At 48.2% G+C, this 56,888-nt stretch carries 55 protein-coding genes, 1 tRNA gene and 2 pseudogenes (2 of these 58 running past the window's edge); 33 read left to right on the top strand and 25 right to left on the bottom strand.

The features are described 5' to 3' along the window. From B4V02_RS22875 to B4V02_RS22855, 5 genes are all read left to right on the top strand, one after another. Positions 1 to 16, top strand: partial view of a bifunctional 2',3'-cyclic-nucleotide 2'-phosphodiesterase/3'-nucleotidase gene (locus B4V02_RS22875; RefSeq protein ID WP_094156549.1) — the 3' portion only. The gene continues 2,087 nt to the left of window position 1, outside the view; the window shows 16 of its 2,103 coding nt (coding positions 2,088-2,103); the start codon falls outside the window, past its left edge; its stop codon occupies positions 14 to 16. Positions 17 to 281: 265 nt separating this feature from the next. Then, a complete protein-coding gene (locus B4V02_RS22870; RefSeq protein ID WP_094156548.1) occupies positions 282 to 1,328 on the top strand; it encodes an EAL domain-containing protein in 1,047 nt (348 codons plus the stop codon). Positions 1,329 to 1,715: 387 nt separating this feature from the next. After that, entirely contained in the window at positions 1,716 to 2,729 is a 1,014-nt protein-coding gene (locus B4V02_RS22865; protein ID WP_094156547.1) for a zinc-dependent alcohol dehydrogenase family protein, read from the top strand. A gap of 29 nt (positions 2,730 to 2,758) precedes the next feature. After that, positions 2,759 to 3,916, top strand: coding sequence for an SMP-30/gluconolactonase/LRE family protein (locus B4V02_RS22860; RefSeq protein ID WP_094156546.1), 1,158 nt, complete (start codon positions 2,759 to 2,761; stop codon positions 3,914 to 3,916). Positions 3,917 to 3,934: 18 nt separating this feature from the next. Next, the gene (locus B4V02_RS22855; RefSeq protein WP_094156545.1) at positions 3,935 to 4,723 is read left to right on the top strand and encodes an SDR family oxidoreductase; all 789 of its coding nucleotides are present in this window, start codon (positions 3,935 to 3,937) and stop codon (positions 4,721 to 4,723) included. Between the two features lie 156 nt (positions 4,724 to 4,879). On the opposite strand, the gene B4V02_RS22850 is transcribed toward B4V02_RS22855, so the two are convergent. Beyond that, positions 4,880 to 5,971, bottom strand: a complete 1,092-nt coding sequence (locus B4V02_RS22850; RefSeq protein ID WP_094156544.1) for a hypothetical protein — start codon at positions 5,969 to 5,971, stop codon at positions 4,880 to 4,882. Positions 5,972 to 6,102: 131 nt separating this feature from the next. Between B4V02_RS22850 and B4V02_RS22845 the strand changes: the two genes are divergently transcribed. Next, a complete protein-coding gene (locus B4V02_RS22845; RefSeq protein ID WP_094156543.1) occupies positions 6,103 to 7,803 on the top strand; it encodes a glycoside hydrolase family 13 protein in 1,701 nt (566 codons plus the stop codon). A 116-nt stretch (positions 7,804 to 7,919) separates the two neighbouring features. Here B4V02_RS22845 and pdaA read toward each other — a convergent pair whose 3' ends face one another. Continuing rightward, on the bottom strand, positions 7,920 to 8,717 hold the full coding sequence (pdaA, locus tag B4V02_RS22840; protein ID WP_094156542.1) for a delta-lactam-biosynthetic de-N-acetylase: 798 nt from the start codon (positions 8,715 to 8,717) through the stop codon (positions 7,920 to 7,922). 278 nt (positions 8,718 to 8,995) lie between these two features. On the opposite strand from pdaA, the gene B4V02_RS22835 reads away from it, so the two are divergent. Beyond that, a complete protein-coding gene (locus tag B4V02_RS22835; protein WP_094156541.1) occupies positions 8,996 to 10,018 on the top strand; it encodes a methionine ABC transporter ATP-binding protein in 1,023 nt (340 codons plus the stop codon). After that, positions 10,015 to 10,680: a methionine ABC transporter permease gene (locus tag B4V02_RS22830; RefSeq protein ID WP_094156540.1), complete on the top strand. Its 666-nt coding sequence runs from the start codon at positions 10,015 to 10,017 to the stop codon at positions 10,678 to 10,680. Before B4V02_RS22835 ends, B4V02_RS22830 begins: the two co-directional genes overlap by 4 nt. A gap of 119 nt (positions 10,681 to 10,799) precedes the next feature. On the opposite strand, the gene B4V02_RS22825 is transcribed toward B4V02_RS22830, so the two are convergent. Both B4V02_RS22825 and B4V02_RS22820 read right to left on the bottom strand, forming a co-directional pair. After that, positions 10,800 to 11,144 (bottom strand): hypothetical protein, encoded by a 345-nt coding sequence (locus B4V02_RS22825; RefSeq protein WP_094156539.1) that lies wholly within the window; start codon positions 11,142 to 11,144, stop codon positions 10,800 to 10,802. Positions 11,145 to 11,464: 320 nt separating this feature from the next. Next, entirely contained in the window at positions 11,465 to 13,267 is a 1,803-nt protein-coding gene (locus B4V02_RS22820) for an alpha-glycosidase (RefSeq protein WP_094156538.1), read from the bottom strand. Between the two features lie 149 nt (positions 13,268 to 13,416). On the opposite strand from B4V02_RS22820, the gene B4V02_RS22815 reads away from it, so the two are divergent. The 5 genes from B4V02_RS22815 to B4V02_RS22795 are packed head-to-tail and all read left to right on the top strand — an operon-like array spanning position 13,417 to position 17,938. Next, positions 13,417 to 14,091 carry a response regulator transcription factor gene (locus B4V02_RS22815; protein WP_094156537.1) on the top strand — a complete coding sequence of 225 codons (675 nt, stop codon included), beginning with the start codon at positions 13,417 to 13,419 and terminating at the stop codon, positions 14,089 to 14,091. Further along, positions 14,091 to 15,521 (top strand): sensor histidine kinase, encoded by a 1,431-nt coding sequence (locus tag B4V02_RS22810; protein ID WP_094156536.1) that lies wholly within the window; start codon positions 14,091 to 14,093, stop codon positions 15,519 to 15,521. Before B4V02_RS22815 ends, B4V02_RS22810 begins: the two co-directional genes overlap by 1 nt. A 58-nt stretch (positions 15,522 to 15,579) precedes the next feature. Then, positions 15,580 to 16,497: an ABC transporter ATP-binding protein gene (locus B4V02_RS22805; RefSeq protein WP_094156535.1), complete on the top strand. Its 918-nt coding sequence runs from the start codon at positions 15,580 to 15,582 to the stop codon at positions 16,495 to 16,497. Then, a complete protein-coding gene (locus B4V02_RS22800) occupies positions 16,494 to 17,210 on the top strand; it encodes an ABC transporter permease (protein WP_094156534.1) in 717 nt (238 codons plus the stop codon). The genes B4V02_RS22805 and B4V02_RS22800 overlap by 4 nt, the downstream gene beginning before the upstream one ends. Next, the gene (locus tag B4V02_RS22795; RefSeq protein ID WP_094156533.1) at positions 17,210 to 17,938 is read left to right on the top strand and encodes an ABC transporter permease; all 729 of its coding nucleotides are present in this window, start codon (positions 17,210 to 17,212) and stop codon (positions 17,936 to 17,938) included. The genes B4V02_RS22800 and B4V02_RS22795 overlap by 1 nt, the downstream gene beginning before the upstream one ends. Before the next feature lie 479 nt (positions 17,939 to 18,417). Here B4V02_RS22795 and B4V02_RS22790 read toward each other — a convergent pair whose 3' ends face one another. Continuing rightward, entirely contained in the window at positions 18,418 to 19,377 is a 960-nt protein-coding gene (locus B4V02_RS22790) for an L-lactate dehydrogenase (RefSeq protein WP_094156532.1), read from the bottom strand. Positions 19,378 to 19,914: 537 nt separating this feature from the next. On the opposite strand from B4V02_RS22790, the gene B4V02_RS22785 reads away from it, so the two are divergent. The 3 genes from B4V02_RS22785 to B4V02_RS26295 all read left to right on the top strand — a co-directional run bounded on the left by B4V02_RS22785 (position 19,915) and on the right by B4V02_RS26295 (position 21,880). After that, a complete protein-coding gene (locus B4V02_RS22785) occupies positions 19,915 to 20,664 on the top strand; it encodes a MerR family transcriptional regulator (RefSeq protein ID WP_094156531.1) in 750 nt (249 codons plus the stop codon). Positions 20,665 to 20,824: 160 nt separating this feature from the next. After that, positions 20,825 to 21,646: a serine/threonine protein kinase gene (locus B4V02_RS22780; protein WP_094156530.1), complete on the top strand. Its 822-nt coding sequence runs from the start codon at positions 20,825 to 20,827 to the stop codon at positions 21,644 to 21,646. Between the two features lie 114 nt (positions 21,647 to 21,760). Beyond that, on the top strand, positions 21,761 to 21,880 hold the full coding sequence (locus B4V02_RS26295) for a YjcZ family sporulation protein (RefSeq protein ID WP_208618692.1): 120 nt from the start codon (positions 21,761 to 21,763) through the stop codon (positions 21,878 to 21,880). A 187-nt stretch (positions 21,881 to 22,067) separates the two neighbouring features. Here the strand turns inward: B4V02_RS26295 and B4V02_RS22775 are convergent, their stop codons facing one another. The 4 genes and pseudogenes from B4V02_RS22775 to B4V02_RS22760 all read right to left on the bottom strand — a co-directional run bounded on the left by B4V02_RS22775 (position 22,068) and on the right by B4V02_RS22760 (position 24,912). Further along, a complete protein-coding gene (locus tag B4V02_RS22775) occupies positions 22,068 to 22,247 on the bottom strand; it encodes a hypothetical protein (RefSeq protein ID WP_007428491.1) in 180 nt (59 codons plus the stop codon). Between the two features lie 87 nt (positions 22,248 to 22,334). Further along, positions 22,335 to 23,888, bottom strand: a complete 1,554-nt coding sequence (gene gntK / locus B4V02_RS22770; protein ID WP_094156529.1) for a gluconokinase — start codon at positions 23,886 to 23,888, stop codon at positions 22,335 to 22,337. 40 nt (positions 23,889 to 23,928) lie between these two features. After that, a pseudogene (locus B4V02_RS22765) lies at positions 23,929 to 24,069 on the bottom strand (GntT/GntP/DsdX family permease); the annotation flags it as partial. Between the two features lie 147 nt (positions 24,070 to 24,216). Next, entirely contained in the window at positions 24,217 to 24,912 is a 696-nt protein-coding gene (locus tag B4V02_RS22760) for a GntR family transcriptional regulator (protein WP_007428494.1), read from the bottom strand. A gap of 192 nt (positions 24,913 to 25,104) precedes the next feature. On the opposite strand from B4V02_RS22760, the gene map reads away from it, so the two are divergent. Further along, complete coding sequence (map, locus tag B4V02_RS22755) at positions 25,105 to 25,851, top strand: type I methionyl aminopeptidase (protein ID WP_007428495.1); 747 nt, start codon at positions 25,105 to 25,107, stop codon at positions 25,849 to 25,851. Positions 25,852 to 26,010: 159 nt separating this feature from the next. On the opposite strand, the gene B4V02_RS22750 is transcribed toward map, so the two are convergent. Together B4V02_RS22750 and B4V02_RS22745 are read right to left on the bottom strand one after the other, a co-directional pair. After that, positions 26,011 to 26,490 carry a CcdC family protein gene (locus tag B4V02_RS22750; RefSeq protein WP_094156528.1) on the bottom strand — a complete coding sequence of 160 codons (480 nt, stop codon included), beginning with the start codon at positions 26,488 to 26,490 and terminating at the stop codon, positions 26,011 to 26,013. 168 nt (positions 26,491 to 26,658) lie between these two features. Continuing rightward, complete coding sequence (locus B4V02_RS22745; protein WP_007428497.1) at positions 26,659 to 27,135, bottom strand: disulfide oxidoreductase; 477 nt, start codon at positions 27,133 to 27,135, stop codon at positions 26,659 to 26,661. 236 nt (positions 27,136 to 27,371) lie between these two features. On the opposite strand from B4V02_RS22745, the gene B4V02_RS22740 reads away from it, so the two are divergent. Beyond that, entirely contained in the window at positions 27,372 to 27,998 is a 627-nt protein-coding gene (locus B4V02_RS22740) for a nitroreductase family protein (protein WP_007428498.1), read from the top strand. Between the two features lie 93 nt (positions 27,999 to 28,091). Here the strand turns inward: B4V02_RS22740 and mprF are convergent, their stop codons facing one another. Continuing rightward, complete coding sequence (mprF, locus tag B4V02_RS22735) at positions 28,092 to 30,734, bottom strand: bifunctional lysylphosphatidylglycerol flippase/synthetase MprF (protein ID WP_094156527.1); 2,643 nt, start codon at positions 30,732 to 30,734, stop codon at positions 28,092 to 28,094. Positions 30,735 to 30,910: 176 nt separating this feature from the next. Between mprF and B4V02_RS22730 the strand changes: the two genes are divergently transcribed. Beyond that, on the top strand, positions 30,911 to 31,672 hold the full coding sequence (locus B4V02_RS22730; protein WP_094156526.1) for an AAA family ATPase: 762 nt from the start codon (positions 30,911 to 30,913) through the stop codon (positions 31,670 to 31,672). Positions 31,673 to 31,934: 262 nt separating this feature from the next. Next, complete coding sequence (locus tag B4V02_RS22725) at positions 31,935 to 33,137, top strand: MFS transporter (protein ID WP_094156525.1); 1,203 nt, start codon at positions 31,935 to 31,937, stop codon at positions 33,135 to 33,137. 67 nt (positions 33,138 to 33,204) lie between these two features. Here the strand turns inward: B4V02_RS22725 and bioC are convergent, their stop codons facing one another. The 5 genes from bioC to bioA are packed head-to-tail and all read right to left on the bottom strand — an operon-like array spanning position 33,205 to position 38,076. Continuing rightward, positions 33,205 to 34,071, bottom strand: a complete 867-nt coding sequence (bioC, locus tag B4V02_RS22720) for a malonyl-ACP O-methyltransferase BioC (protein WP_094156524.1) — start codon at positions 34,069 to 34,071, stop codon at positions 33,205 to 33,207. Beyond that, on the bottom strand, positions 34,061 to 34,792 hold the full coding sequence (locus B4V02_RS22715; protein WP_094156523.1) for an alpha/beta fold hydrolase: 732 nt from the start codon (positions 34,790 to 34,792) through the stop codon (positions 34,061 to 34,063). Before B4V02_RS22715 ends, bioC begins: the two co-directional genes overlap by 11 nt. Beyond that, complete coding sequence (gene bioF / locus B4V02_RS22710) at positions 34,789 to 35,958, bottom strand: 8-amino-7-oxononanoate synthase (RefSeq protein WP_244188392.1); 1,170 nt, start codon at positions 35,956 to 35,958, stop codon at positions 34,789 to 34,791. Before bioF ends, B4V02_RS22715 begins: the two co-directional genes overlap by 4 nt. Further along, positions 35,942 to 36,712: a dethiobiotin synthase gene (gene bioD / locus B4V02_RS22705; protein ID WP_094156521.1), complete on the bottom strand. Its 771-nt coding sequence runs from the start codon at positions 36,710 to 36,712 to the stop codon at positions 35,942 to 35,944. Before bioD ends, bioF begins: the two co-directional genes overlap by 17 nt. Then, positions 36,709 to 38,076 (bottom strand): adenosylmethionine--8-amino-7-oxononanoate transaminase, encoded by a 1,368-nt coding sequence (gene bioA / locus B4V02_RS22700; RefSeq protein ID WP_094156520.1) that lies wholly within the window; start codon positions 38,074 to 38,076, stop codon positions 36,709 to 36,711. The genes bioD and bioA overlap by 4 nt, the downstream gene beginning before the upstream one ends. A 175-nt stretch (positions 38,077 to 38,251) precedes the next feature. On the opposite strand from bioA, the gene B4V02_RS25995 reads away from it, so the two are divergent. After that, a complete protein-coding gene (locus B4V02_RS25995; RefSeq protein WP_244188391.1) occupies positions 38,252 to 38,419 on the top strand; it encodes a lactonase family protein in 168 nt (55 codons plus the stop codon). A gap of 83 nt (positions 38,420 to 38,502) precedes the next feature. Here the strand turns inward: B4V02_RS25995 and B4V02_RS22695 are convergent, their stop codons facing one another. Then, the gene (locus tag B4V02_RS22695; protein ID WP_007428508.1) at positions 38,503 to 39,459 is read right to left on the bottom strand and encodes an ArsR/SmtB family transcription factor; all 957 of its coding nucleotides are present in this window, start codon (positions 39,457 to 39,459) and stop codon (positions 38,503 to 38,505) included. Positions 39,460 to 39,695: 236 nt separating this feature from the next. After that, complete coding sequence (locus tag B4V02_RS22690; protein ID WP_094156519.1) at positions 39,696 to 40,655, bottom strand: FliJ family protein; 960 nt, start codon at positions 40,653 to 40,655, stop codon at positions 39,696 to 39,698. Between the two features lie 272 nt (positions 40,656 to 40,927). On the opposite strand from B4V02_RS22690, the gene B4V02_RS22685 reads away from it, so the two are divergent. Both B4V02_RS22685 and B4V02_RS22680 read left to right on the top strand, forming a co-directional pair. Beyond that, entirely contained in the window at positions 40,928 to 41,560 is a 633-nt protein-coding gene (locus B4V02_RS22685; RefSeq protein ID WP_068504098.1) for an NAD(P)-dependent oxidoreductase, read from the top strand. Positions 41,561 to 41,594: 34 nt separating this feature from the next. Beyond that, a complete protein-coding gene (locus B4V02_RS22680) occupies positions 41,595 to 43,307 on the top strand; it encodes an NAD(P)H-hydrate dehydratase (protein WP_094156518.1) in 1,713 nt (570 codons plus the stop codon). Here B4V02_RS22680 and B4V02_RS22675 read toward each other — a convergent pair. Then, on the bottom strand, positions 43,291 to 43,785 hold the full coding sequence (locus B4V02_RS22675) for a hypothetical protein (RefSeq protein WP_094156517.1): 495 nt from the start codon (positions 43,783 to 43,785) through the stop codon (positions 43,291 to 43,293). The two genes, B4V02_RS22680 and B4V02_RS22675, sit on opposite strands and share 17 nt — an antisense overlap. Positions 43,786 to 43,951: 166 nt before the next feature. On the opposite strand from B4V02_RS22675, the gene B4V02_RS22670 reads away from it, so the two are divergent. Further along, a complete protein-coding gene (locus tag B4V02_RS22670) occupies positions 43,952 to 44,788 on the top strand; it encodes an HAD hydrolase-like protein (RefSeq protein ID WP_094156516.1) in 837 nt (278 codons plus the stop codon). Between the two features lie 292 nt (positions 44,789 to 45,080). On the opposite strand, the gene B4V02_RS22665 is transcribed toward B4V02_RS22670, so the two are convergent. Then, positions 45,081 to 46,031 carry a beta-ketoacyl-ACP synthase III gene (locus B4V02_RS22665; protein WP_094156515.1) on the bottom strand — a complete coding sequence of 317 codons (951 nt, stop codon included), beginning with the start codon at positions 46,029 to 46,031 and terminating at the stop codon, positions 45,081 to 45,083. A gap of 247 nt (positions 46,032 to 46,278) precedes the next feature. On the opposite strand from B4V02_RS22665, the gene B4V02_RS22660 reads away from it, so the two are divergent. Together B4V02_RS22660 and B4V02_RS22655 are read left to right on the top strand one after the other, a co-directional pair. Then, on the top strand, positions 46,279 to 46,956 hold the full coding sequence (locus B4V02_RS22660; protein WP_094156514.1) for a MarR family transcriptional regulator: 678 nt from the start codon (positions 46,279 to 46,281) through the stop codon (positions 46,954 to 46,956). A gap of 171 nt (positions 46,957 to 47,127) precedes the next feature. Beyond that, complete coding sequence (locus B4V02_RS22655; protein WP_244188390.1) at positions 47,128 to 47,697, top strand: patatin-like phospholipase family protein; 570 nt, start codon at positions 47,128 to 47,130, stop codon at positions 47,695 to 47,697. Between the two features lie 35 nt (positions 47,698 to 47,732). Here B4V02_RS22655 and B4V02_RS22650 read toward each other — a convergent pair whose 3' ends face one another. Then, positions 47,733 to 48,764: a ribonucleotide-diphosphate reductase subunit beta gene (locus B4V02_RS22650; RefSeq protein ID WP_094156513.1), complete on the bottom strand. Its 1,032-nt coding sequence runs from the start codon at positions 48,762 to 48,764 to the stop codon at positions 47,733 to 47,735. A 20-nt stretch (positions 48,765 to 48,784) separates the two neighbouring features. Next, on the bottom strand, positions 48,785 to 51,118 hold the full coding sequence (locus B4V02_RS22645; protein ID WP_094156512.1) for a ribonucleoside-diphosphate reductase subunit alpha: 2,334 nt from the start codon (positions 51,116 to 51,118) through the stop codon (positions 48,785 to 48,787). Between the two features lie 488 nt (positions 51,119 to 51,606). On the opposite strand from B4V02_RS22645, the gene B4V02_RS22640 reads away from it, so the two are divergent. Together B4V02_RS22640 and B4V02_RS22635 are read left to right on the top strand one after the other, a co-directional pair. Further along, positions 51,607 to 51,960: an MTH1187 family thiamine-binding protein gene (locus B4V02_RS22640; protein ID WP_010347729.1), complete on the top strand. Its 354-nt coding sequence runs from the start codon at positions 51,607 to 51,609 to the stop codon at positions 51,958 to 51,960. A gap of 74 nt (positions 51,961 to 52,034) precedes the next feature. Further along, positions 52,035 to 52,106, top strand: a tRNA-Thr gene (locus B4V02_RS22635). A gap of 192 nt (positions 52,107 to 52,298) precedes the next feature. Here the strand turns inward: B4V02_RS22635 and B4V02_RS27255 are convergent. After that, positions 52,299 to 52,436: pseudogene (locus B4V02_RS27255) on the bottom strand (SPRY domain-containing protein); the annotation flags it as partial. A 164-nt stretch (positions 52,437 to 52,600) separates the two neighbouring features. On the opposite strand from B4V02_RS27255, the gene B4V02_RS22630 reads away from it, so the two are divergent. Both B4V02_RS22630 and B4V02_RS22625 read left to right on the top strand, forming a co-directional pair. Further along, positions 52,601 to 52,720 carry a hypothetical protein gene (locus B4V02_RS22630; RefSeq protein WP_007428523.1) on the top strand — a complete coding sequence of 40 codons (120 nt, stop codon included), beginning with the start codon at positions 52,601 to 52,603 and terminating at the stop codon, positions 52,718 to 52,720. Positions 52,721 to 52,847: 127 nt separating this feature from the next. After that, positions 52,848 to 53,081 carry a hypothetical protein gene (locus B4V02_RS22625; protein WP_094157072.1) on the top strand — a complete coding sequence of 78 codons (234 nt, stop codon included), beginning with the start codon at positions 52,848 to 52,850 and terminating at the stop codon, positions 53,079 to 53,081. A gap of 22 nt (positions 53,082 to 53,103) precedes the next feature. Here the strand turns inward: B4V02_RS22625 and B4V02_RS26840 are convergent, their stop codons facing one another. After that, positions 53,104 to 54,162, bottom strand: coding sequence for a fibronectin type III domain-containing protein (locus tag B4V02_RS26840; RefSeq protein ID WP_244188389.1), 1,059 nt, complete (start codon positions 54,160 to 54,162; stop codon positions 53,104 to 53,106). 1,026 nt (positions 54,163 to 55,188) lie between these two features. Here B4V02_RS26840 and B4V02_RS22610 point away from each other — a divergent pair. The 3 genes from B4V02_RS22610 to B4V02_RS22600 all read left to right on the top strand — a co-directional run. Then, complete coding sequence (locus B4V02_RS22610) at positions 55,189 to 55,674, top strand: hypothetical protein (protein WP_094156510.1); 486 nt, start codon at positions 55,189 to 55,191, stop codon at positions 55,672 to 55,674. 452 nt (positions 55,675 to 56,126) lie between these two features. Continuing rightward, positions 56,127 to 56,807: a helix-turn-helix domain-containing protein gene (locus B4V02_RS22605; RefSeq protein WP_094156509.1), complete on the top strand. Its 681-nt coding sequence runs from the start codon at positions 56,127 to 56,129 to the stop codon at positions 56,805 to 56,807. Between the two features lie 14 nt (positions 56,808 to 56,821). Next, positions 56,822 to 56,888, top strand: partial view of an IS3 family transposase gene (locus B4V02_RS22600; RefSeq protein WP_094156508.1) — the 5' portion only. It continues 797 nt past the right edge of the window; the window shows 67 of its 864 coding nt (coding positions 1-67); the start codon lies at positions 56,822 to 56,824; its stop codon lies off the right edge, out of view.

Raw genomic sequence — 56,888 nt, 5'->3', positions numbered from 1 at the left:
CAAGGCTTCCAAGTAAGTTTGCCTTTCCAGTTCCAGATTTAATCAGAGCTAAGCAGCAAGTCTCTATTCAGGAGACTTGCTGTTTTTTTTTGCCTTTTATGAAAAATAATATTGAAATTGGAAATTGGTGCAAAAGACTTTGTTTTTTGTCGGATATACACTTAAGTCCTAAGTTTCGACTGGTGGCGACCTTGTTTTTCTTGATTTTATAGTACTTTTGTTCTAGATATTTGTGATATAATGGTGAAAAAACCGGAAAATTGTTCCCAGGGAGGACCATTATGACATGCAGCAGTTGCAGCATCATATTACCTATTAGAGATCAAGGATTGCTGAAGATCAGGCACCCCAGGGTGTCGCTTAATCTGGCATTAGATGGCTTGGGTATACTACCGCAACAATGCTGCGAGGACGGAATAGTGTTTAAGTATGACAGCCATTCAGAGCTGAAGCAGCTGGTTAACGGACTGGCTCGTCTTCCCCAGGAATGGCTCCTACATATGGAGGCTGTGGCGATCGGACTGAATCATGTGGAAGGATATGAGGACTGGCTTCTATTTAGCCAATTGCAAGCCAGAATTCAACACGCGGATATGATGAGTATCATTAGGGACAAAAGCTTTTCAAGCCACATGCAGCCTATTGTTGACCACAACCTGAACATTATCGGGTTTGAGTTCTTGCTGCGTCCGTCACATTCGGAGCGGCCCTTTCAGCCTTTTCGACTGTTTGAAATTGCCCGTGAAGCCGGCTTGCATGCTCATTTGGATCGCTTGGCTCGTATTTCCGCTATTGAAAAAAGTGCAGCATGTCTCCCTGCGGGGATTAAACGGTTTATTAACTTTCTCCCTTCAACCATCTATAATCCGGCCTATTGCTTGAATCATACCTTTGAGACGATTGATCGGTTGTCCATGAATACGGAGGATTTTGTGTTTGAGGTCGTAGAGACGGAAGAAATTGACGACCTGAATGTTTTGCATCAAATTTTTGAACAATATCGTACACGAGGAGTTTCAGTGGCACTGGACGATGTGGGGGCGGGTTATTCTACGACAGAGCTTATGAATTGCCTCCAGCCGGATTATGTCAAAATTGATCGAAGTTTAATTGATGGTTGTCATCGCAACAGTGATCAGCAGCGACAAATTACGGGGATCGTGGAATCGGCTTCGCGCTTTGGCGGCCAGGTGCTGGCTGAAGGCGTTGAGCAGATGGAGGATTTTGAATTTTGTCGTGAAGCAGGTGTGTCCCTGGCTCAGGGTTATTTGTTTGGCAAGCCGGAGTCTGGCCCGCCCTCCAATTTTGTGCTTAGTAGAGTAGTGTAGTCAGAAGCACGTTCTATAAAATGTGGAGCTTAAATGGGTCTGTCTCATAGGCAAAATTTTAACTGTATTGACAGTGTTTATATCACCATTAATGTAAAAAACGCGAGTGCAGAGGTTATTCCACCTCTGCAACTCGCGTTTTTTGGTTCATGCTTGCCTACCTGAGCAAGTTATGGGCAAGCGAAAGTGACCCTGCCTCCAATTTTTACTTGGTAAGAAACGTTAAAAAAGCGGAGGCAGTTTTACGACGCGTTTTATTTTTAAAGTAAATATTGACGTTTTGAAGATAAATAGATACAGTGTATTATACAGGAAACATTGTTTCCTGTATAATACACTGTATCTATAATGGGTAAAAAATTTAACATTGCAGGGAGGACAACCAAAATGAAAGCAGTGCAACTTAAAAACGGTTTTGGCTTTGAAGAATTAACCTTGACGGAGCTCGACATACCGGTGCCGGGACGGCTGGAGGTTCTGATCCGCATAAGGGCAGCGTCTCTTAATTATCGAGATTTGGTAATACTTAATGGAGTAATGCCGATCGGCATTCAATTTCCCTTCATTCCGTTATCCGATGGAGCGGGTGAAATTGTAGCTGTGGGCGAAGGAGTGACAAAATTTCAGATTGGACAAAGGGTAGCGGGAAATTTACAACAGAAATTCATTGGCGGGAGCACGAGAGCGGAGGTATTAAAGGACAGTCTGGGAGGCCCGCTCAGCGGAGTGGCGGCTGAATATATCGTTCTACATGAAGAAGGGGTCGTCGCCATTCCGGATCACCTTACTTGGGAGGAGTCTTCCACCTTGCCAATTGCGGCATTAACCGCATGGAGCATGCTGATGGAATCCGGCGGGCTGCGAGCGGGGGATACGGTGCTCTTGCAAGGAACAGGCGGTGTCTCCATCTTTGGGCTTCAATTCTCTCTGATGGCAGGAGCACGGGTAATTATCACATCGAGCAGCAATGACAAGCTGGAACGGGCAAAAGCTCTCGGCGCATGGCAGACAATAAACTATTCGGAAGTTCCCGAGTGGGATAAGGTGGCTCTGGAGCTGACAGGCGGCGGAGTCGACCATGTCCTGGATGTGGGGGGAGCGGCAACAATGGCACAATCCATCAATGCACTTCGTACCGGAGGGACTGTGAGCATGATCGGATTCTTATCGGGCTTGACCATTCCTGAGTTCGATGTCACCAGCATTTTGCAGAAGGCTGCGACGATTCGTGGCAGTCAAGTCGGTAACAGGGAACATTTCGAAAACATGAATCGTGCCATTTCCCACCATCAGCTACATCCTGTCATCGACCGGGTATTCCCGCTCAACCGAATCGGTGAAGCCTTTGCACTTTTGGCTGAAGGAAAACAGTATTTCGGTAAAATCGTCGTTCAAATATAAATATTATTCACATCACATAGGAGGCACTCATGCCCAGTAAACCTGATTTGTCCATCAAAGAATCTCAAGGAAGAAAGAATAAGAAACCGCGTAAATGGGTACGCAGAACCGGATTATCGCTGCTGGCGGTAATCTTTCTGGGAGTGGTTATTTTTATGCTCATCCCTTCCCCTGTCCAGCCTGCAAAATGGCTTGCACCTTCGGCCCCCTCTTTTGAACAAGCGGGTCCATGGCAACAAAACAACAAACTCAGCTCCGCAGAGCTTGTTACAGATGCCCCTAAGTTTCCGGAATTTATCACCTTTGACAAGGAAGGCACTTTATATACGGGAGACTCCGACGGGAAAATTTATAAGGTTGCCTTTGATGGAAAGGGCAATCCGCAAAAGGCCCAGCTATATGCAGATACCAAAGGAACACCCAATGGACTTATGTTTGACGCTAGTGGAAATCTGATCGTTACGGATGTCCAGAAGGGGCTGCTATCTGTAGATCCTTCCGGGAACGTGACGGTGTTGGCCGATCAAGTCGACGGCACACCGATCTATTTGGCCAATGAGCTAGATATTGCTAAAGATGGCACTATTTATTTTTCTGACACCTCCAATTATGGCAGAGTGACCTTCAAAGAAATCGCCGAGAACAAGCCACATGGACGTTTGCTGAAATATGATCCGGCGACCAAGCAGACGACAGTTATGTTGGAGGGCCTTTATTTTGCGAACGGGGTTGCCTTGTCTGCGGACGAAGATTTTGTGCTTGTGGCAGAGTCGTATCACTACCAATTGACCAGATACTGGCTCAAAGGGCCGAAGAAGGGGACTTCGGATATTTTTGCGGATAATCTCGCCGGTTTTCCGGATAACATTACGCGTGATTATCAAGGCCATTTCTGGGTCGGTCTCTTCACGACACGTATTCCCTTTGTAGATCAGATGCATGGAAGCCCGTGGTTGGCTGGGATGATGGCCAAATTGCCTCAATCGCTGCTTAGCGGTGCAAGCGCACCTGTGAAGCATGGGCTTGCTGTGGAGCTTAATTCGCAGGGGAAACTCATCGGAAGCTGGCATGATCCTGCAGGCTCGCTTTATGGCGTAACTACGGCTGTAAACCATGACGGATATTTATATATAGGCACAGCTCCTGGAGGCAGCCAGGGCGTTCATCGCGTGCTTTTAACCAAATAAGCTTGGGGAGGGTTTAACATGATATTGGATGAGTTGGATTTATCCTGGAAAGGGAAGGAAAGCCTAGCCGATAAAGTAGCTTTGGTAACAGGCGCAAGCAGCGGCATTGGGGCATCGATTGCAAGAAAACTGACAAAGCGAGGCGCATATGTAGCTGTATTGGCACGTCGTCAGGAGCGATTGGACGAATTGGTTCGCGACTTGCACCAAGAGGGATTGTACGAGGTCATGGCAATACCTGCCGATATCCAAAAAGCTGAAGATGTACAGCAGGCGGTCCATGCCATTCTTGAACACTGGGGACGGCTTGACATTATTGTTGCCAATGCCGGCTTCGGGTATCGAAGCCCACTGGCAGAAGTGGACCTGGAACGATGGGAGGAGCTTTACAAGACGAATGTGCACGGTCTTGTCCTGACACTGAAGTATGGGCTTCAGCCAATGAGGGAACAGGCCAAGGGGGATGTTGTCATTGTCTCCTCTATTGCAGCGAAGGAAGTGGTTGCCGGAGGAGGACTATACAGCGCTACCAAGTACGGCGTTAGCGCCATAGCCTCCGCATTGCGTTTGGAGACCAGTACGCAAGGAATTCGTGTAACTGCGATTCACCCCGGGGCGGTGGCGACGGAATTTTCGCAGGTGGCCGGATATCCCGAGCAGGAGATTCGGGCGTTTGCTTCGAGCGTTTTACCGCTGCATCCTGATGATGTTGCAGAAGCCGCCCTTTATGCACTGGAGCAGCCGGAGCATGTCAACATTCCGGAGTTGACCATTATGCCTTCGAGGCAGGTCCAACGGTTCAAATAGAGCGGTATCAAGTGTGTTTGGGCAACTAAAGAACAACTATTCATAACCTGCTCAAATGGGCGAGCATAATCCAAAAAGCACGAGTTATAGGGGGAAATAACCCTTGAACTCGCGCTTTTTTTTACGCTAATGACGAAGCAGTCATCATGAGTATAACTATAGCGTGATAACGTACAGACCTAGCGGCGTAGTTGCACTGCCTGCGACCATGAAGCTGAGAGCATAGCTGGACCTGCCGGGCGGAACGCTGATATCAGCCAATCGGCATACCTTGGTATTATCTTGCAGCAGAGGAATACCATATACACGATTGTCTATGCGTACAGACCCGGCGAATGCACCCCCACGTGGATTCGCATAAATCCGCACGGTACGTACCTTGTCACTGTTATTAACGATGGGAATGGTCGCATTGTATATGGTGCCGAATTGTCCACGGTTGTCCAGCGCGGGGCCCAGCTCGCTGCGTGCCCCGGTAAACAGCAGATCGGCAGGAGTCTCGCCGTTCAGTTTTTTAGTGGCACACGCCCGATAATTGGCGCTTTGCCCTACCACGTACGCTGGCATCCGCGCATTCGTTTCGGAAAAGGACCATGCCCCCCGTGGATGCGCCTGTGGTGGAGGTACGGGCGGAAGCGCATCCGTATGAATCTGGCGCAGGTCGACCCGTGTGTCCTTGCTGATCACGGTGCGAATGACGTAGTCCAGCGTACCGTGGCCTTCGCCATATTCCACCGTGAAGTCGTAAGTGAATCCGGCCAGCGATCCTTCGGGCAGCTCGAATTCCTCCAACAGGGCGGTGCCTCTGCCGAATTTATGACGGTCAACGGGCTTCCGACGTTTCATCGTACCCGCCAAACAGCTTTTGGCAATGGATTGCCCGACATCTATAATCCAGTTGCCATCCTCAGGCGCAATCTCAAGAGCGCGTTCCATATGACGTACTTCCAGCACAGCATGATTTTTGTTCTCCACCGTAATGCCCAGCTTAACGGGGCCTCCGATTTTGTTGTAGTGCCACCCGAAAATGCGGTGCTTGACCGTTCGGGTTGTGGTACGAACCACATCATGCCACAGGGTGGCTTGCTCGGTAGGTACAGTCACGTGGGTCAGTGTCTCCGGGTTATCGCTAAGCATCAGGCGGCGGGTTCCCCCTTCGGTGGCTGATTCCACATCCACATGGATATTTGGGGGGATTACAGCAGACTCTACAATCAGATCTCTGGGCTCCTTGGCTCGATGTCTCACATGAATTCCTCCTTTGATTTAAGAATGGCCTCACTGATCCTATTCCTCTAAATAACGATTCGCCAGCAGGTATTGCGTATATGTTAACAGCATAAGCTATTGGATGTACAGAGAAGCTACAGGAGGGAAACATGCTTAAAAAAATATGGTGGAAGGAAGCTGTGGTATATCAGATATATCCCATCAGCTTTCAGGATTCTGATGGAGACGGAAAAGGAGATTTGCAGGGTATCCAGTCCAGACTGGATTATCTGTGTGAACTGGGTATTGATGTGATCTGGATTTGCCCGGTGTACAAATCGCCCAATCATGATAACGGCTACGATATTAGTGATTATTATGCCATTATGGATGAGTTCGGAACGATGGATGACTTTGATGAACTCCTGCACAAGGCGCATGAACGAGGCATCAAAATCATGATGGATCTGGTATTAAACCACACATCAGATGAGCATCCGTGGTTTACGGAATCACGCTCATCCAAGGATAATCCGAAGCGGGATTACTACATATGGCGAACAGGCAAAAATGGCGGATATCCGAACAACTGGGAATCGTATTTTTCCGGTTCTGTGTGGAAATATGACAAGCTTACAGACGAATATTACATGCATTTGTACTCCGAGCACCAGCCGGACTTAAACTGGGAAAATGAAGAGATGGTAGGCGAGCTCTATCGTATGGTGGAATGGTGGCTAAAAAAGGGGATCGATGGTTTCCGTTTTGACGCCATTGCCCATATTGTCAAAGCTGAAGGACTGCCGGATGCTGATAATCCCGATAAAAGAACATGGGTGCGAGCCTATCAGCTTTTTTCCAATCTGGAGCAGGTGCATGATCTTCTGCGCATGCTGAATGAAAAAGTGCTGATGCGTTATCCCTTAATGACTGTCGGTGAAACCTCTGGTCTGGGCCCGGAGCAAGCGCTTGATTATGTAGGTGACCAGCGGCATGAGCTGAATATGGTTTTCCAGTTTGAGCATATGTTTGTCGATGCCGAAGGCCAAGGGACTGAAAAATGGAAATTCAAGCCGTGGACACTGGTGGAGCTGAAACAGATTATGAGCCGTTGGCAGACTGTGCTTCATCTGGAAGGATGGAACGCCAATTATTTGAACAATCATGATCAGCCGCGCGCCCTGTCACGATTTGGGAATGATGGACAGTATCGTGTGGAGTCAGCCAAAATGCTGGCAACCTTCACACATATGCTCGAAGGTACGCCTTATATTTATCAGGGTGAGGAAATTGGCATGACCAATATCGCATACCCGTCGATTGATGATTACCGGGATGTGGAGACGTTAAATTATTATGAGCAGCAACGTAAGATAGGCGAGCCGGAGGAAGAGATTATGGCTGCGATTTGGAGAAAAAGTCGGGATAATGCACGTACTCCTATGCAGTGGAATGATGGGTATGCAGCGGGTTTTACCGACGGAGATCCATGGATGAAAATGAACGATAACTATACGTACATCAACGCGGAGACGGAGAGAAGGAACCCGGATTCGATTTTTCACTATTACCGCAAGCTGATTGCTCTGCGCAAACAGCATGAGGTCATTGTTTATGGTGAATATAAGCTGCTGTTGCCACTTGATACAGAACTGTATGTATTCACCCGCATGCTGGGACAAGAGCATTTGCTGGTCATCCTGAATTTCTTTGACCGTGATCCGGTGTTCCATTGGCCCGAGGAGGATGGCTACGCTGCTGCCAAAGTGGAAATGCTGCTGTCTAACTACGAACCGGCACAAGGGGAGAATTTACGTGAATTGAAGCTGCGCCCTTATGAAGCAAGGGTGTATAAGCTAATTTTAAAATAGCATCGAATCTCTAGCGTTCCATACTCGCCAAAAAAGCCCGATTCACATCAGCCTACCGTAGGCACATGTGGATCGGGCTAATAACATTTAGCGACTCGTCAAACTCAGCTTCAGCTTTAGTGGTAATGCTTAACCTTCAGGTCGTTCAGGCTTTTGAATTCATAGCCTTGCTTGCGAGCATCGTCGATAATCGAACCCAAGGCCTCGGCATTATCCTTGGACACAGAATGGAGTAGAATGACTGCTCCGGGATGGAGCTGACGCATGACCTGCTGATAGGCATAGTCTGCTCCTTGCTGGATATTCGTGTCCCAGTCCTTGTAAGCTACAGACCAAAATACACTCGTATATCCTGCTTCTCGACAGGTGGCCAATGCTTTTTCGCTGAAAATGCCGCGAGGCGGCCGGACGTATTTCATTTCCTTTTGTCCAGTTAGTTCTGCTGATGCATCTCGTACCCGATCCAGCTCGGACCGGATCTCTGCTGGAGAAATGGTGCTCATATCAGGATGGCTCCAAGAATGATTGCCGATAATATGGCCCTCACTTGCCATACGGCGCATCAAAGCTGGCTGGTCCTTTACAAAATGCCCGGTTACAAAGAAGGCGGCTGGCACCTTTTTGGCCTTTAAAACATCCAGTACTTTGGGCGTGTATCCATTCTCATAGCCGTTGTCGAACGTGAGAAATAATTCTTTTTTCGTAGTATCTCCGAGAAAGATGCCTCCCTGTCTCTCAATCAGGTGCATAAAGCCCTCTTGTGCGATAGAAGGCAGCTCGCCTCCCTTGCTTTTTTTGAACCCAAAATGATAAGGCTGTCCGTCAACAGCCTGGGTAGCGAGTAGGGGCTCACCCGTAACTGCTAACATCCCCATAACCGCAACGCATAGCCACAAGGCTAATATTCGCTTCATGTAAGTTCCTCCGCTTTCGTCCCATTAGGGAAAGGTGTGTATGCTTCACATATTTCATAGAATCTGCAATACCACTCCTATTTATGCAAAAAATGCCCCCAACTGAGACGAGCTCGGCTTTTGACAATCCCTGTAGTATTGACATGAATATTAAATCGAAGTAGTATACTTTATAAAACTTACTAGAATACTCGGAATTAGTGAACTAAAACAATAATGGGATACAAACAGCTCAGTGATATCTTACATACTTGAAGGAACGGAAGGAGCCAGGAGTAATGATTGAACTAAAAGATGTATCCAAAACCTATGTAAGAAAAGGGTTAAGCATAGAGGCGTTAAAAAATATAAATATCAAGGTAGATAAAGGGGATATCTTTGGCTTTATCGGATTCAGCGGTGCTGGTAAAAGCACATTGATTCGATTGGTCAATCGTCTGGAGAAGGTAACCAGCGGAGAGGTTCTTATCGAGGGGGAGCTGTTAAATGCCTATTCGACCTCGGGGCTACGGAAGGTAAGGAAGAAGATCGGAATGATTTTTCAGCATTTTAATTTGCTGGAATCGAAAACGGTGTTCGACAATATTGCAATTCCACTGGTGCTGCTCAAGCGCAACAAACGGAAGATTGAGCAGCGGGTAAAGGAGCTGCTGGAGTTTACGGGTTTGTCTGAGAAGGCGAACAGCTATCCAAGCGAGCTGTCCGGCGGTCAAAAGCAGCGTGTCGGGATTGCGCGGGCGTTGGCGAGCAACCCGTCCATTTTGCTCTGTGATGAGGCGACTTCGGCACTTGATCCGCAGACCACGCAGTCTATTCTTGATTTGCTTCGCAAAATCAACCAGGAATACAAGATCACCATTTTGATCATCACTCATGAGATGTCGGTGATTCAGCGAATTTGCAACAAGGTTGCCGTAATGGAAAAGGGTGAAATTATTGAGCAGGGCAACGTGCTGGAGGTATTCGGGCAGCCGCGGCATCCGACGACGCAAAGCTTTGTACGCACAGTGATTCACGATAAAGTGCCGGAAAGTGTGCTGCGGACGTTCGAACAGCAAGAATCACAGCGGATATACAAGCTGGAATTTATAGGACAATCTGCTTCCGATCCAGTGGTGCATGAATTGATTCGAAAGCATGAAGTTCATGTGAATATCTTGTTTGCCAGCATGACGGAAATACAAGAAACGACGATTGGCTATATGACGATCCAACTGCGTGGTGAACAGCATGCCGTCGAGCAGGCTGTTTCTTTTGTTAAGAGCAAAGGCGTCAATATTCAGGAGGTGAAGGACCTATGATGATTACAGGAACCACGATAACCTGGGATCAACTGTGGGAAGCATTGTATGAATCCCTGCTTATGGTCAGCATATCATTATTCATGGGTGCGTTAATCGGTATACCTATCGGTATTTTACTGGTTGTCACCCGTCCGGGCGGCATTTTAGAGAACAAATGGCTTTACGGTGTTTTGAATCCAATGATAAACATCGTTCGTTCTTTGCCGTTTATCATTTTGCTGGTAGCGATTATTCCGCTAACCCGTCTGATTGTGAATACATCCATTGGAACCAGCGCGGCGATTGTCCCGCTGATTGTATATATTTCACCATATATCGGCAGGCTGGTCGAAAATTCGCTGCTTGAGGTTAATCCGGGAATATTGGAGGCGGCAGATGCAATGGGAGCGACCCCTTTTCAGGTCATTCGTTACTTTTTGCTTCCCGAAGCGTTTAGTTCCCTGATTTTATCGTTAACGACAGCGACCATTGGCTTAATTGGCGCCACGGCTATGGCTGGTGCGGTCGGCGGCGGCGGGATTGGTGATTTGGCCATCTCTTACGGCTACCAAAGGTTTGATACGTTAGTTATGCTGATTACTGTCGTCGTTCTGGTCTTGTTTGTCCAAGGTGTTCAGTCTTTAGGCAATCTGTTGTCCCGTAAAGCGCGCAGAGGTTAATAGGGAAAATAACTGAATGGCCTGCCAAGTACTGGCTCAGGCAGAGCAGAAAAAACCGCTTCAAAGGTTCCTTTGAAGCGGTTTCTTACATGGATGGAAACACTCGCTTTTTGTGTGAATTACCGTGTTTTGGTAATTAGGTACGGGGTGACTGTTCTAGTGACATTCGTTGGATTTTCGATAATCAATATCCATTGAGTGTCCGTAGCCGGGAAGCTGTCTGTAGGCCATGCCGAGGCCAAACCGCTGATGGTCCAGCCTGCATTGATGACAACCCTGCCAGATCCGGCATTAAAAGTAATGGTGAGAAAACTATTGGGTGCGATGGTAAATGGGCTGAATTCACTGCGTAAAAATCCATTGCCGAGGTCTCCGGTAGCACGGGCTCTTGTTGGGCCAAGGATGACTTTTCTGCCCTTACCTGCGGCAGCTTTCTTTTTCAGTGATGTACTTTTTGTTTTCATATGTTGTTCCCTCCTTTTTCTCTTGATTGTTTAGCATATGAAGTTGAGAGTAACCTAGATTGGACGAACTAACGTATCCAGTGAACTAAATTCAACTGAATTCACATCAGCCTCTTTTCTCTATCATCTACTATTCGCCGATACAAGCTTTGTTACTCTAGCATATGCATATAGCATATCTCTTCAGAGACGAATCCCAACTTAGAGGCGTCAACATCAAAAGACCACCAGGATATACAGGTTTCCAACCTGTTCCTGGTGGTCTCACTTGTATGGACTTGCTCGTACGGTACTCTCGCCAGCATGAGCCTACATAGGCATTATGCCTTTCTTTTGGCTTTGCCATCCTTTTCTTTCGCAGGCTTCACTGACCGGACAGGTGCTGCTTTCAGCACGGCGTAGCCGTAGGGTGGAAGCTCGGCACGCAACCCCTTTGCTCTTGTGGACCACTCGCTTGCGCCAAAGGCTAATTGCCATTCTTGATCGGGAATGTCCAGTTCAAAACTGTGATCCTTACCGGAACGGTTGAGTAGCACGAGCAGTACTTCTTCCTCGCTCCGGCGTTCGTAGGCGAGGGACGAACTTTTTGGCTGTGCCTCCAGAAAAGTAAGGCTGCCCTTAGCACGGAGGGCTGGATGCGCCTTGCGGAGCGCAATCAGCTCGCGATAAAAGGCGAATAGCTCATGATCCTGCTTATCGGTGTCCCACTCCATGCACTTGCGGCAGCCTGGATCGGCCTCTCCATCCAGGCCGATTTCATCACCGTAATAAATGCAGGGCGCGCCCATGTACGTGAACTGGAACATGGCGGCCAGCCGCATCAGTCGCTTATCACCTCCGCACAGCGTCAGCAGGCGTGGCGTGTCGTGGCTATCCAGCAGGTTGAAGGCCACCTCGGATGCCTGCAGCGGATAGCGGGCCAGCTGTTGTCCGATGGCAAAGGCGAAGCTTTGGGCGTCGGTCACTTTTTTGACGAAAAAATCATTCACCGCATAGGTGAACGGATAATTCATCGTCGCATCGAACTGATCACCCTGCAGCCATTCAGACGATTCATTCCACATTTCACCCAAAATGTACGCATCCGGATTGGCCTGCTTGACCGTCGTACGGAATTCTCGCCAAAAGGCGTGATCCACTTCGTCAGCCACATCCAGCCGCCAGCCGTCGATGCCGATCTCTTCGATCCAATGCTTTGCCACGCCCAGCAAATACTTTTTCACCTCAGGATGTTCGGTGTTCAGCTTGGGCATCATTGGCTCCAGCCCGAATGTATCGTAGGTTGGTGTGCCATCCACCACTTCCAGCGGGAAGCTATGTACATGGAACCAGTCCTTGTAAGGGGAGGCTTCGCCTTTTTCCAGCACGTCAACGAAGGGCTTGAAGGTACGCCCTGAATGGTTGAATACCGCATCAAGCAGCACCCGTATTCCCCGGTCGTGGCAGGCACCCACCAGTTTCTTTAGTATCTCCTCGTCCCCGAAATGCGGATCTACCTCCATATAATCCTCGGTATCGTATTTATGATTCGTCGTTGCCTTGAAGACAGGGGTCATATACAGGGCGCTAATCCCCAGCTTGCTCAGGTGATCCAGATGATTCAGAATTCCCTGTAGATCCCCGCCGAAAAAATTGTCTCTTTGCGGCGTGCCGCCCCATGTCTCCACACCTTCCGGGCTAATGGAGGGGTCACCGTTCGCAAAGCGTTCCGGGAAAATCTGATAAAATACGGCATCCTTCACCCATGCAGGAGGCTTCAGAATATCTATCGGATTCAAAAAAGGGTATTGAAACAGATTATCTGCATTTTTGGGCTCCTCGGTAGTAAAATTATCCTCATTCATCCATAGCCGTTCCTCTCCATCTTCCAGCAAAAATCCATATTTCAGCCGACGATGAGTAGGCTTTACGCTGCATTCGTAGTAATCAAACCTGCCGTCGGTAGCAAATTTGGACATCGGAACAAGCTGCCGGGTACGTTCCCAGTCGTACTTATCTACGGTGAGAGCGTGAACGGTGGTCAGGTCATTTTTCTTGGTGCGAAGCCGCAGAAATATCGTTTCATCATCATAGCCAAAAGCCCAATTACGCTTCGGATGATGGTATATCGCTTCCAGTAGCATGGAATAGCCTCCTTTTTCACAAGCCATAAAATTTGAAATCGTATAGTGTATGTCGTATAAGGTAGTTATTAACCTTTTTAGGCGGGTTATGTACCATAAATGATATAATGCCCATTACATTAAGAAAAAAAGATAAGCAGGTGCCTATGATGAAAACAAATGTACTGTACATTGAAGATGATCAGGATATCGGTGCTTGGATGCATCAATATCTGGAAGAACGGAATTACGCTGTAAGGTGGCTTCGCAATGGGGATGGGGCTGTGGAAGCGGCTCGTACGTGTCAGCTAGTCATTTTGGATGTGATGCTGCCCGGCCTGGATGGGTTCACGATTGGCAAGCGGCTCAAGAAAGAGCGCCCGGAGCTCCCGATTCTTATGTTGTCGGCTCGCACCTCCATTGACGATAAGCTGCAAGGACTGGATTTTGCCGACGATTATGTGACCAAGCCCTTTCACCCAGATGAGCTCATTGCACGAATGGAGGTTTTGCTGCGTCGAACAGGTGCCGCACCCGAAGAATCCATACAACTGGCGCATCTCACGGTGTACCCACTTGATAACCGTATTGTGAATCGTGATACCGGAGAAGAAATTACGTTAACAGGCAAGCAATATCATATTTTTGCTTATTTGCTGCGGCATTTGGGCCAGATTATGACCAAGGAGCAAATGTATGAGGCTGTGTGGGGCGATCCGTATATCGACGGAGACAAGACACTGATGGTTCATATCCGGCACCTGCGTGAGAAGCTGGAGATTGACCCTGCGAATCCCCGTATCATTGAGACGATCCGTGGTGTAGGCTACCGGGTGAAGGCGTAATGAACGGGCCGCGTAATGGTTGGGAGAGGCTGCGTCCTGGCTCAGGTCCTGATCAGGGAGGGCGATTTGGAAATTCGCTGTTATTTCGCTATCTGCTCATTATTGTGGTAGCCATGATGCTTCTACCTATCGTGCTGCCTGCCACGATGCTTATCTATAGTATGTTGTCTAGCTGGCAGATGGATCTCAAGCCTAAAAACTCACACTATCCCTCAACTATCCGTACCGAAAGTAGCTGGCATCGCGAAGCTGTAGCCTTGAAAGGAGCCACATCTGAGCAAATCTCAGCCCATCTGCGCAAAATACAGCGGGACATATTTCCCGATTCACAGATATTTTGGGTGGATGCTACCGGGAAAACAAGATTGGAGCTCCCTACACAATCAGATGTCCCCGATCAATGGAGTGCGGCGCAGGCTATTGCTTTTATGAAGCAAGCAAGCTACGAGGGACCGTTCACAGTAGTGGCCTTTATTGGCGGCGGCAAAGAAGATGTGAATCAGGGCTACATGGTATTAAAAGTGCCCCGTTCATTCTTTGAACAGCAGAATACAGATAGCAGTATGTTGATGTACTACCTCTTTTTTATAGTATTGATGCTTGCAGGCTTTATATTCGTGTCTCTCCTGTTCTTTGTAGGCATTCGGCGCAGACTGGTGCGGCTTCAGGCGGCCATGTCGCAGCGAGGAGAGGATGGATTACCCATTCTCGTCACTACTGGACGTCCGGATGAAATCGGCAAGCTGGAGGAAGCGTTCAATCAGATGGTTGAGCAGTTGGCAGATAGTCGTGGACGTGAGCGACAGGAGGAAGAGCTGCGGAAAAGGCTGGTCGCCGATCTGTCACACGATATTCGGACACCACTTACGGTTGTGCGCAGTCATCTGTACACACTGGATGCGGAAAATCTGAGCAGCAAAGGGAAGCAGTCGATTATGCTGATGGAAAACAAGTTAAAGGACCTTGGGAGTCTGATCGATAACCTGCTCACCTACAATCTGCTGTCCAGTGGCAAATACACATTGCATAACGAACCACGCGATATCCTGCGGCTGGTGAGGGAATGTGCAGCCAGCTGGTATCCGGTATGGGAAAAGGAAGGCTTTGAGGTGGATATCGATCTGCCTGAGCATAGTATCGTATGGAAGGTCGATGAGCAGGGCTTCCGCCGTTTGCTGGATAATCTATTCCAAAATGTAGTTCGCCATGCTGCATCAGGCCACTATATTGGTATTCATGTACAGGAGCATTACGGAAAATCGGCGTTAGTTATTGCAGATAAAGGGCCGGGAATGGAGCGCCAGTCTTGTGAAAAAGGAGCGGGGATCGGCTTGGCGATTACGGAATTGCTGGCTCGTGAAATGAATCTGGAGAGAGATATTGTCAGTTCCTCTGCCGGGACACAAATCCGTTTCTTAAGCAAAACTTAAACGAAGGGTCCCTCAGCTTTAAACTTGGCACGTTACGATAGGTGCCGAGGTGAGGAATTTGAACGAATACATTATTGAAACGAACGGTCTCAGCAAAATATACAAAGGCCGTGCTGCGGTTAACCAACTGGACCTGAAAATCGGCCATGGAGATATTTATGGCTTTCTCGGTCCGAACGGAGCGGGGAAAACGACGACGATTCGAATGCTGCTCGGACTCATTCGTCCAACCCGGGGAACGATCCGTATATTCGGACAGGATATTCGCAGACATAAGCTCGATATTTTGCGCAAAGTCGGCTCGTTGGTAGAGTATCCTTCGTATTATGGTCATTTGAACGCCATTGAAAACCTGGAGGCCATTCGCCGCATTTTGAATGTGCCCAAAGAGAACATTGCGGACGTATTGGAGGTTGTTCGACTGACCAAACACGCCAAACGTCCGGTCAAAGGCTACTCGCTGGGCATGAAGCAGAGACTTGGCATTGCAGCAGCACTGCTCGGGAATCCCGAAGTGCTTATTTTGGATGAGCCTACGAATGGTTTGGACCCGGAGGGCATTCAGGAAATGCGCGAATTGATTCAGACGATGCCCAAGAAACGGGGGATCACTGTACTGGTATCCAGCCATCTGCTGAGCGAGGTGGAACAGATGGCGAATACCGTCGGCATTATTCGCGAGGGCGAACTGGTCTTCCAAAATACGATTCACAATCTTCGTCAGGAATCCGCAGGGGGAATTCGTATCGTTGTATCGGAGCCGGAAGCAGCTCAACTAATTGCACGTGAGCAGGGCTACCATTCGGTAAAGGACGGAACAGCACTGGATTTTGAAAACATGAATGATGCGGCTGTGGCACTGCTGGTTAGAAGATTGGTCGAAAACACGCATGCCGTGTATCGTGTGGAGGAACGCCGCAAATCGCTGGAGGATATGTTCATGCAAGTGGTGGGCAAAGGAGGGGGCTCCCTATGATGATGCGGGCGCTGACGGCGGATCTGCTCAAAGCACGCAGAAAGGGAATCTGGTTCCTGGTATTCCTTGGCCCTCTTGGGCTGGTGGCAATGCAGGGACTGAACTTCGGACTCCGCTATGACTATCTGATTCCGCGCTACAAGGGACATTTGTGGGAATCCTTGATGGATAACATCGCTATGTTTGTCCCCCTTGCGCTGGTGCTAGGAGCCACCATGGTCTCTTCCATGCTGGCGAATGTGGAGCATACGTCCAACTCCTGGAAGCAGCTGCTGGCCTTGCCTATTTCGAAATTCAGTGTCTATATGGCGAAGCTGACGCTGGCCATCGTAATGTTGTGCGTGTCCTGTCTGCTCCTGACGGTTGGAACGTGGGGACTGGGAATGCTTCTTGGTTTCGCGGAAGAGCCTGCACCAATAGGCGAATTGCTGCGGCTCGGATTTTGGCCTTTGGGTGGCACAATGCCTATGCTCGTACTGCTGTTGTGGCTAACGGTCACGTTCCATAATCAGGCGCTGCCTGTAACACTGGGCATTACGCTGGGCATCGGCAGCATGTTTGCTTCACAGCTGTCTGAATGGTTTCCACTGGCCTGGCCGCAATTCGCATGGGTGGCGCCTCAAGCGTGGATGTTTGCATCCATCGGCTGTGGAATGGGCGTAATCCTTAGCCTGCTGACAGCAGTACATTTTAGCCGAAAGGATGTGGCGTAATGTTCGGAGGATATGTACGGCTGCTTTCAGTCGAACGGTTGAAAATGGCTAAATCGCCCGTCTGGCTGCTTGCGCTCGTCAGTCCGGCGATTGCTGTCCTGATTGGATTGCTGGCGAACCCGGGAGGGAACTGGCTGCAGCTGTTGACTGCCATGCTTACAGTACATGCGCTGCTGTTCATGCCGATGCTGACCGCCGTGTTTGGATCCCTGGTTTGCCGATTCGAGCATGGGGGCGGCGGTTGGAAGCAACTGCTGTCACTGCCATTATCCCGCACCAGTCTGTACGCGGCCAAGTTGACGATCATTATGGCCTTGGTCGGATTGACCCAGCTATTGTTCGGGGGAGCGCTGCTGGGTGTTGGAGCTATGCAGGGTATGAACGGACCGATTCCTTGGGCAGTGATCGTCCAAAGTCTGCTCGCAGGCTGGGTGGCCTGTATGCCGCTGGCTGCGTTGCAGCTTATGGTGTCTTTCCTGTGGTCCAGCTTTGCCGCACCGCTTGCATTGAATTTCGTCTTCACCGTGCCGAATATTCTGATCGCCAACTCCCAGACCTACGGCCCATATTATCCGTGGGTGCAGCCTTTGCTGGTGATGATGCCGAGCGGAAAAGACAACTTTGGGGCGTTCATGGTGCCAACCGATACGCTGATTGCGGTGATCCTGGGCAGCTTTGTTGTGTTTTTGTTTGCGGGCCTGATGGTGTTTCGATATAGAGAGATATAGGGCAGATGAAGGAGGTTAGCTTGCTGGTACATGGGCTCACCTCCATCTGTTCGAATATTTCATCTTCCAGGGGCATCTCAGAATTGGAATATAGAGTTTGACAGTTTCAGCTTCTGGTTCGTGAAGTGATCCTAAATGAAGCATAGGTAATCAGGGCATACATAATCCCGTACATTGCCCATGCGTCCAGGTTGGATTTAAAAGTGGCTATATTTGTTGCAATAAACAACAGAGGAAGCACTAAAGCGATACCTATAGCCAGCAGAACCCTCGAATGAAAAAACGAACAAATAACCCCGATTATAATAGCAATTAACGGGCAAATGAGCAGAGTGGGGACAAGGGGGTTCAGTTGGTTGAAAAATAAATATATCATATGAACACCTCGCTTTGGAAAGAATGTGGTGACTTGATAGCTAGTTTATCCCCACCGGATTGAAAAAGAAATATTACAGTTCAATCCGGCGTAATAAACGTTTTTACACCAAGCCCGGCATGGCGCGAATATTATCGCTGATGAGACGGCAGGAGGCGTCGAACTTGGCTTGTTCTTCGGGGCTTAGCTCCAGCTCGATGATTTCCTGAATTCCTCCGCTGCCGATGATTGCCGGAACGCCCGTGCAGACATCGCTGTGCCCGTACTCGCCGTCCAATACGGTAGAAACCGCTATAATTTTACCGTCATCATTCAAAATGGAACGGGTAATGTAGGCCAGCGCATTGGCTATGCCAAAATAAGTAGCGCCCTTGCGGGTGAAAATTTCCCAGCCTGCATCCTTCGTTTTCCGGGCAATGTCCTCCAGATCCACGTGGCTGAATCGCTCTTTATGCTGACGCAAAATGTGCAAGAGTGGCTTTCCGCCAATCGTGACGTGTGACCAGGCGACGAATTGGGAATCGCCATGTTCGCCAAGGGCATAGCCCTGTACGCTGCGGGGATCGATGGAAAATACTTCAGAAAGCAGCGTCTTGAGGCGGGATGAGTCAATAGAGGTGCCTGTGCCGATCACCTTGCTGCGCGGCAGACCGGAAATACTCTGCACCAGATAGGTCACTATGTCGACAGGATTAGCTGCAATGACGAAGATACCGTCGAAGCCACTCTCCATAATGGCTGTTACAATCTCCCGAGTGATAATCACTGCGTCATCCAATACCGACAGGCGGTCGTGTTTCCCCTGCTTCGGATTGGCCCCTGCTGTTATAATCACAACATCCATATCTGTGCAATCTGCAAACGTTCCCGCATGTACCTTAGTACGTGTGGACGTAAAATCCATACAATGGGATAGATCGAGGGCATGTGCCAAGGCTCGGTCATATGTGCGGTCAATCATCATAATTTCGTCACAAATGGACTGGTTGACCATTGAGTAGGCACAGCTCGAACCGACCATTCCCGCGCCGACAATCGCTACTTTCCTTGCCTTCCCCTTCATTTATGTTTCCTCCTCGTTCCAGTGAACGTTAATATGCTACAAATTATGTCTGAAATCCATTTTACGTTACATAACATAACATATTGATGATCTTTTGAAAATATTCATTGTTTTACCTGTATACTGCAAAATTAAAAAGAAACTGTAAAAAGAGCTGCTTTTTTAAGATGAATTGCAGCAAAATCGCGAATTAATTGACGTTTTCGCTTAAATACAGGATAAGGTGGTTCAAATTTCAGCTTGAGGAATCATCTATATGGACAAAAAAATACAATATGTTTATGGGAGGAATAGTGCCATCAAAATACTGGGAGTATGACATTTATGTGACGTTTCGAAAAAAAGCTCTAAATCTGCATAGATCAGAAGCATTTCCGCGTGTCGTTTCTTGCATTTTTTTATAATCTTCGGCCATGACAAAGGTTCCTAGCAGTCCGCAATATTAGAACTTTTTTGCCAAAGGGTTTCCATTTGATTCCGCGAATTGTACATATACAAGCTTATTTCTTTCCATACCATCCGGGGAGGTAATGATCAATGGAAGAAGGCAGATCGACGACGGAAGCGGCCAGACAGTTGAAAATCGGGGCAAGTACCCTTCGTAAATATGCGGCAGCACTGGAGGAGCAGGGCTATGTGTTTCAGCGTTCCGCGAACCAGTCGAGAGTTTTCAGTCCAGAAGATATCGAGTGCCTGAAGGTAATGCGGGGAGCTCTGCGTGAAGAGCATATGACGATGGATCAGGCAGTACAGGTGGTGCTTGAGAGGGTGACCGCACCATTCCCAGTCGTGGAAGAAGAATTCCGTTTGCCGCCCGTCTCGGATGCGGAATCATTGACTGCAACCTGGGAGGAGATATTGGCGGCGGCTGAGGGCAGGGATGCGCATAGGGTACAGGCGCAAGCCGCTGCTACTCTGGAGCCGACAGGCTTACAGGATGAAATCAATGTACAGGAACTTTCAGAAGAATCGGTACAGCTACAGCTGCAGGAGCCCATAGAGTCACAAGAAATGACGCAGGTGCAGGATATGGTGCAAAGTGCTTTGCTGGAGATGCGAAGTCGTTTGGAAGTGCTGGAAGCGGAGCATAGCCGTTTGGTGGAAAAAAATATTAGCCTTTCTAACCAATTGGAGGATCAGAGACGCTGGATGAAAGAACGGGCCGACGAGGAACGGGATCGACAGCTAATTACCAATTTGCGTACCTATCAGGGCAGACAGCGCAAATCGCGCAGTTCGCTGCTATCCTGGCTCGGGTTGGCGCCGCGCAGACGTAGAGAGGCATGAGCTTCATTTTTCTGGTAGACCATCAGACCTTCATGGCTCTGGTGGTCTTTATTGTGATGGTATAATGATGGAACACAAGAACAACACAAGAATTAAAGAATAAGAGAACAAGCCGCATGGAAAGAGATTGGCTGCGGCATGTAAAGGAAAGGGCATAAAGATGTTTGCTTGGTTGCGAAACACTTATCAATCATGGATCGATTATCCGAAACAGCCTGGCGATATACTAAGCGGACGGTATCGTATTCTTTCACTGCTGGGCATGGGCAGCTATGGTCTGACCTACCTCTGTCAGGATGGGCAGAGTGGGCAGGAGGTAGCGGTCAAGTTGCCCAGACCGAGCAAGCGGGCGAAGGCAGTTCAGTTGCTGCAGCGTGAGGCTGATATCATGCAGCAGATGGACCATCCCTATATCCCGAAGCTGCTCGAAAGGGTAAAGCATCCGAACGGAATGTACCTGGTCATGGAATATATCTCGGGCAGAACGCTGGAGGATCTTATATTTGAAGAGGAGCGTTCTTTTTCAGAGCGGGAATGCATCGTCTACATGCTGGAACTGATGGAAAGGGTTATGCATGTGCATGAACGGGGCTATATCCATCGGGATATCCGCATCCCGAATGTGCTTTATCGAGAAGGGAAACTATACTTGATCGACTTTGGTCTTGCGCTGGCGGTAGGAGAACGACAGGAGGATGTATTTACCGAAGCCATGCTGGACAAGCGCGCGCCTGAGCGACAGGACGTCGCTGTCTATAGCGATTTGTATGATGTCGGTCACTTGATGCTTTTTATGCTGTATAGCAGCTACGAGCCGCAGCCGGATCAACCACCGGGAAGCTGGCAGGAGGAATTGAAGCTCAGTCCATCTGTGCGTCATATGCTGGAGCGGCTTTTTCAGATGGGTCCTCGGTATGAACATAGCCGACAATTTATACTGGAGCTGGAGGAAGCATTACAGCAGATGGAGGCTAATCCGTAATGCCAGCCTATAGAGATAACCAGGCATTCGCCGTAAAAATGGGGGAATGCCCCTTACGCACTTGACCAGATCTACATACAATGCTCCTGTAAATGAGCGAAAGGAGTGCTGTAAATGAGTCATATGTGTGGTATAGGGGGTTGGGGTTACGGTCCAGGAGTCTGGACTTCTGTAGGAGCAATTCTGGTTCTGTTTATTTTGCTGGTGATTATCTCTAAAACCTTGTTTCTGTAATTTCGGCAAAAGCCGATTTCCTGTAAAATGCACAGATGTTGCCCTTCATAAGAAGGGTGCATAACAATAAAGCGAAGCTCCTTGATGAGAAGGATCTTCGCTTTATTAGGATTGAAGGAGTTATCGTTCCTTCTTGTGTTCCGATATATTCCATCGCAATATCCTGTTGCTGTTTCTTATTCCTGGACTAGGAACTGGAGTAATGGCGACGTTTGTCCTTATAATATCGGTGCCCGTTATGGCTGTTCCTGTAGCCGTCTGATGAAGAATGGCGTCTACGGTCGTAATAACGATCTGAGCTGCTGTATCGCTGCTTATGAGAATGAGAGGTGGAATGTAGCAGGCGGTGCAGCATTTTTTTGAGCATCGTCTAATCCTCCTTCTTATCCTGTCCAGCTTACATAGACAGGTTCTTATGAAACGGTAATACGCAACCAGGCTGCAACAGGTTCCATTAATTTAAAGCCTGTAGGGACTTGGCCTGAAACTCCGCAATATCCTTGAACTCTTCTTCAAATTTACGTGAGATGCGGATATAAATCGGCAGTAACTCGCGGTAAATATCTACATGCTCTGCCACAGGCTTATGCTGGTGGGTGGTGCCAATCATACCAGATACAGCATCCAGTGAGTCAATCCGTCCCAGGGTATACAAGCCCAGAATAGCTGCGCCGAGACAGGAGCTTTCCAGACTTTCGGGGATAATGACCTCCTGATCGAAAATATCCGCCATAAGCTGACGCCACAGCTCCGAGCGTGCGAATCCGCCAGTGGCGTGAATGACTGACGGCCTGCCGATCACCTCTTCCATGGCGAGCATAACCGTATACAGGTTGAACAGTACGCCCTCCAGTGCGGCGCGAATCATATGCTCTTTTTTGTGGCGCAGGGATAATCCAAAGAAAGAGCCGCGTGCATTCGGGTCCCACAGAGGTGCGCGTTCGCCGGATAAATACGGAAGAAAGAGCAGACCGTCGGAGCCGGGACTTACCTGTTCCGCGATTTGGGTCAGCACATGATACGGATCAATTCCCAAGCGTTTGGCCGTTTCCACCTCGGAGGCTGCAAATTCATCCCGTATCCAGCGGAACACAATTCCGCCGTTGTTGACTGGACCGCCGATCACCCACAGCTTTTCGGTCAACGCGTAACAAAAAAAGCGTCCCTTGGCATCGGTCAGCGGCTGATCGACCACGGTACGGATGGCTCCACTGGTACCGATGGTGACCGCGACAACCCCCGGTTTGATTGCATTCACACCGAGGTTGGACAAGACCCCGTCACTGGCCCCGATAACAAAAGGAGTCGTTTCCATCAGGCCCATGTCATGGGCGTAATTCTTATCCAGTCCTTGCAGCACATGAGTCGTCGGCACCAGCTCGGACAGCTGTTCCTTCGTCACACCTGCAATGCGCAGCGCCTCCTCGTCCCAATCCAGCTGCTGCAAATTCATGAGACCTGTCGCGGAGGCAATCGAATGATCGACCACATATTGATGGAATAACCGGGCCAATACATATTCTTTAATCGAAATGAATTTGTACGTCTGGGCCGCCACATCGGGTAAATCCCGTGTGATCCACATCAGCTTCGTCAGCGGTGACATGGGATGAACGGGCGTCCCGGTGCGTAAGTAAATGTCGTGTCCGTTGTACTTATGCTTGAGCGCTTCAGCCCATTTGGCGCTGCGGTTGTCTGCCCAGGTGATGGAGGCGGTCAACGGCTTGCCGTTTTTGTCCACCGCCAGTACGCTGTGCATGGCCGAGCTGAAGGAGACGAAGAGCACATGCCCGGCTGGGACTCCGCTCTGTTTCATGACCTCTTGCACCGTCGTCACCACGGCTTTGAAAATGTCCTCCGGGTCCTGCTCCGCCGCATCCGGCTCAGGTGTATGCAGCGGATAGCCTACATGATGCTGGGCGGCAATATTGCCGTTTTCCTCAAAAAGCACTGCTTTGGTACTGGTCGTACCGATATCGACGCCGATCATATATCGGGTGTCTGCCATAGTCAATCTCCCCTTCACTTACCGTTATTAGCTATTATCGTTAAATTAACACACTCAGCAGCATAATCAAACCGAAAGCAACCAGGGAGAGAATGGTTTCCATAACGGTCCATGATTTTAGAGTCTGCGGAACGGACATGTTGAAAAATTCCTTGATCATCCAAAAGCCGGCATCATTCATGCCCAGGCATCCCGTTAACCAGTGCCTCCTAATTCATTCGTGCGCAGTTGGATGTATACTTGTCGACAACTTCAATTGGAAGAAGAACCGCACCTGCTAAAAACGCGTAAAGCGCGGTGCATCGGCTCTTTGTCATGTATGTACAAACTAGGAGCGTGCCTTGTGATAGGGAGACAGCACGCTGTCGTTAACCGCGTTGCGAGTATCTCGATAATGATCCTCAATAAACTCGAATAGCTCCTGCGCGTCACCCTGATTTAAGGCGTTTGCAAAGGTGCGATGTTTGTGAATCGTAACTTGGGATTCTTCAATGTTGGACGCAAAGCGTTGTTCTGTGGCAGCCAGCATAACCGTCAGGATCAGCTGTCTCATTCCATTCCAGGTATGAAGAATACGGGTATGGCCTGCCTCCAGAACCAAGGCTTCATGGAAATTAAAGTCCTGAAGAGAAAATTCGACGACATCTTGGTGCTTGAGAGCGACTTCCATTTTGTCGATCATTCGGTTTAAAGCGGTTACCAACCCGGTATTATCGCTATGTACATACCTTTGTACAACAAAATGCTCAATCAGCTTTCTTACGTCGAACAGTTCCTCCATATCAGCGGGGGTCATGCCGATGACAATCGCTCCCATGCGCTCCAAACGGAGAAGGCCTTCACTTGCAAGTACCTTCAAAGCTTCGCGTACAGGAGAACGACTTGTGCCAAAATCGGCAGCAATCTGGTTCTCAGACAGCACGGTGCCGGGGGGCTGTATGCCGCGTATAATTTGGAGCCGGAGTTCGCAAGCAATCCTTTCCCCAAGTGTTGCACCCTGTAACCAGGTTGTTGGATATTTCATAGGATACTCCTATCTTGGAAATGATTTTGCATCCTTGTATACAAGTTACGGGTATTATATACCCAATTTAAGATACTTGTAAACGGTATCAACGGACATTGGTTCCATTTCGCTGCTTTTAGCGTTACAATAGAAGCAGCAAAAGGAAGTAGTGAAAAGTGGAACGAACACGGAAAAGAAGGAGACCGTTTAATGATTATCATTAAAACTAAAGAACAAATTGAAAATATGAAAAAAGCTGGCGAGATTTTGGCTGCTTGTCACCGGGAAATTGCCAAAATGATCAAGCCGGGTATTACAACACTGGAAATTGACGCCTTTGCGGAATCATTCATGAAAAAGCATGGTGCAACGCCGGAGCAAAAGGGCTATAACGGCTACCAGTTTGCAACTTGCGGATCACCTAACGATGTGATTTGCCATGGCTTTCCGAACAAGACGCCGTTGAAGGACGGGGATATCGTAACCATCGATATGGTTGTGAACCTGAACGGCTGGCTGGCGGATTCTGCTTGGTCGTATGCAGTGGGTAACGTGTCTGAGCAGGCACAGAAGCTGCTGGACGTCACCAAAGAATCTCTGTACAAAGGGATTGAGCAGGCGGTTATCGGTAACCGGATCGGGGACATTTCCCATGCGATTCAAACTTATGCAGAAGCAGAAGGCTTCTCGGTCGTACGCGAATTTATTGGGCATGGCATCGGGGAAGAAATGCATGAGCAACCACAGGTTCCGCATTATGGACCACCGCATCGCGGACCGCGTCTGAAAGAAGGCATGGTCATTACGATTGAGCCGATGCTCAACACAGGCACATACCGCAGTAAAATTGATGCGGACGGCTGGACCGCACGTACGCTGGACGGCGGTTTGTCGGCGCAGTACGAGCACACGCTGGCTATTACAGCGGACGGCCCGATTATTTTGACCCAGCAATAAGAAGAGACAGCAACCGGGTAGCGTACAGCACATGCTGCCCCAACTAAACCAAAAGACCAAAAAGGCACGGCTCCTGCTGGGAGAACGTGTCTTTTTGGTCTATACAGCAACATGCCATAATGCATGTAGGTTCCTGTTGGTCAGATGCAGGCTTACGTCTCAGCTCGAAACAAATTCGCGATATTGAAAATACATACGCAGCCGCCAGTGCAGCAAGGTCCCGAAGGCTAATATAAAGAATAGCCCTGCTGTCTGCGGAATAGTGATGTAATGCTGAATAAACTCATGCAGCAGCAGCCGGACGATCAGCAGGCTGATCAGGATAAAAAAGAAGGCCCGCGAACGTTGTACGTAAACCTTCCCATCTTGAAGTTCAAACTTGGTACTGCGGATCAGCGGATAGGAAAAAATAAACCAGCCGATCAGAAAAGCGCCAAGTGCCCAAAGCCAGGGAACCCGTATCTCTGGCACGACAAACATCATAAAGCCGGTGCTCATGCCGAGTGGAGGGATGATGATCTTTTTGGCGTTAATAGGACGGTGACCTGTCTTCATGCGGATAAAAATTGCCGAAATAGCGATTAGGATCATGCCGAAGGTCGCGCCATATTGCAGAAATGGGGTGCTGATATGAAACATGAACTGGGCCCCCTCTATAAGGAATGTAAGCGTTATTGGACAGACTGCAAACCTCTATCATTATAACACATATGTAATGGATATAATTAGTCACAGTCTTTCCTCCGGCAAGCGGATTATACGCCTCAAGGGTGGTGCCTGACCCCTATAATCGGGTCACTATCATGTTTATGCGAGAACCTTGGCTTGTACCTCTCCCTGAGCTGATTTTTTCTCCTGGCGCATGATATATCCCATCGCTGCAATAATAAGGATAAAGGCAATGAGTGCGAGAAAAGGAATGGTGATAAAATCAAGCCAGTTCAGGTAATCCTGTTCACAGGATACTCTGCCGCAGGAGGTTGAGGCTTGCGTAGCTGCTTTGGCGGCTGCATGGATACGCTGAATCGTAAAATGATAGGCTGCAATCGCGCCTCCAATGATAGCCAGCGGCATGACATAACGGCGTATTCCCGTATCTCCCCGAAAATAAGCGATCCCGAGCAAAAGGGTCAGGGGATACATCAGAATGCGCTGAAACCAGCACAGCTTGCAGGGCTCATACCCCAAAATTTCGCTGAGGTACAGACTGCCTAATGTAGCCACACAAGCTACAACCCAGGCGGCAAACAAAGCAATATCCGTTTTTTTAAATGATCCAATCATAGTAGCGCTCCTTTTTCATCAAATAAGAACCAATAAACTCATTATGTCTTGTCCGATCGGCGGGCATCTACCGATATGAATGTCTTACTCGTATTTTACTGCATTTTGAGTGAAGGGTCATCATCCTTAAACATATTGACATCATTCACTATCATTTTTATAATTGCAGTAGTTTGGGAAGTTAATGAGTATTCAAGTTAGATATATAATATGAAAACATTAGGAGTGTGCCCACAATGTCGAGCATCCAAAAGAACGAAACACTTTCTGTTATTAGTGAAAGACACGCGGTGAAAAGCTATGTGAAGGATTTTAAATTGCCGGAGGGTGACCTGGAGACTATTTTGACGGCTGCTATTGAAGCCCCTTCTGCTTGGAACCTTCAACACTGGAAATTTCTCGTGATCGAAAGCGAAGCGGACAAGCAAAAATTGTTGCCTATCGCCTACAACCAAGGTCAAGTTGCAGAAAGCTCCGTAACGATTGCCGTATTGGGCGATTTGGAAGCAAACCGTAACACAGTCATTTATGATCAAGCGGTAGAAGCAGGCACATTGCCAGCAGAAATTCGTGATGCCTTGGTGGGTCAAATCAATGGTGCATACCAAAATCCGCAAGTAGCTCGCGATGCAGCGATCCTGAATTCTTCTTTGGCGGCACAAAACATTATGCTGGCTGCTAAATCTCTGGGATACGACACTTGTGCTATGGGTGGCTTTATTCCTGCACAATTGATCGAGCAATTCAACATTCCTGCACGTTACCTGCCAGTCATGCTTATTAGCGTAGGCAAGGCACAAGTTCCAGCACGTCCATCAGGACGTTTCCCACTGTCCGAAGTAGTTGTAAAAGGCAGTTTCTAAGAATCCTTTCCAAATCAAAAGGTGTTCCTGCAACCGTTGTGGTTGGGAACACCTTTTTTATGTCGGGTTTTGCTGTTGTCAGCATGCTTTCGTTTAGTCGGAGCGTTTGGATACCAGATATACCAGATCCAGTGTCAGGATTGGCAAAAAGACGGAAGCCGGATAGGCCAGATAGCGTGGCTCCCACTGCGGCTTGAATTTATCCTTAAAGCGTCGAAGCCCCTGAAAGCCGTAGAAATGCCCCCCATATTGAAACACGAGCCGGGCCAGCTTTTCCTCGCGCAGTGCCTTTTCACTTTGTCCTACCTGAGACAGCGGTGCCATGCCGAGATTAAAGGTCGTATACCCGTTCTCCTTGGCCCACTCAATGACCCGTGTGAATAAGTAGTCCATCGTGCCATTCGGTGTGTCAGGCAGGTGGCGCATCAGGTCAATGGAAACCGTCCGTCCATGATCATAGGCAGGGGCCATTGTAGCAAAGGCGATAACCTTTCCTTCGGGGTCCTTTAACAGTGCAATTGGTGCTAGCTGAAGATAAGGTTCTTTGAACCAGCCGAGTGAATACCCCTTTTCCTTGCGTCCGTCCAGCCAGATGTTAGAAATATGACGCAGTTCCTCCATGAGTGACGATTCTAGGGGCGGCTGAATCATTTCGAACGAGTAGCCCTCGCGGTCAAAGCGGTTTTTGGCGCTGCGCAGCGCCTGGTTGCTTTTGCCTGTCAGTGTAAAGGACTCCAGTGGCACCAGCGCTTCCTCGCCCAGCTTGAAAAAGCGATAGCCGTTCTCGTGATAGATGGACAAATACTCCGGTGATGCCTGATAAAATACAGCCGTCAACGCATACCGATCTGCGAAGCGTTGGAATTCCTGAATCGCTTTACTCACATGCTCTTTTGAACCGAGCGGGTCGCCCAATACAATCAGCTTGTCCCGGCTGCGAGCATAGGGAATAACCACTTCTTCGTTCTTGGTCCAATACAGATACTTATCCCCAAGAAAAAGCATATGAGAAACGAGATTGCCGCCCTGTCGATCCAAAAATTCTTTTAGCTTATTCAACTCCTGCGTATCGGGCAGATTACCGATTATGCGTTGCGGTCTGAGGAAGAAATACACCGTCAGGAACACCCATGCCAAAATCAAACTGAACACAGCAGTAACCCCGTAATCACTACGGTTCATAAAAAAATCCAGATGAACCTTGGCATGCAGATGGCGCATAAACGGAGTATTGGAGCCTGCTCCAATCATAAAATAAGCCCCGGTTACGAGGAGAGATAACCCGCCCCATATAAAAATGTTGTGCCGATTCAGCGGCGCACTGACCCGATAAAACCGTGAACGCGAAATCCACAGCATTAATGCCACGAACAGCAAGAACAAGGCTTCTTCAAAATCCAGACCTTTGATGAAGGTGAAAATAGCGCCCGCCAACAGCAGTATCAATGTCAATCGCAATGCTCTGCGAATACGCAGAGATATCCCGTGGGACAGGACGACAAGCATAATCCCGATGATAACCGAGATTTCGTGCGATAAGCGCATGACAGGCAAACTGAGCAAATGCTCGGCAAAACGGAGCCGATATAACAGGCCGGGCGTAGCTGCCGACAAAAGAAGCACAACGCCGGAGATGAGTACCAGCTTGCCAAGCGCCCATACCCCCAGATCGGCCAAAAACCGGAACTGACCAGGCCAGCCCCATACCTTCTGCCAGGCATTGAGGGAGTAATCCCAACCTGTCTCGGCCAGTTGGCTCAAGCGCTCGTTGCGCGGAATCATCTCCAGTGCGGCCAGGACCAGGCCGATCAGCCACGGAATGATGAAATAAAAGACGCGAAAGACCAATAGCACAGCCAGGGCCCGATCTGGATTGGCACCCGCCAATTGCAGTCCAAGCAGGGCAATGATGTCGAAAGCACCAACCCCTCCGGGTGCGAGACTGATGAGTCCGGCTATCGCGGCAATGACATAAATGCCGAACACGGCACTGATTGGCAGCTCATGGAGCAAGTATGAGCCAATCCATGCAAAGGTAAGACCGGCCAGCAGCCATTCCAGCAGCGAAGCGCCAATGGAGGCGGAGATCGTGGACCAGGAGAGCCGGCCTTCTCCCTTATTGAACCATTTGGCGTAACGCTTGGATCGTTGAAGGGTCAGAAACAGCGGCAGGTACAACGCCATTCCCCATAGCGCCCAATGAAGCCATGGATGAGCATCTACTACAGGCTGGACCGGATACAGATGGATAATGGCTCCCCAAGCCAGTAAAGACAATCCTGTAATGACGATGGGCGAAAGGAATACGACCGCAGAGGTAATGACACCCAGCGGCACGCCGCTTTTTTTGTACAGCACAGTGCGTAGTCCCGCGCCTGTAAAGCCTGCAAAGCCAAAGACATTATTGAAGGTATTGGCGATCCAGGCGTACCGAAATGTCGTTCCAGGCTTGACCTGAAGCTTGAAATGATGCCTGATCACGTAATCGTATGCGCTCATGGCCGCCACGGCTGCCAGTGAGAACAAGCCGATTTCGATGAGGAACGCGGCATCCATTCGCCGCAGCTCATGAAGCATACGCGCCAGATTGAAGCTTTTCAGCTCACGTCCAGCCTCCCATATAATAAAAGCCAGTACAGCCAGCGGTAGCAAAATACGCGTCATTCGCTGCCTGTAGATAGTTATTATGAACTGTACGATTTTAAAGGATTGGATTGGTTTGTGATTTGGATTCATCGATTCACCTGCCTGAAAAATAATGAAATTTACCCTACTATATATTATACCTGTATTTACCGCTTGAATAACAACAGAAGGGTTACGAAAATGGGATTTCAGATTGATTGCTGTAAATCATTCCAATATAATGGTGGAATGCCTAGCAAATTGCTTGGAAATGGAGCTGAACTGGAATGAGTATATGGGATCGCAATCTTTTTATACGTCGATTGGAGCTGTTGTTGCCTCCAGATGCTGACAGGAGCCAATATCCTTTTAACTTAAAGGCTCTTCACCAGTGGAATGAACTCAAGTTCCATCCTTCCGTTACCTATATCGTTGGAGAAAATGGTGTGGGTAAATCCACGCTTATGGAGGCAATCGCAGTCGCCTGGGGATTTAATGCAGAGGGTGGCACCAAAAATTTTAATTTTTCTACACAGGCCACACATTCCTCGCTGCATGAGCATATCCGGCTGGTAAGAGGGGTAGACAAGCCAAGGGATGGCTTCTTTTTCCGGGCGGAGAGCTACTATAATGTGGCGACTCATATTGATGAGCTGGATCGAGAAGGAAGAGGTCGACCCATTCGAGAGTCCTACGGGGGGAAGTCGCTGCATGAGCAGTCGCATGGCGAGTCTTTTTTTGCTGCATTTGTGCATCGGTTTGGCGGACACGGGCTGTATATTCTGGATGAGCCGGAAGCCGCCTTATCGCCTTTGCGCCAGATGGCCATGCTTGCACGGATTCACGAACTTGTACAGCAGGGCTCACAGTTTATCATTTCTACGCATTCCCCGATTTTGATGGCCTATCCCGACTCTGTCCTGTATCATCTGACACATGAAGGAATCGATACCCGGACGCTGGAGGAAACTGATCATTTCGTCATCATGAAGCAATTTTTGAACAACAAGGAAAAGATGCTGCATGAGCTATTCGAGGATTCCCAATAAGGAACTGATATTGAGGAGCATATTCGCTTGATAAGTAGGAAACTGGATGAGTTCAAATCTCAATGTGGATATTCGACGGATACCATTTCTGAACGCACAGGCTCCTTTTTGCTGTCCTGTCAAAGGAAAGATTCAGGGCTAACGGAAGTATTTTATGTTGTTATTTGCCTCTCGCTCTATTAATATAGTTTTGTTGATAAAATAGCTGCAAAATAAGATTTTCGCATGCGAAATAAAGAGGCTGAGGAGGACAAAACGCAACATGTCAGATTCACAACAGTTGAAAATGGGACCGCTGGTCATTTTGATGATTAATATGTTTATTGCCATGCTGGGAATTGGGCTTATCATCCCGATCCTTCCCAAATTTATGAATTCCTTGGGAGGTAGTGGTGAAACGGGAGGCTACCTGGTTGCCGTGTTTGGCTTGACCCAGTTTCTGTTTTCACCGTTAGCTGGAGGATGGTCCGATAAATACGGACGTAAAAAAATGATTATTATCGGTTTGGCAATCATGACGGTGTCTTCTGTATTATTTGCTATTGGACACTCGTTGACGATGCTGTATATTTCCCGTTTGCTGGGAGGAGCGGGAGCTGCCTTTATGATTCCTCCGATGATGGCTTATATTGCCGACATTACAACGGTACACAATCGCGGCAGAGGAATGGGTTTGCTGGGCGCCGCCATGTCCCTTGGCTTTGTTATCGGCCCTGGTGTGGGCGGCTTTCTGGCGGATATCTCCATGCGCACGCCTTTATATGTTTCGGCCTGCGTATCGGGCTTGGCTGCGCTGATCTCATTGATTTTACTGCCCGAAACCTTGTCGCTCGAGAAGCAGTTGGAATTTCGGAATGTTAAGGTCAAGCGCGATAATGTGATTAAGCAGTTTGCACTTTCTTTTCGCAAGCCGTATTTTATGCTGCTGATTATGATATTCACGCTCACCTTTGGGCTAACGCATTTTGAAACCATGTTCCCTTTCTTCGTAACGGGCAAGTTCCATTACAATGAGCGTGATATTGCCATCATCATTACAGTAGGTGCATTGGTCGGAACAGTGATTCAGGCTGTGGTCATCAGTCCGCTGTTAAATCGTTTTGGTGAAAAAAGTGTTATTATAGGCTCCTTTTTGTTTTCTGCGATTTCCCTCGTGCTTATGCTGCTCTCTGGTAACTTTTATTATGTACTCGGGGTTTCCCTTATCTTCTTTACCGCCACGTCGCTACTGCGACCAGCCATTAATACCGCTTTATCCAAAATGGCGGGAGATGAGCAGGGCGTTGCAGCCGGGATGAACAATGCCTATATGAGTATTGGTAATATTCTGGGACCTGCGCTGGCGGGTACGTTGTTCAAGGTGCATATCAATTTGCCGTACATTTTCGGGGCAGCCATTCTCATTCTTAGCTTGGGGCTGGCTTTAAAATGGAACAGCAGAGGTACGCAAACCACAGCGGTGTAGTATTATTGAAAAACAGGACGTTTCTTGAACGAAACGGTCCTGTTTTTTTGATTTGTATCCTTAAAGATCATTCAGGTGTTGATGCCTGAATAAATACAATATCATAAGTCGCTGCAACACCTTCCGGCGTACTAAAACGATTTTCATACTCTTTATACAGGCTGGTGAACAGACGTCGCGATCCGAGACTGTGGGAAATAACGGCTTCTGAAGTGCTAGCTCCCAGCGCTTTTACAGATAATAGAAAATCCCTTGGTGAAGCGTATTCTTCCGTTAACAGCTTACATTTATATTGAATATTGGAGAAACCAGTTGTTGTTAATGAATCTTTCCATTGATTTGCAGATTGAAACGTGAGTCCGTGCCTCTGGGCCACCATACCTTTAGCACGGTAAACTTCTTCAAAAGCTGTATGCAACTCGTGGAAGGTACGAGGCCCGAAGGTCGCGAATGCAAGTATCCCTCCGGGGCGAAGCAGTCGGTAAAGGTAATTCAGTGTTTGCTGCGGCTGGCTCAACCATTGGAAACAAGCACTGGAAACGATGAGATCGAACGAAGAGGCAGGAGTGTGAGCCGCCCACTTTTCGACATCGGCAAGCAAAAAGCGAATATCAGATGAAGGCCTATCGTTCGAGCCTACAGGGTTTGCAGTACCCAGCACACGCTGTTCAGCGGCCAGAAGCATTGCAGGCGCAATATCCAGTGCAGTAATAGACGAGTGCGGCCATCTGTTCACCAAAATTTCAGTTAGAATACCGGTGCCGCATCCGATCTCAAGCATGCCGAGTTTATTGGAATCATCAATATTTGCCTGTTGCATAAGGAATTCCGCAAGCATGTCCGCCATGGTGCGCTGCACATGAGCATGCATATCATACAACCCTGCCGCGCTGCGGTTAAATTGCCGTGCAATCGCTGCTTTTCTACTGATCATGCCACCAACTCCTAATTGATTCAGCTATAGATGCCTCCCTGCCCACAAACGGAGCATGTCCGCTATCGGGTATGGCTAGTAGTTTTGCCTGAGGCAATTGCATGAGCAGCTCCTCTGCCGCCTCGTAAGGACAAATCTGATCTTCGGTGCCGTGTATAAGAAGAACTGGACAATGAATGGTCGGAAGTCGAGAGAGGCACTCCACATGACGGAGAGTTTCAAGCCCCGCGATGAGTGCCGGAGTTGTCCAGTCGCCTACGAGGGAACGATGATTCCTGAGATCCGACGCTGTTTCCAGGTCCGTAAACATCATCTGACTGAATTTGCTCTCTATAGCCTGCCGATCTCTTTGGAGTCCGGTGATCATCTGCCTGACATAGGCGTCTCCCCAGCCGCGATTCTGTTGTTCTTTGGGACGAGTAAACCTGGCTGTTGCTGAAAAAAGTACAAGTCCATCTGCCAGTTTCTGATCCGCGAGTTTCAATGCCAATAGCCCGCCCAGTGACCAGCCTCCTATCAGAAAAGGAGCAGAGCCTGAGGAAAGCAGACCTTTCGCTGCCGTTTCGGTCAAATGCAGCATCTCCTCAGAGGAAGCAGCAGCGCTGTAATCTACAGAAGCATGATGAAAATCAGGGAGAAGCCCGCGCAGCCGATCAAAGACCTGATTTGACATACTCCACCCGGTTAGCCACAGGATAGTGCCGCCTAATTGTGACCTCATGACTCCAAAACCCCTAGTTGAAGTCCTAGCCTGCAAATTTTCGTAACGGCATCTGCTAACTCCTCCAGGGAATGTGCAGCCGATAAAGAGAAGCGAATTCGCGCAGTCCCCTCGGGTACTGTTGGAGGACGAATGGCTATCGCCGCAATACCTTCGTTTTCCAGAGCACTGCTAAATTGCAAAGCCTTATGATTATGGCCTAGCACCAAAGGTACAATTGCGGAATCGCCGTTGCCGATATTAAAACCTGCTTCACATAATGAGGAGCGAAAAAATTCGCTTGCCGCGAACAACCGCTTACGACGCCAGTGTTCTGTTTGTATCAGCTTTAACGCTTGAACAGCCCCCGCTATAAGAGAAGGGGGGAGCGCCGTTGAATAGATAAGCGGCCTCGCCTTATTCATCAGCCATCTGATGAGTGTCTCACTCCCACAAACATAAGCTCCGTAGATGCCAAACGATTTGCTGAGTGTTCCCATGTGAATATCCACATCATTTTTTACTCCGAGTGCAAAGGTCAATCCTTCGCCACGTGGACCGTAAACCCCTCCGCTGTGTGCCTCGTCCACCATCAGCAGGGCATTAAACTCCCGTTTGAGTGCAATAAGGTCGTGCAAGCGCGCCTGATCACCATCCATGGAAAAGACTGCGTCCGTCACGATGAGCTTCCGTCGTTTATCACGAAATTTATGCAATAAGGCACGCAAATGCTCCATATCGTTATGGCGATACCGCGCATGCTCGGCGCGGCTCAAAATAATACCGTCGACGATGCTGGCATGGTTGAGCTGGTCGCTGAATACCACATCGCCGCGGCCCACAAGCGCGCTAATGACACCAACATTGGCTATATACCCGTTTGCGAAGACAAGTGCCGCATCACAGTTTTGCCATGCTGCCAACGCTTTTTCTAGCTGTGCATATGGCTGCCGATTGCCGGTTACAAGCCTGGAGGCACCGGCACCAACTCCTTCCTTGAGGAGTGCAGCACGCATCGCTTCAATAATGGCAGGATGCTGGGCCAGCCCCAGATAGTCATTCGAGGACAAGTCCAGTAGTGCTCGTCCGCCATGCATCACGTAACCAGGACTTTCGGGAATAGGGATATGGATACGCAAGCGGCGTTCCATTGATGCGTGGTCTAATGCCTCAAGTTCTTTTTTCATCCAAAGGATGACCATCACCGCCTTGTAATGACAATGCTTGCCTGATCGGCGCTAATTGAATGTTTTTTCGAACAGAGTGGATAAGCATCTCGGTATTTGTCTTGTCATTAGCCTCGTTATATAGGTATGGAAAATGTCCAAGGACCTTCAGGCCGCCGCTGTAGCGTTCGATGAGTTCTGCATTTGTCGCGGCACTTGGATTATCCAGGGCATCAACACATTCGTTGTTGTTCATGATGATGCCTACAATCGGGATTCCGCGCTGCTGCAAGAAGGAAATGGTCAGAAGTGTATGATTGATTGTACCCAGACCGGATCTGGCCACGATCAGAACAGGTACGTGAAGCATGGAAATCAGGTCAATCACCAGCGCGTTATCGGTCAACGGTACAGCGACCCCACCCGCCCCTTCAATAAGCAGTGCTTGATAGCGCCCGATAAGTGGTTCTCCTGCGGCGATAATCTCCTTAAGACTAAGCGTCACACCAGCCTGCTTGGCGGCAAGCATTGGGGTCAGAGGTGCTTCGAATGTAAAAGGTGCTACAGCCTCGGGGCGTTCACAGATGCCTGTGCTTTGCAGCAGACGTTCGGCATCCGTTGCTCCGCTGCCAAGAAGGCCGCCGGACTGCACAGGCTTCCAGACACCTGCATTTAGACCTTCTGCACGCAGCGCAGCGGCAAGCGCCGATGTCACAATGGTCTTTCCAACGCTGGTATCCGTACCGGTTATAAACATTCCCCGTAATGTGCTCATATCGTTATTCCATTTTCGGTGACGTCCACAATGGATGCTGCCAAAATATCGGTCATGGCATTCAACTCATCCTCTGTACTGGCAAGAGGAGGGATGAATACGACAACATTGCCAAGCGGTCTTGTGAGCATTCCAAGTTCTCTTGCACGCTCGGCAGCGCGAACGCCGATCCGATCTTCCCAGTCGTATGGCTCGCGTGAAGTCTTATCACGTACGAGTTCGATTCCGATCATCAGGCCCTTTTGCCGAATTTCCCCGACATGCGGCCGTTCTTTAAGTGCCATAAGCTTTTGCTCGACCAATGAGGCCTTTGCTATTACGCCTGTTAGCATATCTTGCTCCTCGATTCGTCTTAGACTGGCCAAAGCAACGGCACAGCCAAGCGGGTTTCCAGTAAAGGAGTGTCCGTGGAAAAATGTTTTTTGCTCTTGATAATCGGCATAGAAGGCATCGTATATCTCGTCAGTCGCAAGTGTCGCGGCGACGGGCAAGTAGCCGCCAGTGAGTCCTTTGCCGACAACCATCAGATCAGGCGAAACGCCTTCGAGATCGCAGGCAAACATGGCTCCTGTGCGACCGAAACCTGTTGCGACTTCGTCCGCGATGAGAAGTACTTGGTGTTTGCGGCAAAGCAAGGCCATTTCCCGCAAACAGCCTGGCGGCATGATGATCATTCCTGCCGCTCCCTGCACGATTGGCTCCACGATGAGAGCTGCTATTTCATCCCCACGAGTCTCAAGCAGATTGCGTAAAGCGGTTAAAGTAGACTCCATTGCACCCGCCGCGCCGCCTTTGTGGCGGTAAGCATAAGGATAAGGAATGGTCTCTGTGGGAAACAACATCGGTCGGAACACATCATGATACAGGGGAATCGCGCCGACGCTGACTGCCCCGATGGTATCTCCATGGTACGCTTGCTTCATCGTAATAAATGTCTTTTTCTCATGTACTCCGCGGTTGTGCCAGTATTGAAACGCCATTTTAATTGCGATTTCGACACCAGTTGCTCCTGAATCGGAGTAAAACACTTTGTTTAAGCCCTTGGGGGTGATTCTCACCAGCTTCTCGGCCAGTTCGATGGCAGGTACATTCGCCATTCCAAGCAGTGTAGAGTGGGCGACCCGCTCTAACTGATCCGTGATCGCCTGATTGAGTTCCGGTACGTTGTGACCGTGCACATTCAGCCAAACAGAAGAGAATCCGTCATAATATGACCGGCCCTGGATGTCATACAGTTTGACACCTTGACCACGCTCGATAATAAGAGGGTCCAACTTGTTGTAATCTTTCATTTGAGTAAAGGGAAGCCATAAGTGCGCCTTATTCATGGCGGCGAGACGTTCATAGTACGTAATGATCACCATCCTTCGCCAATCTATTATTTTAATTGTCAACCTAAATGAATTTGATGTGGTTGACAATTAACTTTAACAATATAACAAAACAAAAAGTTTGTGTAAAGAGAATCAATGTGTACTTCGGAGTCGATTATGGGTAATAATGCAAGACAACGCAGCAATCGGAGGAAGCGTGAACCGAATGGATGAACGAAATGGGCAGTTATTTTATACAGGAACTTATGCATCTCGGGATGAAAGAGGGATTTATGTATGCGCTTTGGATATAGAAGACGGTGATTTGCGCATCATTGGCGGGGTGGAGGGGATTGAGCGGCCGATAGCCACAGAACATCGAAAGAGGGCATAGGAAAACACGGCGCTTGCTTCCATGAAAGGCATGGGCAAAACGCCGTGTTCCAGGTCTTGAAACGGTCTGAAATGGCTCGACAGCTATTTGCCGGCTTCGCCAGCTTCTACCGCTGCTGTTTTGGTGTGGCTTTCGGCAGGTTTGTAGTACAGGCGGAACAGAATATCCTGGTTGTAGTTACCGAATCCGGTACCGAACAGGGTTACCCCTCCAATATGCTGGGCATCATCCAGTATGGCAATACGGAACTTCCATTGCTTCTGGTCAATCAGCACTTGGCTTAAAGTCACATCGGATATCTGCTTGCCGTCCATAAAGGTACCCTCGGACGTAATGCGAAGTCTTTTGAGCAGACCGTATTGATTGATGAAATCTGGCCACCATGCGGGTGTGTATTTACCACGGTTGTCCCCGAAATCTCCTGGGCTGGTCCAAGTCCCCAGATTGACATCATTCAGAAAAAAAGTAATGTCTGAAGGCCAGTTATCATTGGTAAAAGGCGCCTCGGACGATAGCTCCATCGAAATTTCCAGCTCCTCGGCCTTTTGGCTGGACAGCAGGAAATTGGGTACCTTATAATCCATATATCCCTGGCTAAACCACAGGATTTTGGAATTGAAGCGCTCAGGGTCCAGGAATGAACGAGGCTCGTCGAATTCTCCGATGATTTTTTCGACGGTAGCCAATCCACAGGTCGGTTGAATTTCAAAATCCGTAAAGTGTCCGACGGAAATTTCCGTCTGATGAAATTGCCGCACATCCTGCTGATAGCGTGGCATGGCGATCTCAATTTTGTCCGTAGCCAGCGAGCACACCTTCTGAACTCCACCACGTCCGGGCAGCATTTTAGTCGAAATAATGGACGCTCTCTCCAGCTTTTTGACATGCATGGTCATGATCGCACTGCTAAGTCCCAGCGCTTCCGCCAACTCGCGTATATTCATAGGCTTTTCCGCAAGCAGAACAATCATATTCAGCCGAACCTCACTGGCCAGCGCTTCATATACGGGAAGTGATTTTTCAGAAATGTCCAGTTGCATAGTTCCTCCAATTCTAACGTACATCAAATGATGGTAGTTTAACATATATGGATTTCTTTCAATATTCATACATAAAAAACGATATGATTTACATTTATATAAACAATATACCCTTTCCTTGATTGCTGGCACAAGCCTAACCCCTCAAAAAGCCCAAAATTGTTCAAAAAACAGGACACCCCTAAAGCCATTCGCTGTTTGTTGGGATGTCCTGATGATGGTATGTGGTTTGAAGGTTAATATCGGGTATGTTCTTCTGTCAAAGAAGGGTCAGACGTTCTATCTTTGTCTGCCAGATGCCCACCTTGCTGAGATGAATCAGCCTTCATCAGACCGGGATGACCGACATAAGGACGATCACTCCGTGAGCGGCCTCGGGTGAGTCGGAAGCCGAGCAAAAACAGCACAAGCTGCACAGCCAGTATGTAAGGAGAAGCCTCCGGTCCGATCCATTGAAACAGAGCGACAGCGGATATCACCATAGACAACAGGCTTGTTGGAAAATGGGAAGCCGTTACGTCCAGATCATTTTGCCTGCGTAGGGTCATCAGCCGATATGCATACAGCAGCGCGATCAAACCGGATACAAATCTCATCCATGTACATCCTATAAGCCAGTAGGCAGATGGCGTAGTGTTGGACAGACTGCTATCGACATTGCTGTACGATGCCAACTCCACAAGCAGCCTTGAGACCAGCCAGATCATTCCGGTCAGGGCCAACGGGCCGGCTGCCGGACGAAGCAGCTTCCATAAAGCTGTCCCCCAGCCTGGAGCATGTGACTCCAGCAAGACAAGCCGTCGTTCCTCGATCAATTTGTTCATTTCGCGTTCCAGGGATTTGAGCAGCAATTCCCTGCGAAAAGCATCGCATTCCCGGAGGGATGCCTGCACCTGCTCCTGCAAGTGAGGAGTCAAATAGGGAGCAGCCTTCGCCTCCTGAAGAGCATGAATCAGTTCGTTCGGGTATTGCTGCTTTTCGTTGCTGCTGTCCAGGGCAGCGGTTTGGAGGCAGCCTGCTAATCGTCCGTAGATGCGCAGGGACTCCTGTAATTCATTCAGTCGCTGCTGACGAGAATTTCGAAGCTGGACTGCACTGCGAACGTACAGCCATACCAGCAAGGACAACGCCAGCAGTAAGGCAATCAGACCGGGTGAGATATATGCGGCTAAGGCCGCGAAGTCCGTCGGGGACACCCGCAATCCCTCCTTCCATTGTTCTTCCTACACTATTGCACAGACCGCACAAGCATTTCAAGGGCTGTCTGTGCCTGACCAAGATATATAAAGTATTTTTTGGTAAAATAGACAAGATTACAAGCAGGGAGAGGCGATCCAGCATGACATCGAATCAACCGAACGGACAGCTTTGCGTGGAATACGCCATTCAAGGAATTAATTTAGACAACTGAAATCAAATTTTGCGAAATACTAATAATAAGTAAATTACAGGAAGAGGGCAAGTTCATATGAAGGTTATTATTTTCGGAGCAACAGGAACGATTGGTCAGGCGTTAGTGAAGGAAGCGATCAAGCGCAAGTATGAGGTAACGGCGGCAGTACGTGATCCACAGCGGGTGACGGAGCAAAGCGAATATTTGGCGGTCGTTCAAGCGGACATTCTAAATCCGAATTCAGTTACAGAAGTGGCGAAAGGACACGATGCTATTATTAGCGCCTACGGTCCCACATTTGGAGCGGAGGAAGAATTGCTTGAGGCAACCCGGTCTTTATTGGAAGGCACTCGACGTTCCGGTGCGGAGCGCATTCTCGTGGTTGGCGGAGCCGGAAGCCTGATAACAGAAAACGGTGAACGCCTGATGGATACCGCCGAGTTCCCTGAGGAAGTCAAGCCACTTGCGGCTGCACATGCTGAGGCACTCGAACTGTATCGCGCTGCCGATGTGGATTGGACATATTGCAGTCCTGCGGGAATTATTGAACCGGGGAAGCGTACGGGGCATTTCCGCATTGGCCTGGATCACTTGGTGGTCGACGAGTTGGGCCACAGCCGTATCTCGGTAGAGGATTATGCAGTAGCCCTGATTGATGAGCTGGTGGAAGGGGAATTTGTCAATTCCCGTTTTACGGTTGGATACTAAGCGCTAGGTACTTCAATACGGGAGGAGAAAAAATATGTACATGGTGACCGCCGATGAAATGCGGCAATTGGATCGGTATACGATTGACAAGCTGGGTATCCCGGCCCTCACGTTGATGGAAAACGCCGGGCGTGCGGTAGCCGACGAGGTAATGAAGCTTTGCGCGGGGAGATGCGGATCGAGCAATGGCAGCTTGGGAGGCCATACCAATCCAACCTGCGGTGCTGATGATGCTGATGTGTTCAGGGGGCAGGCGATAGAAAAAGTCGCTCAGACAGGACCGGGCGAGCTGCCGGGTCACGGCGAGGTCATTCGGACGGAGCTGCGGAATCACGGGCGCCATGCTGTATGGCAACGGGAGCATTGGTATATCCTCGTAGGCAAAGGCAACAACGGGGGCGACGGACTGGTGGCAGCCCGCCATCTGACCGATGCGGGGCTGCGCGTCACCGTTGTCTACGCCGCTTCACCGGATACGCTGCGCGGCGAGGCGGCTGCGCAGCGCGATGTCATCGCGGCTCTGGGCATCCCGGTCATCGTCTACGGCCGGGATGCCCTCGACCTGCGCGGCGCCTCAGGCATCGTCGATGCCCTGCTGGGCACGGGCACACAGGGCCCGCCGCGCGAGCCCTATGCCTCGCTGATCCGCGAGGCCAATGCCAGCGGCGCGCCGCTCGTGTCGGTAGACGTGCCTAGCGGCCTCGATGCCGACACAGGTGCGCTGCACGAGCCGTGCATTCGTGCGCGTGTCACCGTATGCCTCGCCTATCTGAAGCGCGGGCTCGTCCAATACCCGGGCGCCGAGGCCGCAGGCGATGTGGTGGTACGCTACATCGGCATCCCGCCCGGGCTTGCCCGTGAATGCGGCGTGCAGCTACGTCTTCTGACCCGCGACACGCTGCGCGAAGCGCTGAACGTGGACGTAAGCCGCCGCCGCGTGCCGGACGGGCACAAGGGCACCTACGGCCACGTTCTCGTCGCGGGCGGAAGCCTGCGCATGAGCGGCGCGGGCTTGTTGGCCGCACGTGCCGCCCTGCGGATCGGCAGCGGCCTTGTGACGTGGGCGGTGCCCGAAGGGCTGCTGCCGCATGTGATCGGCACCGCGCCGGAGCTGATGCTGGCGGCCGCAGCAACGGGGAGAGACGGCGAATGGAACGCCGACTCTGCGGAGGAGCTGCTGCAGCTCGCGCAGGCGCGCGATGTGCTGGCCGTCGGTCCCGGCCTCGGCCGCTTCACGGGGGACACCGGCTGGCTGCGCCGCCTGTGGGAGGAGTACGAGGGTCCGCTCGTGCTTGATGCGGACGCCCTGAACATCCTCGCCTCTGCGGGACCTGAGCTGGATGCCTGGAAGCCGAGAAGCGCGGCGGTCGTGCTGACGCCGCACCCCGGCGAAATGGCTCGTCTGCTGGGCATATCGACGGCAGAGGTGCAGCGTGACCGCATCACCCATGCCCGGCAGTATGCCCGGACACGCGGGGTTACGCTGGTACTCAAGGGAGCGCGTACCGTTATCGCGTGCCCTGACGGAACGGCCTACGTCAATACGACGGGTCATGCCGGGATGGCGACAGGCGGCGCGGGCGATGTGCTGACAGGCATTATCGCGGGCTTGCTGGCGCAAGGCTTGAACGCTTCGCAGGCAGCGGCCTTTGGTGTGTACCTGCATGGCGTGGCTGGAGAAACAGCCGCGCGTCATCGCCAGCATCCCGCCGCGGTGGTGGCCGGTGACATCATTGAAGCCCTATAGGCCATAGCAGTAGCGGCAGGAGGAAGGCCAGCATAATCTGTACTCCATATCCACGGTTCAGCCAGCGCCTTCCCCCGTAGTACAGCAGTGTGATGACTGCGCCAGCTATGCCGTTGCTCCATAAAATGCCGGCTCCGGCAGGCGACATCAAAGTACCTAGCAGGAGAAAGATACTGAATCCTGCGGCAAGGTACAGGCTGAGCTGCTCGGGCTTTCGCAGCCAGGGTAAAAAATCGCGCAGCGCATCGGCGGCAAGAGCTGCCGGGAGGGCAAAGCCATAGGCCCATAATTGCGCGGTCAGCTCACCGCTGTTGCCTGCTATAGTTACGGGTATCCCCGTTATTTCCTCTGTCAGATAGCAATACATCCATAAGAGGCCAAAGACCAAGCCTCCACAGGCCAGTTTGTTCAGCGCATAACAACCAAGCTCCATCCGCCAAGGCATTTTGGAATTAAATTCATTCCAGGGCTGTCTCATGTTGCGACTCCTCCTTATGGCACTCAGTAATCTACAACCAAACAAGGAATTAATTTCTATTACAATCCGCTTACGGTTTACGGCATTTCAGTTTACGTTAGCTGTGTATCATGTTCCTAAGCAATAAAGATTGCGGATAGCCGCGGTACGGAGAGGCGGGGATTGCATGATACAGGCGGTTATTTTTAATCTCGAAAGTACATTGTTGGACCCCGGAGGACGGGGGCTAATCCAGGGAATGCTTGATATTTTCAGATGGAAAGGTGTACAAGTAACCGAAGAGCAGGTATCTCATGGGCGAGGGCTGCCGATCCGTGACCATATTGCCAATGTGCTGGGACTCTCAGAGGTTCGAAAAAAGTGGCTGGAGCGTTTCGGTACACATCCCGGGAGAACGGATATTGAGCATATTTATCTTGAGCTTGTCCCGGTTCTCCGTTCCTTGATTCAAGGAGCCGAGCCCGCGATTGGTATAGACAAGGCGCTGCATGAATTGCAGGATCGTCGTATTCAGTCAGGTGCCACCGCAGCCTGCCCGATGGAGATGTTGGGGCCTATTTTCTCGCCTGCACAGTCACCCTATACGCTGGATTGTATGGTAGCCCCTTGTGAAGTGTCGCAGGGACGTCCTTACCCGTGGATGATCTACGAAATTGCACATCGTTTGCAGGTATTTCCGCTCAGCGATATTGTGAAAGTAGGAGATACGGCAGCCGATATGCAAGAGGGAAGGAATGCAGGCGTATGGACAATCGGTGTGTTGAACCATAGCGATAGCGCGCTAATCGCAGCGCAAACAAGCAGCCGTGAAATAGACGACAGAGTGGCAGAAGAACGACGCAGACAGAGCGTTTACGGATTAAAAAGGGCAGGAGCTCATATTGTCATGAACTCGATCGCTGACTTGCCGCGTATTCTACGTGAAATCGAGATGCTCCAGCATACGGGCGGCTATCCCTCTTATACGAAGCAGGTAAAAACAGCGTTGATGCCCCCGTCTTGAAGATCCTCAATACACAGTCCTAGTTATATGTATGCGCCACGCCGGATGAAGGTGAACTTTTCAGGTTCTGGGCATGCGACTATTTTAAATTGTATCTCGAACATCCTGGATAAAGGGGGAAAAAGGAGATGGCCTACCCGATAACCGTCGTCAGGTTCATCTCCTTTTCAAAATGCAATGTTCCGGGACTGCTTATACGCAAGAACCTTAGTTCGTTTCTTCTGAAACCATCCTCAAAGGGCACAGCTGGTTCATAGAACTGGACCGAGGCTTTTTCTGTTAAGTATAGAATTCATGCGATCTGGATGACCTGTACGCCCCATGCCAAACCCGCCCCGAAGCCCATCAGCATCACAATATCACCACTACGAACGAGCTTTTGTTCCATGGCTTCCGCAAGTGCAATGGGAATAGAAGCCGCAGACGTATTTCCGTAATTTTCGATATTTACAAAAAATTTATCCAGAGGAATGTTCATTTTGCCAGCGGCACTCTCGATGATTCGAATGTTGGCTTGATGTGGAATGATTAAAGCAATATCATCAATGCTTAAATTCAATGTTTCCAGCGCTTTAGTTAGCATGGATTCCACAATACGCACCCCGAACTTGAAAACCTCTCGACCTTGCATGGTGATGGGGCCTGTAACCGGGGATGTCAGTGCTTCTGCCCCACGTTCTTCCGAGCCCAGCAAGGAGAAGCACGGGAAAGCGCCCGGGCGAGATTGAAGGACGACAGCGCCCGCACCATCTCCAAACAGGACAGCAGTATTACGGTCCTGCCAATCTATGATTTTGGAGAACTTGTCTGCTCCAATCACCAGAGCATTGTGGTAGGCGCCCGATTTCATCATGTCGCTGCTGACTGAAAGAGCGTACACAAAACCGGAGCAGGCTGCCGATAAGTCGAATGCAGGTGCGCGGCTTCCGAGCTTTTGCTTGACCAGCATGGCGGTGGAGGGGAAGGCATAATCAGGAGTTGAAGTCGCCACGACAATGAGATCCACATCTTCAAGGGATAAATGGGCACGGCTTAAAGCCTGGGCTGCAGCAGCGACGGCAAGGTCAGAGGTGTCCGTGGATGCTTCTGCAATATATCGCTGACGGATGCCCGTTCGCTGGCTGATCCATTCATCGGATGTGTCCAGAGATGCGGCTAATTCCACATTGGTTAATAGAGAGGTCGGAACGTAGAATCCTGTACCTGTAATTGTAACCCCGTTCAGGTTGAGAGCTGATTGCATGTAGGTTTCCCTCCAATGAAATAATCACACAAAAGACCGTAAAGACCAAAAAAACCAAAAAATTAGTATGAATAAAAATATAACACAGTCGGATTAAAAAGAAAATGTGCCGAGTACAGCTTGCTGTACGGAGGAATCTGGAATGCTCCTGCTGCTTGATTATATAGATATTCAGTGCTAAGATTTAGACACAAAAAACCCAAGAACGTATTCATATAGAATACACAGGGAGGTATACAACACTACCGTGCCACTTACTAAACGTCGTCTGCAATTTCTTCATACATTGGTGGATTTGTATCAAAAAACGAATTTACCCATTCATTACGAAGCCTTGGCTAAATCATTAGGCGTTAGCAAATGGACGGCCTATGACATGCTGAAAGAAATAGAAAAGCTCGGTTTTATTACGCGCAGCTATGAGGTGAATGCCAAGGTAACCGGGCGTTCTCAGGTCGTATTTGTGCCTACAGATAAAGCTTCGGAATTGTTCAACCAGTCCCGGAATAAATTAGTCGATCTGGTGGATTGGAAAAAAACTGTCGAGAACATTTCAGAATTGCTTAAAGATTTGAACAACACAAGCCTCAATGAGGCTGTCCGAAAAATTTGGGCTGAAATTCCTGAAGCTAGCGTCAGAATCAATTTTTGCGCTTATATTATAGGGCTGCTTTTGATGTACTTGAAGAAGCTGGGAGGTAAAACAGGTCCCTGGATTCAGCAGATTGTCCTTACAGCCCCAAGCAAGGAAATGGGCATGACCATGTTTGTTGGCACTGTGCTAGGCATGGCTGTACAAACAATAAACGATGAATTGGGCCTTGAAATTACGGAGCTGGTCTCCCGTTTTCTGCAATCCATTTCGGATCTTTCTGACGAGGAAAAAGGGTTGCTTTACAATTTTCTGAGCGAGGCTTTTATATAAGCCGTATGGAAAAGTTTCCTATCGTGTCATTACGCAGCCGGAGAGTGCTCCCATCAAAGGATATGAATCATTCGTGAGAAGAGGGAGCAGGTCTCCTTGCGTTTAGTTTTTGGGTCTTCTGTGTGTTTGAATGCATTCAGTAAATAAAATACAGGTAAAGGGGTTGCGCATATGCCGAAGGTAGGATTGGTTTTGGGTGGTGGGGCAGTCAGAGGACTTGCTCATCTGGGGGTGCTGAAAGCGTTCGAAAGACATGGGATTCAGGTCGATTGTATCGTTGGTACGAGTATGGGCGGCATCGTTGGAGGGCTTTATGCGGCGGGTGTTCCTGCGGATGCTCTATTGGACTGTATTAAAAAGACACCTAAATACCGCTTGCTGGATATCGGCATACGCCATCGTGGTTTAATTGCCGGCAACAGTATGAATACGGTGGTGAATGAGCTGTTGCAACAGTATGGGCAGCATACGCAGAAGATCGAGGAGCTTCCTATCCGTTTTAAAACTGTTTCTGTCGATCTACTGGAAGGCAAGCAGATCGTTTTTGAACAAGGTGATTTGGTGACAGCACTGCGGGCTACGATGGCGTTTCCCGGCTTATTCGCTCCTGTGATGCATGAAGGCAAGATGCTGGTCGACGGAGGGGTATTAAACAATTTGCCTGTAGAAGAAATGAGACAGGAGGCGGATTGTTTAGTGATTGCTGTTGATGTGGCGCGGGGACATGAAAAAAAGCCTTAACCCGAAGATACCGAGTTAAGGCTGTATTTTGCTACTTACAAATCGTCAAATCCGTTGTCATCTCCGACCTTGCCATAATTGCGTGATTTTGCTTCGAAAAAGTCTGTTTTTGTCGCATTTAGCGCTTCATCCGAAAACGGCTTGATCCAAGGCATACTATTTACATCTACACCTTCATAAGCTTTGTCCATACCAAGCAGTCTCAGGCGCATATTCGCCATATATTTGATATAATCGCTCAGCTCGTTCAAGTCGATGCCGCGAACCTCCTTGAGCGTATAATGCGCCCAATTCGTTTCCAGCTCCACAGCACGGTTGATCATACGATAGACATAGTCCATATTTTCCTTGGTATTCAGCTCAGGGAAATCGGCCAATAGCTGCTTGAACACTTCGGCAAAGAAGTAGCAATGCTGATTTTCATCGCGCTGAATATATGAGATCATTTGGCTGGTGGCCATCATTTTTTGGTCACGGGCCAAATTGTAGAAGAAGGCGAATGTACTGTAAAAGAAAATGCCTTCCAGAATCAAATCGGCTACCATCGCCTGGAAAAAGGTCTGTGGGTTCTGCTTATCACGGAACTCCTGGTAAATATCCGAGATAAATGTGTTACGTTCCAGCAGGACAGGATCATTTTTCCAGTATTCAAAAATTTCCTTTTGCTCCTGCTCCGATACCAGGGAGGACAGAACGTAGGAATAGGACTGGTTATGCACCACTTCCTGTTGTCCGATAATGGCCGAGATAGCTTCCAGCGAGGAATCGGTAAAATAGCGTTTTACATCTCCGACAAACATCGTTTGCATGGAATCCAGCACAGCCAGCAGGCCGATGTTAATTTTGAATGTGCGCTGTTCTTCGGCATCCAGCATAGGAAACTGGGAAGCGTCCTTGGACATCGGAATTTCATCCGGAATCCAGTGGTTGAGCAGCAGTACTTTATAGAGCTTGTACATATGCGGCATCCGAATATCGTTCCAGTTCAGAATGCCGGAGTTTTCGCCTTCAATAATACGGGTAGAGCGGTTAGGCGCTTCCGTGTTAAAAATCTTTTGTAACTGCATCAGAGCTTCTCTCCTTTAGTTTAGGATGCGCAGCTTTCGCATTCTTCAATCGTCAGTGCGCGGCTGCGTACGTAATAGGTCGATTTCATACCTGATTTCCAGGCATGGATGTGCAGCTCTAAAAATTCGGTAGCTTTAATATCCGGACGTACGTACAGGTTAAAGCTTTGGCCTTGGTCAATATGCCGCTGACGTGCAGATGCCATGTTGATCGAAGCATGCTGATCCAGCAAGAAAGCCGTTTTGTAGTACCAGATGGTCTTTTCGTTCAAGTCCGGTGCAGGATTCGCGATCTTGTAGGTTGTTTTCTCTTCATAGGAAAGCAACTCGTACAATGGATCGATACTAGCCGTAGAACCTGCAATGATCGACGTGGAACCGTTAGGGGCGATGGCGAACAGCCATGCGTTGCGAATGCCGTTTTGTTTGACCTCTTCGGCAAGCTCGCTCCACTCGGACGAGGTGACGAATTTGCCTTCACGCGTACCGTCCGTATAGCCTCGGGATGTAAAATAATGCCCGGTTGACCAGTCAGAACCCTCAAATTTGGCATAACGCCCTTTTTCCTTTGCCAGCTCCATGCTGGATTTAACGGCTAAATAGTTGATTTTTTCATACAAATGATCGTTATAGGTGACCGCTTCATCGGACTCCCAACGGATGCCTTCGAGTGCGAGCAGGTGATGCAGACCAAACGTGCCCAGACCGACTGCGCGGTATTGGCTGTTCGTATATTGTGCTTGCAGCACTTCAATATTATTGATATCAATGACATTATCCAGCATGCGTACCTGAATCGGTACAAGACGATCCAATACCCCTGCCGGAACGGCGCGAGCCAGATGGATGGAGTTCAGGTTGCAGACAACGAAGTCGCCAGGGATTTTGGAAATGACAATGCGTGTTTGTCCGTCCTTCGTCACCAATTCCTCTTTTTCCACCACGGTTGGAGATTGGTTTTGCATAATTTCCGTACACAGGTTGGAGGAATACACCATACCGTGGGCCCGGTTCGGATTGGCCCGGTTTACCGTATCGCGGTAGAACATGTACGGCGTACCTGTCTCCAGCTGCGATTTCATCAGGCGTTTCATGATGTCGATGGCAGGCACCGTGATACGGGAGAGAATCGGATGCTGCGACGCTTCCTCATATTTCTCGCGGAAGGAGCCGGCACCAAAGGACTCATCATAAAAATCCTCCAGCCCCAGTGGACGTCCGTTTTCGTCCTTCCAGCCCATGACCTTCTTCACTTCATGCGGGCAAAACAGGTTCCATTCGCCGCGTGCTTCGACCTGCTCCATGAACAGATCGGGCAGACATACGCCGTGGAACACGTCATGTGCACGCATCCGCTCGTCACCGTTGTTCAGCTTCAGGTCAAGGAAGGCAAGAATGTCCTTGTGGAATACGTCCAGATAAACGGCAATCGCGCCTTTGCGTGTACCCAATTGGTCTACGCTGACCGCCGTATTGTTCAGCTGGCGAATCCATGGAATCACGCCGGAGCTTGTATTTTTATGCCCGCGGATATCGGAGCCGCGAGCCCGTACTTTACCGAGGTATACGCCGATACCGCCGCCCATTTTGCTGAGACGGGCTACATCGGTATTGGAATCGAAAATACCTTCCAGCGAGTCGTCTACCGTATCGATAAAGCAGCTGGACAGCTGTCCGGCCACCTTTTTTCCCGCATTGGACATCGTTGGTGTAGCAGCGGTCATGTACATGTTGCTCATCGCCCAGTAAGCTTCCTTGACCAACTCCATACGCTTGTCCGCAGGCTCCTGGTGCATCAGATACATCGCGATGATCATGTAGCGTTCCTGTGGCAGTTCCATCACACGTCCGTCAAAATCGTTTGCCAAATAGCGCTCAGACAGCGTCAGCAGCCCGATATAATCGAATAGCAGGTCATTTTTCGGCAAAATGGAAGCGCCCAACTCATCAATTTGCTCCTTGGTGTAGTAGTCGAGCAATTCCTGACGGTAGATTCCCTTTTCGACCAGTTCTGTGATCAATGGGTAAAAGGCGCCGTAAGGCTCGTCTGCATAGGATTTGTAACGGCGATGGGTCGCTGCTTTTTTATATAAGGAAGTGAGCAAAGCACGCGCAGCGGCGAATTTCCAGTCCGGTTCTTCCTTGCTGACCAGCTCAAGTGCGGCCATCACAAATGCGTTGCTGATTTCATCTCCCGTGACTTCGTCCCGGCGCAGCTTGCTGGTTACACCGCGGATGAGGCGATCTTTATCCAGCTTGTCCAATCCGCTGAGCACACGGTCGGCATATACGGAAATGCGTATTTCATCAAAAGCCAACTGGCGGTTGTTTGGTTTTGTTACGAGTTGTGGCATAGGATTAATTCCTCGCTTTCCTGATTTGGAGTACATACTTAGGGAATAGACATGAAGAATGAACATGTTGACAGAGGTAAAAATGAAAAAAGCGACAGCATTTTGGGGCTGTATGTAATCCCATAACAATAGAAATAGCGATGCGCTTGCTAATGAAGGAGGAGAAAGTTGGTTCTCATGCAATTTATCGGCTACATCACTATATTTAGAAGCGTTATGAATATCTAACCCAACATATTGTGTTTATAAACTTAAAATTTCAAATAAGTGCAAGGAGTATTATAGCAACATTCGCAGCCATACGTAAAGGAAAAGGAATGGAAAATCGAAATATGCAGAGGAAGCGCGGGCTGTATTTGAATTGAGGCTGTGTGAACGGTACAATAAATGATAGAGAGGTTTCTTTCAGAAACAATCAGTATATCAGCATACATATGGCCTTGTTTAAAAGTGAAGCATGAGTTCAAAAATAAAGGAGGCACACCTCGATGGCCATTGCAGAAGTGACTGTAATCCCGATTGGAACGGGCAGTACCAGCCTGAGCGACTATGTTGCCCAGATGCAAAAAGTGTTAAAGACGCAAAAAGGAATTACCTACGAGCTTACCTCTATGAGTACGATTATTGAAGGCTCGTTGGACGATGTGTTTACCGCCATTGCAGCGCTGCACGAAGCGCCATTCCTGTCAGGTGCCAAGCGCGTCTCCACCTCGGTCAAAATCGACGACCGCCGTGACAAGCCTTCCTCCAGCCGTCAAAAGCTCCGTTCCGTCGCAGATAAGCTATCTGGCACAGGGATAGGAACAGGGAACGTCACCGAACTAAATCCAAATCCTAGTTGAAAAAATGGATGTAAGTCATTGATTTTTATGTAAGGAAGAGTATAATAGTTTTTGTTGTCAGCTTAACCTGACTCGCTGGTGTAGCTCAGGGGTAGAGCAACGCACTCGTAATGCGTAGGCCGGGGGTTCAATTCCCTTCACCAGCATCCTATTAAACTCAAGCACAGCGCGGCTTCCAAGCTTTTTGGAGGTCGCGCTTTTTTGTGATTTTGGACAATCTTCTACCATTTTTCTACCCTTTAGTCTAGTGAAATGAGTAGATGTAAAAAGACTCCACTGGCATATAGCCGGATAGAGTCCTCCTGTCGTTTTATTTAGTTGAATACTCGCTTACTTCAAGCACCTCTACCAGCATCTTTAGCGTCATACCAAGCGATGAAGGCATCCAGTTCTTTTTTACTAAGATCGAATTCCTTATCAAAACCATTGTCCATCGTTACAGTCAGAATAGCGCGGTCACCAGTTGGTTGCGAGGAAAAGGAGATAATGATTTTCTCACTTCGATTACCTTTGTCATATAGTTAGTGTGGTAGAACATTATAATTATTTACAAAAGGTGTTTTTTATTTGCCTGTATGCCCTATCACAGAACGTATCTGTACATATATTAAGGTGACGACAAATAAAGGAGGTTAAAGGCATGGGTGCATATGAAGGTGCAGGTACAGGTGGATATGGCGGCGGTGTGTGGACTTCTACAGCGGCAATTTTGGTGCTCTTCATCCTGTTGGTTATCATCACTAAAGCATTTTGGGTGTAATTTCGTTGGGTGCTACACCCTATCTTTGATTCAAAGACGGCTCTACTGGCGTAATGCTGGCAGAGTCTTTTTTTTCGTTGAAGGAATTTCTACACCGATCACGACTAGCTATTTTGAGGTGATCAGCTTGAACCATACATATAAAGTGTTGAGATCGGATATAGAACTGTTTGCAGCTGTATTAAGCAGGGTAAGAGTATATGTAGTCCAGCCGTTGGGCGAGGACTTGATAGATATTGTGAACTACGGCGGTCCAGTGGAGAAGATCATGCCGGAATTCATCAAGATAAACGGATTTTATTTCTTCCGTAATCAGTTTGAATTTAGAGTAAGTGTGAAAAAGGACTCCGCTGGTATATAGCTAGTAAGGAGCCCTTTGTGGTTTATTTAGTTGAATACTCACTTACTTCAAATGTAAGGATTTTGTTGAAGATTACGTAGTCTTTACGGTTGCTGAATGGTCCTTTGTTGTTATTGTGCTTATCAATGGCAAAGAATGAAGGGCCTCTACCAGCGTCTTTAGCGTCATACCATTGAATGAAAGATTCCAGTTCTTTCTTACTCAGATCGAATTCTTTATCAAGTCCTGTGTCCATAGTTACAACCAAGATTGCTCTATCACCTGATGGACCAGGAGAGGGAGTAGGATCGCTGCTAGGAACAGGAGTAGCTGAAACCTCATATGAATTGTTGCTTTCTCCAGCAGAATTAAGGGCACTTACGACATAGTAGTAGGTAGTTCCATTTACTACATTAATATCAGAGTAAGTAGATTCAGTGACGCTAGTAGCTATAGTGGTGTAAGGTCCACTCTTTGTTGTTGAACGTTTTACATTGTAGCTGATTGCTCCAGAATCAGCTGTCCAATTAAGTATTATTTTTAAATTTTCTGAAGTTGCTTTTAGATCAAGTGGCACTGAGGGAACGGGTTTAACCGGTGGTGTGATAACTGGGTTGTACGGTTTAATTTCGCCCGTATCATCAAAATCGATTCCCCTGTTAATTAAATACTCACTTCTGTTATTAATGATCTCTACATAATGTTCTTTAAATTCAAGGTTAAGCACTTCAAAACCTATCTTTGCTAATCCTTCATCTTTTCCTCTTGTATCAAGGTTAGTTACAACAGGTTTTCCGTCTATTTTTATTGTTATATTTGCTGAATTTGACCACCAAGTGTTCATAATATAGCGCATTTTGCTACCAATGAAATTAAACTTGATTGCAGAGCCTGATGTTTGCCATTTTGATTGATAGTAATTTTGGTCCAGGTGCTGATATTGTCCCGTATACGTGAAATTCTCATTATTTGGTTTGATTCTTTGCCAACCTTTCTCAGGGTTTGAAAGTAAAGTCCCTTTTATAGTAGCTGCAGAGGTGTTTGAGGCAAAACAAAATAATAATAGTAAAGACAACAATGTAGGTATAACTATTTTTTTCATGTTTTTCCCTCCTTAGAAATTAAACCCATAAAAATAATACAGTATATTCCAAAATTTGTCCAAAGGTAAATGTCTGTATTCAAATAAATTTGAAATGAGGATTTTTATTTAACATAGCAAAGTATTTTTTCTGGTTATTAGGCTCCAAGTTTTTGTTTTATGACAACGTACGCGATACTTTGACATGTCTCCCAATATAGTATTGAGAAGATATAAATTATTATGGAAGTGTCATTAGATAAAAGGAATCGCAAGAGGATTAATTGTATTTTTACTGGCGGCTATTTTTTCTGTGCAAGGCGTCTATGCTAAACCGGCAGCAATAATCAGGGAGCAGGATCATGGGTAAGTCATCAGTTAGATAAATACGCTGATGGAACAAAGGTAAGATTTATAGTGAAATAATAATAAGAACTCATACCAGCTTCTTGAACTGGTATGAGTCCTTTTTTTGAAAGTTATTTCTTTTCTCCTAACAAGCTGTACGATAATAAGAAGCCAGACAACATAAATATTAAGTTAAGATTTGAAGATAGATAATTTACTGCTAAATAATAAATTATGACTAAAAGGGAGGGGATGAAGGCAAAGATAAAAATATTTTTTTTGAATACAAATCTCAAACTTCCAGTGAAAATTAATGAAAAGTATATTCCTAGTAAAAAGTATAAAATCCACTGATATGTTAAATATGGTTGATATTTAAAAGTAATAGACATTTGATTTTGGGAATATTCATTAAATAGATTAATTAATTTCAAAAATATCACAAATACCATAAACCAGATAAAAATTAATAATTTCTTCATTATTTTTCCTCCAGAAAGGGTTGTTTTATTTATGCAATTGCTTAATAATGATATTATAACATACAAAAAAGGAAAATTAATGAATAAAAAACTAATTATCTTGAATAAGGATTCCTAATCTAAATGTGTATTTTTTATGTCAGACAAAACTCCCCTTACTTAGACATTCATTAAGTATATATTTATAGATGAAGGTACTATAAAGGAGGACTAAAAAATGAAGATGAAATCGGGAAGGAAATCTATCCTATGTTTTTCCGCAGCCGCTCTTTTGTTGTCGGTCTTGGCACCTTTGTCTGCTTTTGCAGATGGAACAACTGTCACATCTGATACTTACAACCAATCTCTAAGTCAAACGCTAGCATTATCTAATTTAGTAATTTTTAAAGAAGACACGGCATATACAGATGTATCTACTACGAAATCAAGTGTTAAGTTCTCAATTAATGGTTTAGACCATCCTTTTAATCTTAGTAACTATCAAAGAGTAGCTTGGACAAAGAATGACAACACGCCTAGTGTAGATAATATTTTAAGTGCTAAAGTTCCACGAAAAACAGGGACTTTATATGAAGCTACCAGCAGTGAACGTCTTGATCTTATAAGACAAAAAGTTAAATCAGGCGATAAAATATATGGGTGGATTCTACCGGTAGATTCAACCGAGTGGTCTAAAGCAGGATATGCAGAAATAAAATATTAAAGAAACTGCTTTAAGGCCATGGATATAGAACTGTAGATATCTTTTTTCTTACATCATTATTCCAATATCGTGTGAGACTCATACCATAATAGGTGTATGAGTCTTTTTGCTTTGTGACAACATACGCGATACATCGACATGTCTACCGATATAGTATTGAGAAGATTTAAAATACTATGGAGCAGGCAACAATATCAAAGATATTAAAGTTACTGCCGGAACGAATGTTGTCAATGCAACTTACAGCATCTATGATTCAAAATTAAAGATTATACCTAATGAATTACTTTCGGGTAACATGTTGTACACAATTCATATTTCAAAAGGAGCATTAGTGTACGCTAATAACGTATCGAATGTGCAAAATTATAAGATCAACCAGAAATTGATATGCTCCCCTTACGGTAGACAGGTGAAATAGTTAAAACCTGCTACTGAAAGGGGAGTTTTTTATGTCCAGACAATCATATACTACTGCTTCGGAAAAATTAGCTATCCTTGAAGAGATTGAACGAGGTGACATCGGTTTTAATGCAGCAAGCAGAAAATACGGCGTGAATAAAGTGACTCTATGGAAATGGAAGCGTCGTTACAAAGTGTATGGTTATGAAGGTTTAGAAACTCGTACTTATAATAAAAGCTACATTGCTGAACTGAAGCTTCAAGCGGTGCAGGATTACCTGAAGGGGGAATTGTCTCAGTACCAGATCATCGATAAATACAAGATAGCAAGTCGAACACAACTCTCCGACTGGATTAAGCAGTATAATCGTCATAGCAGCTTAAAAGCTTATACAGGAGGGGCGAAAGCAATGACGAAGGGGCGTTCTACAACCTGGCAGGAACAGATGGATATTGTTCAGTATTGCCTTACACATCAGCGTGATTACCGTAAGACGGCGGGGCAGTTTCAGGTCTCCTACTCGCAGGTATACCAATGGGTGAAGAAGTTTGAAAATGGTGGTCAGGATACGTTAAAGGATGGCCGGGGACGAAAGAAGGTGCCGGAAGAGTTAACAGAAGCGGACCTCCAGAAGCTCAATATGAAGAAGCTGCAATATGAAATAGAACGGCTTCGGGTGGAGAATGCATTTCTAAAAAAGTTACAGGAAGTCCAAAGGAGGCGAAGCTAAGCCAACATCGTCAAGTGAACGTCTACCTGGCCATTCAGGCACTTCGGGAAGAAACAGCTGTCAGCATTCAGCTTCTTTGTG

It is taken from the genome of Paenibacillus kribbensis (assembly GCF_002240415.1).
Lineage (GTDB): Bacteria > Bacillota > Bacilli > Paenibacillales > Paenibacillaceae > Paenibacillus > Paenibacillus kribbensis.
Note: the sequence above shows the minus strand (reverse complement) of the source record. Positions and strands in the feature narration are given on the sequence as shown.

Excerpts from the sequence above, each read along its gene's own strand:
- B4V02_RS22860 (WP_094156546.1), top strand. The coding sequence starts at position 2,759 with ATGCCCAGTAAACCTGATTTGTCCATCAAAGAATCTCAAGGAAGAAAG.
- B4V02_RS22670 (WP_094156516.1), top strand. The coding sequence starts at position 43,952 with ATGATACAGGCGGTTATTTTTAATCTCGAAAGTACATTGTTGGACCCC.
- B4V02_RS22665 (WP_094156515.1), bottom strand. The coding sequence starts at position 46,031 with ATGCAATCAGCTCTCAACCTGAACGGGGTTACAATTACAGGTACAGGA.
- B4V02_RS22865 (WP_094156547.1), top strand. The coding sequence starts at position 1,716 with ATGAAAGCAGTGCAACTTAAAAACGGTTTTGGCTTTGAAGAATTAACC.
- bioF (WP_244188392.1), bottom strand. The coding sequence starts at position 35,958 with ATGAAAAAAGAACTTGAGGCATTAGACCACGCATCAATGGAACGCCGC.
- B4V02_RS22630 (WP_007428523.1), top strand. The coding sequence starts at position 52,601 with ATGGGTGCATATGAAGGTGCAGGTACAGGTGGATATGGCGGCGGTGTG.
- B4V02_RS22790 (WP_094156532.1), bottom strand. The coding sequence starts at position 19,377 with ATGAAGGGGAAGGCAAGGAAAGTAGCGATTGTCGGCGCGGGAATGGTC.
- B4V02_RS22680 (WP_094156518.1), top strand. The coding sequence starts at position 41,595 with ATGTACATGGTGACCGCCGATGAAATGCGGCAATTGGATCGGTATACG.
- B4V02_RS22610 (WP_094156510.1), top strand. The coding sequence starts at position 55,189 with ATGAAGATGAAATCGGGAAGGAAATCTATCCTATGTTTTTCCGCAGCC.
- B4V02_RS22675 (WP_094156517.1), bottom strand. The coding sequence starts at position 43,785 with ATGAGACAGCCCTGGAATGAATTTAATTCCAAAATGCCTTGGCGGATG.
- B4V02_RS22685 (WP_068504098.1), top strand. The coding sequence starts at position 40,928 with ATGAAGGTTATTATTTTCGGAGCAACAGGAACGATTGGTCAGGCGTTA.
- B4V02_RS22645 (WP_094156512.1), bottom strand. The coding sequence starts at position 51,118 with ATGCCACAACTCGTAACAAAACCAAACAACCGCCAGTTGGCTTTTGAT.
- bioA (WP_094156520.1), bottom strand. The coding sequence starts at position 38,076 with ATGGTGATCATTACGTACTATGAACGTCTCGCCGCCATGAATAAGGCG.
- B4V02_RS22730 (WP_094156526.1), top strand. The coding sequence starts at position 30,911 with ATGAGTATATGGGATCGCAATCTTTTTATACGTCGATTGGAGCTGTTG.
- B4V02_RS22815 (WP_094156537.1), top strand. The coding sequence starts at position 13,417 with ATGAAAACAAATGTACTGTACATTGAAGATGATCAGGATATCGGTGCT.
- B4V02_RS22740 (WP_007428498.1), top strand. The coding sequence starts at position 27,372 with ATGTCGAGCATCCAAAAGAACGAAACACTTTCTGTTATTAGTGAAAGA.
- B4V02_RS26840 (WP_244188389.1), bottom strand. The coding sequence starts at position 54,162 with ATGAAAAAAATAGTTATACCTACATTGTTGTCTTTACTATTATTATTT.
- B4V02_RS22725 (WP_094156525.1), top strand. The coding sequence starts at position 31,935 with ATGTCAGATTCACAACAGTTGAAAATGGGACCGCTGGTCATTTTGATG.
- B4V02_RS26295 (WP_208618692.1), top strand. The coding sequence starts at position 21,761 with ATGAGTCATATGTGTGGTATAGGGGGTTGGGGTTACGGTCCAGGAGTC.
- B4V02_RS22785 (WP_094156531.1), top strand. The coding sequence starts at position 19,915 with ATGGAAGAAGGCAGATCGACGACGGAAGCGGCCAGACAGTTGAAAATC.
- B4V02_RS22715 (WP_094156523.1), bottom strand. The coding sequence starts at position 34,792 with ATGAGGTCACAATTAGGCGGCACTATCCTGTGGCTAACCGGGTGGAGT.
- B4V02_RS22695 (WP_007428508.1), bottom strand. The coding sequence starts at position 39,459 with ATGCAACTGGACATTTCTGAAAAATCACTTCCCGTATATGAAGCGCTG.
- B4V02_RS22870 (WP_094156548.1), top strand. The coding sequence starts at position 282 with ATGACATGCAGCAGTTGCAGCATCATATTACCTATTAGAGATCAAGGA.
- bioD (WP_094156521.1), bottom strand. The coding sequence starts at position 36,712 with ATGAGCACATTACGGGGAATGTTTATAACCGGTACGGATACCAGCGTT.
- B4V02_RS22640 (WP_010347729.1), top strand. The coding sequence starts at position 51,607 with ATGGCCATTGCAGAAGTGACTGTAATCCCGATTGGAACGGGCAGTACC.
- B4V02_RS22825 (WP_094156539.1), bottom strand. The coding sequence starts at position 11,144 with ATGAAAACAAAAAGTACATCACTGAAAAAGAAAGCTGCCGCAGGTAAG.
- B4V02_RS22810 (WP_094156536.1), top strand. The coding sequence starts at position 14,091 with ATGAACGGGCCGCGTAATGGTTGGGAGAGGCTGCGTCCTGGCTCAGGT.
- mprF (WP_094156527.1), bottom strand. The coding sequence starts at position 30,734 with ATGAATCCAAATCACAAACCAATCCAATCCTTTAAAATCGTACAGTTC.
- B4V02_RS22820 (WP_094156538.1), bottom strand. The coding sequence starts at position 13,267 with ATGCTACTGGAAGCGATATACCATCATCCGAAGCGTAATTGGGCTTTT.
- B4V02_RS22855 (WP_094156545.1), top strand. The coding sequence starts at position 3,935 with ATGATATTGGATGAGTTGGATTTATCCTGGAAAGGGAAGGAAAGCCTA.
- B4V02_RS22775 (WP_007428491.1), bottom strand. The coding sequence starts at position 22,247 with ATGCTCAAAAAAATGCTGCACCGCCTGCTACATTCCACCTCTCATTCT.
- B4V02_RS22605 (WP_094156509.1), top strand. The coding sequence starts at position 56,127 with ATGTCCAGACAATCATATACTACTGCTTCGGAAAAATTAGCTATCCTT.
- B4V02_RS25995 (WP_244188391.1), top strand. The coding sequence starts at position 38,252 with ATGGATGAACGAAATGGGCAGTTATTTTATACAGGAACTTATGCATCT.
- map (WP_007428495.1), top strand. The coding sequence starts at position 25,105 with ATGATTATCATTAAAACTAAAGAACAAATTGAAAATATGAAAAAAGCT.
- gntK (WP_094156529.1), bottom strand. The coding sequence starts at position 23,888 with ATGGCAGACACCCGATATATGATCGGCGTCGATATCGGTACGACCAGT.
- bioC (WP_094156524.1), bottom strand. The coding sequence starts at position 34,071 with ATGATCAGTAGAAAAGCAGCGATTGCACGGCAATTTAACCGCAGCGCG.
- pdaA (WP_094156542.1), bottom strand. The coding sequence starts at position 8,717 with ATGAAGCGAATATTAGCCTTGTGGCTATGCGTTGCGGTTATGGGGATG.
- B4V02_RS22760 (WP_007428494.1), bottom strand. The coding sequence starts at position 24,912 with ATGAAATATCCAACAACCTGGTTACAGGGTGCAACACTTGGGGAAAGG.
- B4V02_RS22800 (WP_094156534.1), top strand. The coding sequence starts at position 16,494 with ATGATGATGCGGGCGCTGACGGCGGATCTGCTCAAAGCACGCAGAAAG.
- B4V02_RS22750 (WP_094156528.1), bottom strand. The coding sequence starts at position 26,490 with ATGTTTCATATCAGCACCCCATTTCTGCAATATGGCGCGACCTTCGGC.
- B4V02_RS22650 (WP_094156513.1), bottom strand. The coding sequence starts at position 48,764 with ATGCAGTTACAAAAGATTTTTAACACGGAAGCGCCTAACCGCTCTACC.
- B4V02_RS22745 (WP_007428497.1), bottom strand. The coding sequence starts at position 27,135 with ATGATTGGATCATTTAAAAAAACGGATATTGCTTTGTTTGCCGCCTGG.
- B4V02_RS22845 (WP_094156543.1), top strand. The coding sequence starts at position 6,103 with ATGCTTAAAAAAATATGGTGGAAGGAAGCTGTGGTATATCAGATATAT.
- B4V02_RS22835 (WP_094156541.1), top strand. The coding sequence starts at position 8,996 with ATGATTGAACTAAAAGATGTATCCAAAACCTATGTAAGAAAAGGGTTA.
- B4V02_RS22830 (WP_094156540.1), top strand. The coding sequence starts at position 10,015 with ATGATGATTACAGGAACCACGATAACCTGGGATCAACTGTGGGAAGCA.
- B4V02_RS22655 (WP_244188390.1), top strand. The coding sequence starts at position 47,128 with ATGCCGAAGGTAGGATTGGTTTTGGGTGGTGGGGCAGTCAGAGGACTT.
- B4V02_RS22780 (WP_094156530.1), top strand. The coding sequence starts at position 20,825 with ATGTTTGCTTGGTTGCGAAACACTTATCAATCATGGATCGATTATCCG.
- B4V02_RS22795 (WP_094156533.1), top strand. The coding sequence starts at position 17,210 with ATGTTCGGAGGATATGTACGGCTGCTTTCAGTCGAACGGTTGAAAATG.